The 46494-nt window shown below is 41.3% G+C and carries 42 protein-coding genes (1 of these 42 cut by a window edge); 36 read left to right on the top strand and 6 right to left on the bottom strand.

Annotated elements, in window-relative coordinates; all coding sequences use genetic code 11:
- The 3 genes from CTER_RS06375 to CTER_RS06365 all read left to right on the top strand — a co-directional run.
- Window positions 1-1364 (top strand): glycosyl hydrolase family 38 protein (locus CTER_RS06375; RefSeq protein ID WP_004624419.1); only part of this gene is annotated, 1364 nt, incomplete at its 5' end.
- A gap of 72 nt (window positions 1365-1436) precedes the next feature.
- Window positions 1437-2354: an ROK family protein gene (locus CTER_RS06370; RefSeq protein ID WP_004624352.1), complete on the top strand. Its 918-nt coding sequence runs from the start codon at window positions 1437-1439 to the stop codon at window positions 2352-2354.
- Between the two features lie 36 nt (window positions 2355-2390).
- The gene (locus CTER_RS06365) at window positions 2391-4145 is read left to right on the top strand and encodes a class I mannose-6-phosphate isomerase (RefSeq protein WP_004624422.1); all 1755 of its coding nucleotides are present in this window, start codon (window positions 2391-2393) and stop codon (window positions 4143-4145) included.
- Window positions 4146-4351: 206 nt separating this feature from the next.
- On the opposite strand, the gene pssA is transcribed toward CTER_RS06365, so the two are convergent.
- Window positions 4352-4891, bottom strand: coding sequence for a CDP-diacylglycerol--serine O-phosphatidyltransferase (pssA, locus tag CTER_RS06360; RefSeq protein WP_004624481.1), 540 nt, complete (start codon window positions 4889-4891; stop codon window positions 4352-4354).
- Between the two features lie 267 nt (window positions 4892-5158).
- Between pssA and CTER_RS06355 the strand changes: the two genes are divergently transcribed.
- Together CTER_RS06355 and CTER_RS06350 are read left to right on the top strand one after the other, a co-directional pair.
- Complete coding sequence (locus tag CTER_RS06355; protein ID WP_004624380.1) at window positions 5159-5797, top strand: HAD-IA family hydrolase; 639 nt, start codon at window positions 5159-5161, stop codon at window positions 5795-5797.
- Window positions 5798-5889: 92 nt separating this feature from the next.
- Window positions 5890-6426 carry a hypothetical protein gene (locus CTER_RS06350; RefSeq protein ID WP_242834938.1) on the top strand — a complete coding sequence of 179 codons (537 nt, stop codon included), beginning with the start codon at window positions 5890-5892 and terminating at the stop codon, window positions 6424-6426.
- A gap of 20 nt (window positions 6427-6446) precedes the next feature.
- Here the strand turns inward: CTER_RS06350 and CTER_RS06345 are convergent, their stop codons facing one another.
- Entirely contained in the window at window positions 6447-6944 is a 498-nt protein-coding gene (locus tag CTER_RS06345; RefSeq protein ID WP_004624364.1) for a GNAT family N-acetyltransferase, read from the bottom strand.
- 197 nt (window positions 6945-7141) lie between these two features.
- Between CTER_RS06345 and CTER_RS06340 the strand changes: the two genes are divergently transcribed.
- From CTER_RS06340 to CTER_RS06310, 7 genes are all read left to right on the top strand, one after another.
- A complete protein-coding gene (locus CTER_RS06340) occupies window positions 7142-7396 on the top strand; it encodes a DUF2508 family protein (RefSeq protein WP_004624416.1) in 255 nt (84 codons plus the stop codon).
- A 271-nt stretch (window positions 7397-7667) separates the two neighbouring features.
- Window positions 7668-7859, top strand: coding sequence for a pro-sigmaK processing inhibitor BofA family protein (locus tag CTER_RS06335; protein ID WP_004624343.1), 192 nt, complete (start codon window positions 7668-7670; stop codon window positions 7857-7859).
- A gap of 353 nt (window positions 7860-8212) precedes the next feature.
- On the top strand, window positions 8213-8791 hold the full coding sequence (locus CTER_RS06330; protein WP_004624402.1) for a 2-oxoacid:acceptor oxidoreductase family protein: 579 nt from the start codon (window positions 8213-8215) through the stop codon (window positions 8789-8791).
- A complete protein-coding gene (locus CTER_RS06325) occupies window positions 8788-9099 on the top strand; it encodes a 4Fe-4S binding protein (protein WP_004624467.1) in 312 nt (103 codons plus the stop codon). The genes CTER_RS06330 and CTER_RS06325 overlap by 4 nt, the downstream gene beginning before the upstream one ends.
- Window positions 9100-9115: 16 nt before the next feature.
- Window positions 9116-10300, top strand: coding sequence for a pyruvate ferredoxin oxidoreductase subunit alpha (porA, locus tag CTER_RS06320; protein ID WP_004624313.1), 1185 nt, complete (start codon window positions 9116-9118; stop codon window positions 10298-10300).
- Window positions 10301-10311: 11 nt separating this feature from the next.
- The gene (locus tag CTER_RS06315; RefSeq protein ID WP_004624458.1) at window positions 10312-11250 is read left to right on the top strand and encodes a thiamine pyrophosphate-dependent enzyme; all 939 of its coding nucleotides are present in this window, start codon (window positions 10312-10314) and stop codon (window positions 11248-11250) included.
- A 307-nt stretch (window positions 11251-11557) separates the two neighbouring features.
- Window positions 11558-12541 (top strand): CotS family spore coat protein, encoded by a 984-nt coding sequence (locus tag CTER_RS06310; protein WP_004624360.1) that lies wholly within the window; start codon window positions 11558-11560, stop codon window positions 12539-12541.
- A gap of 104 nt (window positions 12542-12645) precedes the next feature.
- On the opposite strand, the gene CTER_RS06305 is transcribed toward CTER_RS06310, so the two are convergent.
- On the bottom strand, window positions 12646-14316 hold the full coding sequence (locus CTER_RS06305; RefSeq protein ID WP_004624367.1) for a formate--tetrahydrofolate ligase: 1671 nt from the start codon (window positions 14314-14316) through the stop codon (window positions 12646-12648).
- A gap of 323 nt (window positions 14317-14639) precedes the next feature.
- Between CTER_RS06305 and CTER_RS27455 the strand changes: the two genes are divergently transcribed.
- The 15 genes from CTER_RS27455 (at window position 14640) to CTER_RS06235 (ending at window position 31428) form a co-directional block, all read left to right on the top strand.
- Window positions 14640-14813, top strand: a complete 174-nt coding sequence (locus CTER_RS27455) for a sporulation peptidase YabG (RefSeq protein WP_004624371.1) — start codon at window positions 14640-14642, stop codon at window positions 14811-14813.
- A 240-nt stretch (window positions 14814-15053) separates the two neighbouring features.
- Window positions 15054-15320 carry a Veg family protein gene (locus CTER_RS06300; RefSeq protein WP_004624451.1) on the top strand — a complete coding sequence of 89 codons (267 nt, stop codon included), beginning with the start codon at window positions 15054-15056 and terminating at the stop codon, window positions 15318-15320.
- A gap of 399 nt (window positions 15321-15719) precedes the next feature.
- Window positions 15720-17288: a DUF3794 and LysM peptidoglycan-binding domain-containing protein gene (locus CTER_RS06295; protein WP_004624471.1), complete on the top strand. Its 1569-nt coding sequence runs from the start codon at window positions 15720-15722 to the stop codon at window positions 17286-17288.
- A 208-nt stretch (window positions 17289-17496) separates the two neighbouring features.
- The gene (gene ispE, locus CTER_RS06290) at window positions 17497-18339 is read left to right on the top strand and encodes a 4-(cytidine 5'-diphospho)-2-C-methyl-D-erythritol kinase (protein ID WP_479725112.1); all 843 of its coding nucleotides are present in this window, start codon (window positions 17497-17499) and stop codon (window positions 18337-18339) included.
- 14 nt (window positions 18340-18353) lie between these two features.
- Window positions 18354-19037 (top strand): GntR family transcriptional regulator, encoded by a 684-nt coding sequence (locus CTER_RS06285; RefSeq protein WP_004624376.1) that lies wholly within the window; start codon window positions 18354-18356, stop codon window positions 19035-19037.
- A gap of 109 nt (window positions 19038-19146) precedes the next feature.
- Window positions 19147-20760, top strand: coding sequence for an ATP-binding protein (locus CTER_RS06280; RefSeq protein WP_004624315.1), 1614 nt, complete (start codon window positions 19147-19149; stop codon window positions 20758-20760).
- 126 nt (window positions 20761-20886) lie between these two features.
- Complete coding sequence (locus CTER_RS06275; RefSeq protein ID WP_004624478.1) at window positions 20887-21618, top strand: PspA/IM30 family protein; 732 nt, start codon at window positions 20887-20889, stop codon at window positions 21616-21618.
- Between the two features lie 46 nt (window positions 21619-21664).
- Window positions 21665-22156 (top strand): GNAT family N-acetyltransferase, encoded by a 492-nt coding sequence (locus CTER_RS06270; protein WP_004624453.1) that lies wholly within the window; start codon window positions 21665-21667, stop codon window positions 22154-22156.
- Window positions 22157-22219: 63 nt separating this feature from the next.
- Window positions 22220-23044 (top strand): hypothetical protein, encoded by an 825-nt coding sequence (locus CTER_RS06265; protein WP_004624425.1) that lies wholly within the window; start codon window positions 22220-22222, stop codon window positions 23042-23044.
- 63 nt (window positions 23045-23107) lie between these two features.
- Complete coding sequence (locus CTER_RS06260) at window positions 23108-24685, top strand: FapA family protein (protein ID WP_004624369.1); 1578 nt, start codon at window positions 23108-23110, stop codon at window positions 24683-24685.
- 42 nt (window positions 24686-24727) lie between these two features.
- Complete coding sequence (locus CTER_RS06255; protein ID WP_004624464.1) at window positions 24728-26656, top strand: GAF domain-containing protein; 1929 nt, start codon at window positions 24728-24730, stop codon at window positions 26654-26656.
- Between the two features lie 35 nt (window positions 26657-26691).
- Window positions 26692-27075 carry a holo-ACP synthase gene (gene acpS, locus CTER_RS06250; RefSeq protein ID WP_040760440.1) on the top strand — a complete coding sequence of 128 codons (384 nt, stop codon included), beginning with the start codon at window positions 26692-26694 and terminating at the stop codon, window positions 27073-27075.
- Between the two features lie 81 nt (window positions 27076-27156).
- Window positions 27157-28314 (top strand): metallophosphoesterase family protein, encoded by a 1158-nt coding sequence (locus CTER_RS06245; RefSeq protein WP_004624483.1) that lies wholly within the window; start codon window positions 27157-27159, stop codon window positions 28312-28314.
- The gene (locus CTER_RS06240; protein ID WP_004624438.1) at window positions 28314-30449 is read left to right on the top strand and encodes an ATP-binding protein; all 2136 of its coding nucleotides are present in this window, start codon (window positions 28314-28316) and stop codon (window positions 30447-30449) included. Before CTER_RS06245 ends, CTER_RS06240 begins: the two co-directional genes overlap by 1 nt.
- Window positions 30450-30501: 52 nt before the next feature.
- Window positions 30502-31428 carry a C40 family peptidase gene (locus CTER_RS06235; RefSeq protein WP_040760437.1) on the top strand — a complete coding sequence of 309 codons (927 nt, stop codon included), beginning with the start codon at window positions 30502-30504 and terminating at the stop codon, window positions 31426-31428.
- Window positions 31429-31519: 91 nt separating this feature from the next.
- Here the strand turns inward: CTER_RS06235 and CTER_RS06230 are convergent, their stop codons facing one another.
- Complete coding sequence (locus CTER_RS06230) at window positions 31520-32632, bottom strand: UDP-N-acetylglucosamine--LPS N-acetylglucosamine transferase (RefSeq protein WP_004624354.1); 1113 nt, start codon at window positions 32630-32632, stop codon at window positions 31520-31522.
- Between the two features lie 265 nt (window positions 32633-32897).
- Here CTER_RS06230 and sleB point away from each other — a divergent pair, with 265 nt between their 5' ends.
- The 8 genes from sleB to CTER_RS06190 all read left to right on the top strand — a co-directional run bounded on the left by sleB (window position 32898) and on the right by CTER_RS06190 (window position 41558).
- Window positions 32898-33593: a spore cortex-lytic enzyme gene (gene sleB / locus CTER_RS06225; RefSeq protein WP_004624366.1), complete on the top strand. Its 696-nt coding sequence runs from the start codon at window positions 32898-32900 to the stop codon at window positions 33591-33593.
- Between the two features lie 14 nt (window positions 33594-33607).
- A complete protein-coding gene (gene ypeB / locus CTER_RS06220) occupies window positions 33608-35023 on the top strand; it encodes a germination protein YpeB (RefSeq protein ID WP_004624427.1) in 1416 nt (471 codons plus the stop codon).
- 299 nt (window positions 35024-35322) lie between these two features.
- Entirely contained in the window at window positions 35323-35769 is a 447-nt protein-coding gene (locus CTER_RS06215; RefSeq protein WP_004624404.1) for a MarR family winged helix-turn-helix transcriptional regulator, read from the top strand.
- A 15-nt stretch (window positions 35770-35784) separates the two neighbouring features.
- Window positions 35785-37518: an ABC transporter ATP-binding protein gene (locus CTER_RS06210; protein ID WP_004624466.1), complete on the top strand. Its 1734-nt coding sequence runs from the start codon at window positions 35785-35787 to the stop codon at window positions 37516-37518.
- On the top strand, window positions 37508-39361 hold the full coding sequence (locus CTER_RS06205) for an ABC transporter ATP-binding protein (RefSeq protein WP_004624413.1): 1854 nt from the start codon (window positions 37508-37510) through the stop codon (window positions 39359-39361). Before CTER_RS06210 ends, CTER_RS06205 begins: the two co-directional genes overlap by 11 nt.
- Before the next feature lie 103 nt (window positions 39362-39464).
- Window positions 39465-40265 carry a sugar phosphate isomerase/epimerase family protein gene (locus tag CTER_RS06200; RefSeq protein WP_004624397.1) on the top strand — a complete coding sequence of 267 codons (801 nt, stop codon included), beginning with the start codon at window positions 39465-39467 and terminating at the stop codon, window positions 40263-40265.
- 37 nt (window positions 40266-40302) lie between these two features.
- A complete protein-coding gene (locus CTER_RS06195) occupies window positions 40303-41109 on the top strand; it encodes a YdcF family protein (RefSeq protein ID WP_004624382.1) in 807 nt (268 codons plus the stop codon).
- A gap of 44 nt (window positions 41110-41153) precedes the next feature.
- Window positions 41154-41558: an FMN-binding protein gene (locus CTER_RS06190; RefSeq protein WP_004624436.1), complete on the top strand. Its 405-nt coding sequence runs from the start codon at window positions 41154-41156 to the stop codon at window positions 41556-41558.
- Between the two features lie 197 nt (window positions 41559-41755).
- Here CTER_RS06190 and aspS read toward each other — a convergent pair whose 3' ends face one another.
- Both aspS and CTER_RS06180 read right to left on the bottom strand, forming a co-directional pair.
- Window positions 41756-43504, bottom strand: coding sequence for an aspartate--tRNA ligase (gene aspS / locus CTER_RS06185; RefSeq protein ID WP_004624389.1), 1749 nt, complete (start codon window positions 43502-43504; stop codon window positions 41756-41758).
- 691 nt (window positions 43505-44195) lie between these two features.
- Complete coding sequence (locus CTER_RS06180) at window positions 44196-45977, bottom strand: M3 family oligoendopeptidase (protein ID WP_004624321.1); 1782 nt, start codon at window positions 45975-45977, stop codon at window positions 44196-44198.
- 134 nt (window positions 45978-46111) lie between these two features.
- Between CTER_RS06180 and CTER_RS06175 the strand changes: the two genes are divergently transcribed.
- Window positions 46112-46494 carry the 5' end (the start) of an aldehyde dehydrogenase gene (locus tag CTER_RS06175; protein ID WP_004624381.1) on the top strand. 988 nt of this gene lie beyond the right edge of the window, so only the first 383 of its 1371 coding nucleotides appear in the window; the start codon lies at window positions 46112-46114; its stop codon lies off the right edge, out of view.

The following is a 46494-nucleotide window of genomic DNA, read 5'->3' as shown; positions in this document are numbered from 1 at the left end:
AAATAGAGCTGAAGGTTCCGGAGACTTTTCTGGAAAAAGGCAGACATCTGTCTGCAATACGTATGAAAAGATTACTGCCCTATAATTCAAAGGATGAAGCTTATAAGTACTTCGGCACTGAAAAACTTCCACCTTTCTCCTGGACTAAAATACCGTTTTCTGTCCTGGAGCAGAATAGAGCAGCCAAGCCGGCTGAGGATAAAGGTTATAAGATAACCGGAAACAGTATTGAGACACCGTATTACCGTATGACCTTTAATCCCGCAACAGGAAGGATTGAACAGCTGTATGATTTATCAACTGATTGGGCCATGCTGGACAAAAACAGCCAGTGGACTTTGTTTGAATATGTCAGAGAGACTATAGATCCTCTTTATAATGAAGAACACAGGTCTACGTTTTTCCCCCGGGATGTGGAACTGGGCAACAGAAGTGTGAGCGTTTGGAACCACAATTGGAAGGGCAGGAGGCAAAGTGCCGAGAGAATATTGAAATGGCATATAGAAGAAGAGGCAAATTCTGTTTCTTTTATTATGGAATTTAAGGCAGAAGGTGTTGAGGAGCTTAAGCAAAAAATAACTTTTTCCACGCTGCACCCAAGAATTAAATTCAAGGCATACATGAAGAAGGAGAACTTTACCAAACCTGAAGGAATATATTTTGCTTTTCCTTTAAATATCAACGGTGGCTGGAAAAGCCGGTTTGATACAGCCGGAACCTTCATTGAACTCGATAGGGAGCAATTGGGCAAAGTAAGCCGTGATTGGGTGACTGTTGATCAGACTGTCTCAATATATGATGACGAAAAAGGTGTAGTACTGGCTTGTCCTGATGCGCCAATGGTACAAATCGGAGATTTCAATTTTGGCAGAGAAAGCCAAAGCATTGAACGAAAAGAAAATCCCCTGCTTTTAGCCTGGCCTATGAACAACTACTGGGACACCAATTTCTGGATCAGCCAGCCGGGGCCCATTCAGCTCAGTTATGAAATGACACCTTTTAAGGAATTTGATGCAATAAATGCATACAATCTTGGACAGCTGGCAAATGAACCGCTTTTCATCAATGCTGCTGTCAGCTGCAAAGAGGTGGAGAGGGGCAAGCTTTTTGAGGGCTGCGGAGAAGGAATTGTACCAATACTGATAAGGCCTGCAAAAAAAGAGGGCGGTTTGATTGTTATGCTAAAAAATATGACAGAGACAGAAGCTCAATACAACTTTAACCTTCCGGGAAAGACAATTATAAAAGCTTGTCTTGTAAACGTTTTGGGTGAGGAAATTTCAGAACTAAATGTTATAGACAATAAGGTCAATGTGAATATTCCACCTTGTGCACTTTCCCATTTGCTTGTAGCTTTTCAGTGATGACATTTAATAAAAAATTGGATCAGGTTTCGGAAGAGACATGTCTTTATCCAATTACGCAGGGGTGAAAAAATGAATTATTATTTGGGGTTGGATGTTGGCGGAACCTCGGTAAAATGCGGAATCATAGATGAGTCCGGCAACATCATGTTTGATAGAATATTTTCTTATAATGCACAGTCCTACGCAGATAAAGATACTATTATATCCAATTTCTCGGCAATTTTTAAAGATTTGGCGGGAAAAATATCAGATCCGGAAATTAATATAAAGGCAATAGGGCTGGCTTTTCCGGGACCATTTGATTATGCTGGCGGTATTAGCTTTATAAGAGGAATTGGGAAATATGACAGTATTTATAATATTAATTTAAGGGAAGAATTCTTCCACAGCATAAGAGAAGATGAATATTTATCGTCTCTTATGGATAAAGAACCAGAAATTATATTTATGCATGATATAGCAGCGTTTGCGCTGGGTGAAATTTTCTATGGCAAGGGTATAGGGTATAACAGGATTATTCATTTGTGCATAGGGACCGGAGCAGGATCGGCATTTTCAATAGACCATAGGCTGGTGGGGACCGGAGAAGGAGTACCGGAAAACGGCTGGATCTATAATACAAATTTTAAGTCCAGTATCATTGATGATTATATCTCGGCAAGAGGACTGGCAAACATCGCAGCCCAATATTTTAAAGACTCCCAGGATGGAAGGAAACTATATAACAAAGCTATAAAGCAGGATGAAGCGGCATTGCTGGTATTCAAAGAATTTGGGCGGGACCTGTATGAGGCATTTACCCCGTTTATTATTGGATTTAAAGCCGATTGCATCATCCTGGGCGGGGAAATAGTCAAAAGCTTTAAATTCTTTGGACGGCAGATTGAGGAGTTCTGCAAAGCTGAGAAAGTTGATATACGATTGACTCATAATACTTCAAAAAGTACCTTGATGGGTCTTTACCGGAGTTTAAGCCGGGGGCAGTGACATTGAACAGGCACATAACTGGACATGGAGGTTAAGATGAAATCAAATTATAATAAGCAGCCATATATAGAAGTTAAAGGTTATGAAAATAATCACAGCTGGCAGGGTTACGGCAATATTGTCGGTGAGGTTCTCCGTGCCGCAGGTGGACTAAAAGGTGAAAGGACCATTATTGCCGTGGATTTCTACCCCGGGGTAAGGATTGAAGAAATCAGGGAGAATATTGTAGATAAACTGCAGGGTGATTTAGTCATTTTCACTGATGAGGATATATTTGAAACAAATGAATATATTACCGATAAAATAGCGGAGTATATGACAGATGACCGCGTATTCGGCATCATGTGCCACTTGAACTTTAAGGATTTTATTAATGCTGATAAACTAAACAAAGTCAGCAGGAAAATAAGCCAGGCCAAGGGCAGGATAGTCATTTATGGTATTGCAGCCTGCCTGCTTGTTAAACCGGATATTCATATATATGCGGATATGGCACGCTGGGAGATCCAGCAGCGGTACCGCTCGGGTGAGATATCCAACTGGAAGCATGATAATTTTAAGGATGATGCGCTTGTTAAATATAAAAGAGGCTTTTTCTTCGAATGGCGTATTGCCGACAGATATAAAAAGGAAAGGATGGATTCCTTTAATTATGTTCTGGACACAAACTTGAGAAACAACCCCAAAATGATAACGGGAGAGGCCTATATTCAAGGGCTCAGACAGGCTGCAGGACAGCCCTTCAGAGTTGTGCCCTTTTTTGATCCGGGAGTGTGGGGCGGGCAGTGGATGAAAGATACCTGTGATCTGGAAAGAGATACTGAAAACTATGCTTGGTGCTTTGACTGCGTACCTGAAGAAAATTCCCTTTTGTTAAAAGTTGGGGAAATTATTGCTGAGATTCCGTCTATTGACCTGGTTTTCAAATATCCCAGAGAACTCCTGGGTGACAAGGTGCATGCAAGATTCGGGACAGAATTCCCTATCCGGTTTGATTTCCTGGATACAATGGGAGGACAAAACCTGTCTTTGCAGGTTCATCCCTTGACCGAGTATATCCAGGAGAAATTCGGAATGAATTATACTCAGGATGAGTCATACTATCTTCTGGACGCGAAAGAGGATGGCTGTGTTTACCTCGGAGTCAGAGCAGACACTTCAAAGGAAGAATTTTTCAGCGATTTGGAAAAAGCCCAGCAAGGTATTATGGACTTCCCGGCAGAAAAGCATGTTAATAAATTCAAAGCAAAGAAACATGACCATTTCTTGATACCTGCGGGTACGGCCCATTGTTCGGGAGATAATACCATGGTTCTGGAGATTTCCTCAACTCCCTTTATTTTTACCTTTAAGTTATGGGATTGGGGAAGGCTGGGACTGGACGGAAAACCCCGCCCAATACACCTGGAACATGGCAAGGCTGTTCTGCAGTTTGACCGGAACACAGAGTGGGTAGAAAAAAACCTTATAAACAAAATCGAGACCCTGGCCGAAGGTGATGGATGGAAAGAGGAGAGAACGGGGCTTCATGAAAGAGAATTTATAGAAACCCGGAGACACTGGTTCAGTTCGGCCGTAAATCACGATACAAATGGTGGAGTAAATGTTATTAACCTTGTTGAGGGCGGGGAAGCAGTTGTTGAATCTGCTGACGGCCGATTTGAACCGTTTAAGGTGCATTATGCCGAAACTTTTATAATTCCGGCATCTGTCGGAAAGTATACCATCAGACCCTGCGGTGAATCGGAGGGTAAAACCATAGGAACTATAAAGGCTTATGTGAGAACTTAAATCCTACACTTAAACCATATTATATTATGAATGATAAATATTTATTAGAAAATGAAAACCCTTATGCAATGAGTGCTTAAGGGTTTTTTTCTGCTAAATCGGGCTTAAAGAAATCTCCCGGGTGTACTTTTCAACACAATGGGATTTAAATGTGGATTTAAGCTGTAATTTTTTAAAATTCTGTGGATAAAAAATTTAATTCTTTGTCATCTCTTTTTGATTTGAATTTTACTAACCATTAAATAGGATAATAAAACTATTATTACAGCGCAGATTATGGTATTTATATTGCTGTAACTGTGTCTAATGTGTGAAAAACTGTTATAAAGATTTATTATTGACAGAAAAGCACCGGCGATTGTAATGGGAACGCCGCAGAATACATTATTGAATGTAGTAATGTTGTACCTTGCCAGCCTGTAAGCTCCCGCAATAGGAAACAACACAGTGAGCAGATATCCGATGATGCCTAAATTGAAAAAGCTTATTTTCCAGGCGATTATAATTGGTGCCACACCAAATGAAATCAAATCTGAAAGTGAATCCAGCTCTTTTCCCAATTCACTTGTACTGTCAAGCATCCTGGCTACCTTTCCATCAAATCTGTCGGTTAATGCAGCTACCATCACCAATAAAGAGGCCTGTATCAGATCATCTTTTATGGAAAAGAGCAATGCAATTATACCAAGAGAAAGATTAATGAAGGTTAAAAGGTTTGGTAATGAATGCTTAATCTTGTTTTTCAATGAATCCACCCTCTACTTCCAAACAAATTATTTTATATTGTCATTAGTGCCGCATCCACGTATATACTGAAAGCTTGATAAAAAAATAAATATATTCTTGTATTAGTCTATAAATGTATATATTATAGATTATAATTAATTATATTAAAATTAACAAGTTAATTGTTACTTTATATAATATACGTAACAAATTTGAAAAGGTTTATTATCTTTAAAAATTATAGATTGTTTCTAATTAATTTATGGAGTTTGGATAGGAAAATAATTATGAATAATTTTAAGTATGTTTTTTTTGATTTGGACGGAACACTGATAGATACGGTTCCTCTTATTCTGGAATCCTTCAACTACACTTTTATGCACCATTTTGGCGAGACCAGGCCCGAAGCCGAAACTATAAGCTATATAGGAATTCCCCTGATAAAACACCTGGGAGAGATTTATCCCGGTAAAGAAGAAGAGCTGGCCATGACATACAGAGAATACAATGATAGAAAACATGACAGCAGTATAGGAGTCTTTCTGGGAATCTGCCAGTTGATCAAAACTCTTTATGAAAAGGGAATTGTATTGGGAGTTGTCACTTCAAAAAGGAGAGAGCTGGCAGTCAGGGGACTAAAACTCTTTAACCTGATGGACTATTTCGCGTTTGTCAACGGCTCGGAAGCGTCACAAAAGCATAAACCCGAGGGAGAGCCTCTTCTTAAAGCCATGGAGGCGGTAAACGCGCTGAATAAGGAAGAGGTCCTGTACGTAGGTGACAGTCCCCTGGATATTCTTTGTGCTAAAAATGCGGGTGTCAGAAGCGCAGCAGTAGCGTGGACCTACAGTCCGAGAAGTGATTTGGAAAAAGTGGAGCCTGACATTTTTCTCGAAGAGCCGTTAGAGCTGCTCAGGTATATTTAAAATATTGCAGCTTTAAAGACAAGCTTTTGAAAAAGCATATATACACAACAAAATGCAAATACTTTATCTGAAGGCAGGACTACAATACAGGAGTGATTTTATTGTCCAGGACTATCGTTGCAATTTTTGATGTGTATGACAATGCTGAAAAAGCAGCATATGAAGTAAGAGATAAGGGCTTAAAAACTGATAATATCTCAATTATTGTCAAGGATAACGGAAACAGGGGATATTTAAAAGCAGGCAATGATGGTCAGATATATGCTGCCGGCTGCTCTTCCTATCCTTTCAGACTGACCCGGCGGGAGAAAATATCGGATGGAATAATCACCGGGGGTATATTTGGAGGGGTAACAGGCGTGGTACTGGGAGCAGTAAGTATGTTTATACCCCGTTTGGGATTGATAGCTGCAAGCGGGCCTATTACCGGTCTTTTTGCGGGTTTTGTCCTGGGAGGCCTAATAGGAGTTGTAACCGATATGCGGGTACCCAAAAGCAAAAAGGAGAAATACCACAAGCTGGTATCGGACGGTAATGCTATTTTCAGCATGAAAGTGGATGAAGAACGAATGGACACAATTATAGAGATAGTAAAGGAAAACGGTGCCCTATCGGTGGAAAAGTACTGATACCGGCGGATTTAAGCCTGCTATAAAAGAATTTTGGCCATATAGTATTCATCAACATAAACCCCATCCACAAGCAGTGAATTTTCTTTCAGGCCTTCGATTTTGAACCCCATTTTCTTATACAAACCTATGGCAGCTTCATTATGCGTCATAACAGTAAGTTCAAGTCTTGTTATGCCATTGTCCGCTGTCCATTTGTTTAATTCTTCAAAAAGTCTTGTACCGGTTTTTTTACCTCTGTGGCTCTTTAAAAGGCCAATAACTATGTAGGCACTATGTTTTATTTTATTTGCGAAGCCTCTTTCGGCAGTCAGAAACCCTACCAGTTCTCCATTTTCCTCAGCTGCCAGCATGAGCGAATTTGATGAGTAAAAACTCTCAATGACCGATTTTATTTCGCCTGCAGAGGTCTTTCTTTCCCCGGGTTCATACATCATGTACTTTGTTTCATTATCCAACTGTTTCAGCATATTTAAAAATATTTCCGAGTCTTTTGTCTGGATTTTTCTTATTACCATATATCCGATCCCTTCTAAAATCAAATAATTACTTCTATCTTATTATATACCATCTTATATATCATCAGCTAAACTGCCAGGAATAATATATGATCAGTGGCTTAAAAAAACAGTAGCAAGAATATTTCCACAGACGTATAAATAGTATAGTAATGGGTCAATCCTTTATATACCAGTAAAAATGGAAGGAGACGCTTATGGAAGTTTCATTGAACAAGCAGTTGAATAAAGTGGTTGGCACCGTAGAAGAAAAAATACTGGATGCTGAGAGGACTGATATTTTATTTGAAATTAACAAAGTAAAGTGCGATTTGCAGGATGCATATAATAATTTTGATTTTGTTCAGGATTCACTGATGGTGGATTTTTATACATATCAGATAAAGGCTTACGAGGCAAAGTTTGAATATTTGATAAAGAGAGCCAAAGCAATGGGGATATGCTATAAATAATTTATACCGGAGTGAGTTAATATATAAATATGATTTTATTAGGATTAAAAAGGATTTTGTCAGTTGAAAAACAGGCAAATCCTTTTTTGGTTTATTTGGAATATGTTAAGCCGGAGGACGATAAATGCCCATTTGCCGAAAAGCTTTCATCCAGACAGGAATATTTTGTCCACTTTAAAAATACATATTAGTAAGCCAATTACAGCGGATGAGGGAGTAAAGAGATTTCATTGCAGTTTTGTGGCCACGAATGTGGCTCATGGAGGTTAATATGAATATTGTGAATGTCCTGAAAAAAATAATGCTGAACACAATATTAGGTGCAGTATTGCTGGCAATTATAAATTTTGCCGGGATATACTTTAATTTCAGCATAGCACTAAATATATATTCGGCATTAATAATCGGCGTACTTGGTGTCCCGGGTTTGATTCTTCTGATTATATTAAAATATATTATATAATATAGTAAATAATACTTTATATTATGACGTGGTCGTAGTATGAAGTATTATTTTTTGTATAATTGTTACATGTTTGTATACAAAGAACAATTTAAGTTTACAAAAGTACAGAACTAATGCTACTTTAAACATAGTTGCTTGACAATAAAAAGTCAAACATATATACTTTTATATGGACAAGTTTATCTTTTGGTTAGTTGTCTTATAGTTATTAAAATGAATCTCGGAGTACATAGCTGGCAGAATTTGACGTAACAATAAAGTAAATGCTGTATGCTGATAAAAGTTAAAATGAGGTTCAAAAACCTTATAGAGATTCATTTAAAATTCAAATAAAGAGGAGGGTTTGCCAAATGGGCAAGGTTGTTGAAATCAGATGGCATGGACGTGGTGGTCAAGGCGCAAAGACAGCATCATTATTGCTTGCGGATGCAGCGTTCAATACCGGTAAATACATTCAGGGTTTTCCTGAATACGGCCCTGAAAGAATGGGTGCTCCAATCACAGCTTATAACAGAATAAGCGATGATAGACTTACAATTCATTGTAACATTTATGAACCAGATTATGTAGTAGTAGTAGATGATACTCTGCTTACAGCTGTAGATGTTACTTCGGGTTTAAAGGAATCGGGAGCTTTAATAATCAATACTACTAAAACTCCTGAAGAAATCAAACCATTATTAAAGGGGTACAAGGGCAAAGTTTGCACAGTAGATGCAAGAACCATATCTATTGAAACTTTGGGCAAGTACTTCCCTAACACTCCAATGCTTGGTGCAGTTGTAAAAGTAAGCGGAGTAATGGGCGAAAAAGAATTCCTTGATGACATGGTTGGTTCCTTCAAACATAAATTTGCTAAGAAACCGGAAGTTATAGAACCAAATATCAAAGCTATTGAAAGAGCTATGCAGGAGGTGAAAGGGCTATGAGTTGCAACAAAGAATTAAAAACAGTTTCTCCTGACGTTAACTGGAAAGACATAACCAAGGGCGGAAATATTCCCTGGGCCGGTAATGCCGAGCTTTTTAAAACCGGTGACTGGCGTTCAATGAAGCCGATCTGGCTGGAAGATAAGTGCAAGCAATGTTTACTTTGCTACCCTGTTTGCCCTGATACTTCCATATTGGTTAATGCAGAAGGCAAAAGAGTAGAATTTGATTATGATCACTGCAAAGGTTGTGGCGTTTGTGTAAAGGTTTGTCCTTTCAAAGCTATCGACTTTGTAGAAGAAAAGTAAGGAGGGAAAATTCAAAATGGCTATTAGAGAAAGATTAAGTGGTAACGAAGCTATGGCTGTTGCCATGAAGCAGATAAATCCGGATGTAGTTGCGGCTTTCCCAATAACTCCATCAACAGAAGTTCCCCAATACTTCTCAACATTTGTTGCAAACGGTCAGGTTGATACTGAGTTTGTACCTGTTGAGTCAGAGCACAGTGCCATGTCAGCATGTATAGGTGCACAGGCTGCAGGAGGAAGAGCTATGACAGCTACCTCTGCAAACGGACTTGCTCTTATGTGGGAATGTTTATATATAGCTTCATGTTCAAGACTTCCAATCGTTTTGGCATGTGTTAACAGAACTCTTTCAGGACCTTTGAACATACATAACGATCACAGTGATTCAATGGGTGCCAGAGATTCAGGTTGGATACAGATTTATTCAGAAAATTGCCAGGAAGCATATGACAATATGTTAATGGCTAACAAAATAGGGGAACACCCCGATGTCCTTCTTCCGGTTATGGTTTGCCAGGACGGATTTATCACTTCTCATGCTATCGAAAATCTTGATCTTGTTGAAGATGACAAGGTAAAGGCTTTTGTTGGTGAATACAATCCCGAAGAATACCTCTTAAATAAAGAAAATCCAATTGCAGTCGGTCCTCTGGATCACTTTACCCACTGCTTCGAGCACAAGAGACAACAGGCTCAGGCAATGATGAATGCAAAGAAGGTTGTTCTTGAAGTTTCAGCTGAATTTGCAAAATTGACAGGCAGAAGCTATGGCTTGTTTGAAGAATACAATGCAGAAGGCGCAGAAGCTTGCGTAGTGGTTTTGAACTCTACGGCAGGAACTGCAAAATTTGTTGCAGACCAATACAAAGCTCAGGGCAAGAAGGTTGCCGTATTGAAACCAAGATTGTTCAGACCTTTCCCTGTTGATGAAATAGCAGAAGCTTTGGCCAAGTACAAGGCTATTGCCATAATGGACAAGGCTGAAAGCTTTAATGCTGCCGGCGGTCCGTTATTCACCGACGTTACCAGTGCACTGTACGCCAAGAGCGTATTTGGACCCAAGGTAATAAACTACATCTACGGACTTGGCGGAAGAGACGTTAAGACTGACGATATTGAAGTTGTATTTAATAAAACATTGGAAATTGTCGCTACAGGTAAAGTTGATTCGGTTTACAACTACCTCGGCGTAAGAGAATAGGAGGTGCGATGATGGCTTACAATTTAAAAGAAGTTGCCAAGAAGCCTGAAAGGCTTACTGGCGGACATAGAATGTGTGCCGGATGCGGAGCTCCGGTTGTAGTTAGACAGATTTTAAGAGCTTTAAAGCCTGAAGATCACGCAGTTATTGGTTCGGCCACCGGATGTTTGGAAGTTTCTACTTTCCTTTATCCATATACTGCATGGAAAGATTCCTTCATTCATAATGCATTTGAAAACTCAGCTGCAAATATATCAGGAGCTGAAGCTGCTTATGTTGCCATGAAGAAAAGGGGAAAAGTTAAGGGTGAAACCAAGTTTATCGCTTTCGGCGGTGACGGAGGAACTTACGATATAGGTCTCCAGTCTCTTTCAGGTGCTATGGAAAGAGGTCATGACATGGTTTATGTTTGCTACGACAACGGAGCATACATGAACACCGGTATCCAGAGATCATCAGCTACTCCCAAGTATGCTGATACCACTACTTCACCTGCAGGTAAGGTTATTCCCGGCAAGCTGCAGTGGAGAAAAGATCTGACAGGTATTATGGCAAGCCATAACCTTCCATATGTGTGTCAGACTGCTGCTATCGGAAATATGAAAGACCTTTATGAAAAGTCTGAAAAGGCTCTTTATACAAAGGGTGCTGCATTCATGAACGTATTGGCTCCATGTCCAAGAGGCTGGATCTACAATACTCCTGATTTGATGGAGTTGAACAAGCTGGCTGTTGAAACTTGCTTCTGGCCGTTGTATGAAATAATCGACGGTAAATATATCGTTAACTACAAGCCCAAGAACAAGCTTCCAGTTGTTGATTTCTTGAAGAAGCAGGGAAGATTCAAGCACTTGTTCAAAGCTGGAAATGAATACATGATCGAAGAAATCCAGAATGAAGTTGACAAGAGATGGGAAGAACTCTTAAGACTTGCCGGAGAAGAAGTATAATAACAAATAGATTTTTGTTTTCATTAATTGAGATAAAAAAGCGGATGAATCTTTTGATTCATCCTTTTTTTATCTCAACAAGCCACGCCTCCCGGATTATGCTGTGCAAGGGTATATTACCGGGCGCCCAATAGCATATTTTAATTCTACATATTGCCTATGGTTCATATAATCTAATAGCGAAAGCTTTCCAGGTAAAAATATATTGCGGTTTGAAATCACTGAATTTGCTTAAACAGTCCGCTTGATGAGAAGATACCGGTTCAGTTTTAATCTATTTAAGTTCAGGTAGTATATGGAGGCCTTTATGCATGAATTAGAAAGGGAACTGCAGGAAAATTACGATATTAGGATAAATAGTATAAGCAATTTCAGAGATATGTTTATTGCTAATACCGATAACGGCAGGAGATTGATTAAAATAACCGGTCTCAAACCCGACAGGGTCAATTTTATTGCTGAGGTAAAAGAGCATTTATTTCAAAACGGTTTTTGTAATATAGACAGAAATATATTTACAAATTCGGGGAAATCCTGTATTACCTACAATGACCAGACAATATATATGTGCAGGTATGTGGAAGGCCGTGAATCCAACCTGGATAACAGGGAGGAAAGCATCAGGTGCGCCAGGCTCCTGGCTAAAATGCACAGGGCTTCAATTGGCTTCGGCTGCTCTGAAAACAGCAGTCCCAGAAATGAACTGGGAAGGTTGCCGTCCAGTTACAGAAAACGCCTGGACGAGATAAAAAAGCTTAAAAAGAATGCTGTAAAGGGAAAGATGAAGTTTGACAATCTCATGTGCAGATATGTAGATTATTTCTATGAGCTTGGAGAAAGAGCCCTGAACCTGCTGGATACTTCCGATTACTATGAACTGGTGGAGGATGCCGAAAAAAATAAAAACATATCACACCATGATTTTAATCATCATAACATCTTTGTGCAAAACAGTGATATGTATCTCATAAATTTTGAGTACTGCTGCTATGACTTAAAGGTTTACGATCTGGTCAACCTGCTGAGAAGAAAAATGAGAAAATGCCAATGGGACATTGACGAAGCGGCGTTGATAATTAACGAATACAGTAAAATCGAATCACTGTCGGAAAGCGAGCTGGACCTGATGAAATTAATGCTCATGTTCCCGCAGAAGTTCTGGAGGGTCATAAATAAGTATTATAACAGCCGGAAAAGCTGGTCGGAGCAAAATTACATAAGCAGGCTTGAAGAGGTTATTGATGAGGTAAAATATCTAAAGGAGTTCCTGGAGAAGTTCAGCGCACTTTGACTCATTAAATAAAATTTATACTGGATAACAAGAAAGAGGGAGCTCCAAAATACAGGCTCCCTCTTTAATTACGTTCTTATATTGAAACAACATATTTTAACAATTTAAAACAACCCTGTAATGACACCATTTTGGTCAATATCAATCTTTTCTGCCGCAGGTGCTTTTGGAAGTCCCGGCATTGTCATAATATCACCTGTGAGAGCAACAATAAAGCCGGCTCCGGCTGAAACCCTCACTTCCCGGACTGTTACGTCAAAGCCGGTGGGTCTGCCCAGCAGTGCAGGATTGTCGGATAGTGAATATTGTGTTTTTGCCATACATATGGGCATTTTGTCCAGGCCCATTTCTTCAATTTTTGCAATTGACTTTTCTGCGGTTGCAGTGTAAATTGCCGTATTGCCTCCATATATTTTTGTTACTATTGCCTTGATCTTTTCCTTTATGGGAAGAGCGTCGTCATATATCGGGGCAAAGTTGGCTTCTGCGGTGTCAGTCAGCTCAACCAGCTTTTCGGCAAGTTCCTCACCGCCGTCACCACCCCTCAGGAATACATCTGAGAAGGCAACCCTGACACCAAGAGCTGTACATCTGTCACGTACCAGCTGTATTTCAGCATCGGTATCGGTGTCAAAATGGTTTATTGCTACAAGAACAGGTACGCCGAATTGCCGGAGGTTTTCTATATGCTTCTCTGCGTTGGCAAAACCCAGAGATAGAGCCGGAATATTTTCAGCCTTAAGATTTTCCTTCTTTATGCCTCCATTGTATTTAAGGGCCCTTATGGTGGCAACCAGGACAACTGCGGCAGGTTTCAGTCCTGCAAAGCGGCACTTGATATCAAAGAACTTTTCGGCTCCCAGATCGGCACCGAAGCCGGCCTCGGTTATAACATAATCAGCCAGCTTCAAAGCAAGCTTTGTGGCTGTAACGCTGTTACAGCCATGGGCGATGTTTGCGAAAGGTCCTCCATGCATTATGGCAGGAGTGCCCTCAAGAGTCTGAACCAGATTTGGCTTTATGGCGTCCTTCAGTAAAAGCGTCATAGCGCCGTCAACTTTGAGATCCCGGGCGGTCACAGGCTGACCGTCGTAATTGTAGCCGATAATGATCCTTCCCAGGCGCTTCTTCAGGTCGGTTATGTCGGACGCCAGACAGAGGATGGCCATAATTTCGGAGGCAACAGTGATGTTGAAGCCGTCCTCTCTGGGAATGCCGTTCATTTTGCCTCCAAGACCCACGATAACGTTTCTTAAAGCCCTGTCATTCATATCCATGCAGCGTTTCCATACAATCTGCCTGGAGTCAATATTCAAAGTGTTACCCTGCTGCAAATGGTTGTCAATGGCAGCTGATAAAAGGTTGTTTGCGGCAGTTATGGCGTGCATATCACCTGTAAAGTGAAGATTTATATCCTCCATGGGAACGACCTGCGCATAGCCGCCTCCTGCCGCTCCACCCTTAATGCCCATTACGGGACCCAGGGATGGCTCTCTCAGTGCAATAACCGCATTCTTTCCAATTTTGGCCATGGCCTGCCCAAGTCCGACAGTGGTTGTAGTTTTTCCTTCTCCAGCAGGAGTCGGATTTATGGCTGTCACAAGCACTAATTTGCCGTCATTGTTGTTTTTGACCTTGTTCCATAAGCCTTCGGAAAGTTTGGCCTTATAATTTCCGTAATATTCAATGTCCTCTCCGGATATTCCAAGTTTCTCGGCTATTTTTCCGATGTGGAGCATTTTACAGTTCTGGGCAATTTGAATATCTGTAAGCAATGTGTTTCTCCTTCCTGAAAGTCACTTAAAATTTATTTAAAAAATTTATGGGTAATTAAACTGGAATTGCGAAAAAATACTGTGCAATTTTGATTATACAACAACAAATACCAAAGTTCAAAAAAAATTAGGGATATGAAGAAAAACAGACTGGGAAAGAGGTACAATGGGGTATAATAAAGAAATACAATATACTTAAAATCACCAACCCGTAAATAAACGCATAAAATATAATATAAAAAATTTTTGAATTTTTTGGTTACATACAATCATAATAATTAATTCAAAAGTTGGCATAATAAACTATGAGGGGAAGGCAATTTATGCAGCAAATTGAAATAGGTAGCCTGGTATATAGAAAGTCTTACCAGAAAGATGTTCTTTTCAAGGTATCTGATATAAGATATGTTAACGGAAAGAAAGTCATTATTTTAAAGGGTGTAGATGTCAGGTTAATTGCGGACGCAGAAGAGGAAGATCTTGATATAAAGCAATAGGACAAGAACTGGAAATACCCGATTACTTAAATTTCCAATTGAGGCTCTCTTGAAATTATTTGAGGTTTTTTGGAAATAATCAATGCTAAATTTCACCAAAACCCCTTGTTTTTGGGTAATATAGGCGGTAAAACTCAAAAAAATGCTTGACATAGATGCAATACGCTTGTATAATATAATATTTTTGACAAGCAGATTCATTTATGCTATAATTAATTAAACTGATGATGAGGTGATAGCATGATAGATCGAGGCGAACTCTTTCAGATAAAGAGGGACATTGAAGGTTGTATTGGTGAGAAGGTACAACTCAGGGCAAACAAAGGCCGCAAAAAATCTTTTATTAGAGAAGGTGTTCTTGAAAATACTTATCCAAGTATTTTTGTAGTTAAATTCGAGAACGAGTACGATAATACCAGAAGGGTTTCATATAGCTACACTGATATACTGACAAAAGCAGTTGAATTGGTTGTATATAAGGATGACAAAAAAATTCAGGTATGCTAGACTTGTTTATTTAACCTCTCTTGAGAGAATTGACAACGCTTTCTGAGAAAACTTAATAATATAATTAAACCCTGACTTTTATATGGGTTTGCAAAAAAGGTCATTTTTATAATGACTTTTTTGTTTTCTGGTACAATATTCTGCATATTGGGCGCATAATTTCGAGTGAATTTTTCAGAGGACAACGCAGTCATCAGGGAAATTGGCCCAAAGGATGCGCCTTGAATATACAGAATATTGTATGTGGGAAACAGGGGGACTTGGTAAAAATAAGTCTCTTTTTTTACGCATATTTTTCCCGGGATACTAATATATATTACATAGCAGATTTATTGATTAGCAGGTTTTTCGCCTTGATAATTAAAGATGTATCAATTCAAATAAGGGGAGGATGGAGAAATGTCTCTGGAGTTAGTTAAAGAGGCCTTTAAGGTGAATAATTTATTAGGTGAGGATACAATTCAGACAGTTATCGAAAATGACATAATAGTACCGGATACAAAACCGGACATTGCCAGAGTGCTTCTTCTAGACGGAGATGTTTTTGTTACTGGCTGTGATGCGGGAACAGACAGAGCAGTCGCCTCGGGCTGCATTGTGTGTAAGATTCTTTATGTCTCGGACGATGAAGCTAGAAGCGTTAAAAGTATAATATCAAATATACCTTTTTCCTACACTCTTGATATACCCGGTGTCAGAGGAGGAATGAAATGCAGAACAAAAGGTATTCTGGAACATATGGATTATAATCTTCTGAATGGAAGGAAAATAAATGTAAAATCTATACTTTCCCTGAACTGTAGGGCTCAGGATGAGCTTGAAAGGGAGTATTGCTCAGGTGTGGCAGGACTGGAGGATGTCCAGGTCCTCACCGACAATGTCGTGCTTAACTCGTATCTGGGCAGTAACAAGGTAAACTATGTAATCAAGGAGGATCTTGACCTGCCCTCCAGCAAACCCACCATTGGAGAGGTTCTGAGCAACGATGTAAAGATAACCGGCAAGGATTTCAAAATAGCCGACGGCAGGGTCATAGTCAAGGGAGATATAGCTATTTCCACGCTTTATGTGGCTGATGATGAGTCAAGAAGTATGCAGTACATGGAAAATGAGGTAGCCTTTACGCAGTTTGTTGACCTTGACGGTGTAGATGATGATACCCTTGTTGATGTTGACTACGATCTGGTAGATTACAAGGTTGATGCTGCAGAGGATGCGGATGGAGAGCTCAGAAGCTTAAGAGCTGAGGTTAATTTAAATATCTATGTGGAAGGTACCAGCAGAAAAGAGGCCGAGATCCTGGCAGATGCATACAGCCCAAAACTGAGGATTTCACTGGAGAGGAGCACTATTGAACTGGACGAAATATTTGCAGAAAACAGGAGTCAGATTACAATCAGGGATCTTGTTGATTTAAATGAGTGCTCACCCGAAGTTTCGGAAATTTTCAATGTTTTATCGAAGTACAATACAGCCGATATGCGGCTTGAAGAGGATAAGGTCGTAATCGAAGGGTCGGTTCAGAACAACCTGCTTTATCTGGCTAACAGTGAAGAGCAGCCCATATTCTGTTGCAAAAAGGATATTCCCTTCAAGCATGAGATAGAGATAAAGGGGATCAACAGGGACATGAACCCGAATGTATCCCTGGAAATGGAGCATTGCAACTACAGTATGGTCTCTTCGAACCAGGTGGAGATAAGAGTGGCCATAGGTGTAAATACAAAAGTGGAAGCCAAAAAGAAGGTTCCGGTCATATTTAAAGCCAATGAAGGACAGATTGATGAGAAGAAGCTGCAGTCAATGCCCAGCGTGATAATATATATTACACAGCCCGGGGACAGTTTGTGGAAAATTGCAAAGAGATACGGAACAACTGTGGATATTTTAATGAAAATCAATAATTTCCAGGACAGGGATGTTTTGATGGTAGGCCAGCAGATTCTTGTATTGAAGAAGGCCATTTAGAAATAATTACAATTCCATAGGAAAATATTTAAGAGCTGGTGCCTGAATTTTTCAGGCATCTTTTTTTTAATGTATTAAAATGTATTTAAAAGTAGTAAAATAATTTGTGTATAACTTTGAAAGTACTCCCGTTATTGATTTGTATTGAATATAAATTGTATTTTGTATATAATGTACTAAACTAATTATTAAAGGAAGAGAGTAGATGATTTCATTTAAAGCACATGCAAAGATCAATTTGTCGTTGGATGTTTTGGGAAAAAGAGATGACGGATATCATACCCTTCAAATGATTATGCAGACAATACAATTACATGATACTATATCTATTCGTAAAATTCCAGCCGGAGTGGAAATAATGTGTGAAGCTCCCTATGTCCCCAACAACAGCTCAAACATTGCTTACAAGGCGGCCGAAGCCATGCTAGGCAGATATGGAATAAAGGCCGGCGTAAGAGTGGAGATCAGCAAGAGGATACCTGTTGCTGCCGGCCTCGCAGGGGGCAGCACTGATGCGGCAGCGGTTCTGAAGGGTATTGATTCCTTGTTTGAGCTGGGTGTAGAACAGGCTGAACTGATGCAGCTGGGGAAGATAATCGGAGCCGATGTCCCGTATTGTATCATGGGCGGAACGGCCCTGGCTGAAGGCATCGGAGAAAAACTCACACTTCTGCCGGCCGCAGGGAATATACCGTTGGTACTGGTAAAGCCCAGGATAGGGGTATCCACCGCCTGGGTATATAAGAACTTTAAATTGGAAAAGGTTAAGGAAAGACCCGACACGCAAATGCTTATTTCAGCTTTGGCTTCAGGAAACAAAAGAAATTTGGCCGCCAATATGAAAAACGTCCTGGAAAGTGTAACACGTGAGAAGTATCCGGTTATCGATGCCATTAAGAGTGAGCTGGTAAAGCTCGGTGCTATGGGCAGTATGATGAGCGGAAGCGGCCCCACGGTATTCGGGATATTTGAAGATGCAGACAAAGCAGAGTATGCGTTTAATAAAATAAAAAACAGTAAACATGAGTGCATATTAACTCATACAGTTTGATTAAGGAGGCAGCTATGGCAGGTAAACTATCAAAAATTAATCTAAACGATTATAAGCCCTTAAGGGAGGTTATTTTTAATTCCTTAAGAGAAGCTATCATTATTGGAGAGCTCCGTCCCGGAGAACGTTTAATGGAAGTACAGCTGGCTGAGAAAATGGGTGTCAGCAGGACTCCGGTCAGGGAGGCTATCAGAAAGCTGGAGTTGGAAGGGCTTGTTGACATGATCCCGAGAAAGGGTGCTCATGTTGCAGAGCTTTCAGTCAAGGATATAATGGATGTGCTTGAAGTGCGTGCATCCCTTGATGGTCTGGCTACGGCTCTCGCGGCAGAAAGGATCACTGATGACGAGCTGAAGGAACTCAAGCATATAAATCTCCAGTTTTCCTCATATATTGAAAAGGAAAATCTTAACGGCTCAATAAAAAAAGATGCCGAGTTCCACGACATTATATACAGGGCATCCAGAAACGACAAGCTGCTTAATATCCTGAACAACCTCAGAGAGCAGGTTCAGAGATTCAGAGTCATTTATATAAAGGATTACAACAGTCCTAAAAATCTCATTAAAGAGCACAATGACATTTATGAGGCAATTTCGTCAAGGGCAATTGAGGCTTCAAGAAGCCTGGCTAAAACCCATATTCAGAATCAGGAGGAAACAATCCTGAGTTCAATTAAAATGCAAAAAAACAGGTAATAAATAAATAACAAATGTTTAACCTTACTATTAGCAGACTTTTTTTGTTTTTTTGTATATAATTATTATAATAATAAAATAAAAAATGCAAACTGGAAAAGGATAATATATGTGGTTCAATGAATTTTTGTCAAAATATAAATCCGGAATATCACATGAATTTTTGTTTTATTTTAATGTAAAGGATCTGATGGATAACAGCAGGAACATATTCAGATACCTGGATGATGAGTTTATAAAACAGAGAAATTTCGGGATAGTTGCTTTTTATGATATATCAAGGGGACTGACTTTTCTGGAACCTTCAATGGAACGGGAATTCAACATGATCACCGGGAATGAGGTTTCAAATCTTTTCAGGTCCATGCCGTCCAAGATATTTCCTTTTATAGATATGGCTCTCCGGAACACCAAAATGGCACTGTTTATTGACCATGCCGAAAAAATCGTGCCGGCCGGCGATCTGGGAAGCATGACCCTCGAAGAAAGAATGGCACTGATATGGCTGTCCGAATGGTCGGTCAATCCACGGATATCCTCGGTGGGAAGCACCATATTCATGCTGTCCGACAACCTTGCGGACATCAGCAGGGAGTTTCTGAAGCCGGCCTACCGTATTGAGCCGATATTGGTGGAGCTGCCCGGTGAAGCAGAGAGAAAAGATTATATCAGTTATCTTCTGGAGGACAAAACAGCCCACTCCGGGATCTCCCTGGAGGAATTCGCAAAGCTGTCCTCGGGACTTAACAGAAAGAGCATCAAGGATATAAAGCTGAAGGCTGAAGCCGAAGGGGTGCCCATTACCTTCGAATTCATCAAACAGAAAAAGCACGATGTCCTGCAGAAGGAATACGGAGATGTGCTTGAATTCATATATCCCGAAATAGATTTTGATGATCTTGGCGGTATGGATGCTGCCAAGGCCTATCTGACTAAAAATATTATCGAACCCGTCAGAAGAGGCGACTCAAGGAGAGTTCCGATGGGAATACTTTTATGTGGGCCGTCGGGTACCGGTAAAACCCTGTTGGTAGAAGCTCTGGCCAAATCCAGCGGGTTTAATTGCGTGAAGATAGATATGTCCAGGATACTGGGACAGTACGTGGGTGAAAGTGAAAAGAATTTCAAAAAGTGTTTGCTGGGTGCCAAATCCCAGGAACCTGTTATTGTTTTTGTGGATGAGATAGACACCGCTTTCAGAAGAGGAGAATCCGGGGACAGCGGCGTTAGCAGAAATATTTTCAGCGAATTTTTACAGTTCACCGGTAATACAAATAATAGGGGAAGAATTATATTCATAGCAGCCACCAACAGACCCGACCTGCTTGACGCCGCGCTGAAGAGAGCGGGAAGGTTTGACAAAAAAATACCTGTGCTTCTGCCTGAACAGGAGGAGAGGGCTCAAATCTTCAAGATAGTTATTAACAAATATGGCATTGCTACAAATATTCAGGATTTCCTGCCCTTCTCAAAGCTTGCCGAAAACTATACAGGAGCAGAGATAGACACTGTGGTAAGAAAAGCTTATGAGCTGGCCTGCAACAAAAAAGAGGAACACCCCGTGATAACAGGGCCCATTCTGAAGGAGGCACTGAAAAAGTGCAGGCCCAGTACACAGGATATTGAATTTATGACGGAATTGGCGTTGGCTGAATGTGACGATATAGACCTGCTTCCCAAGAGGTATTGGGGAAGATTTGAAAAAGTGTCAAAACAGGCATAAATATTTATAATAATGTTAAAAGGATATTTACTTTAGCAGCTTTTTATTATAAATTTAAAGTATTGAATATTTGAAATTATAAATAAACTTATAAAAGACATTATCAAATTTTAAGGAGGAAGTGTAATGGGCTTATTTAGCAGGCTTGGACAGATGTTCAGAGGATTTTTCGGATTATTTGTCGGAGGATTGGAAGAGAGAAATCCGGAAGCATTGTTTGAAGATATTAAAAACCAGATTGACAAGGCAAGACGTGAGGCCGAGCACCAGATAATTGAAATCCAGACAAGTGCTGAAATGATAAAAATAGAAATGAAAAACGCGGAAAGAAATCTCAATGCCATAAAGGCAAGAGTGGAATCTGCTTCCAGAACCGGAGACAAGGAGCTGCTTGTGGAACTTCTCGTTCAGGAAGAGGAATATCAGACAGTATTTGAGACCCATAAGGCCACTTATGAGAATGCAATGATTCAGGTTGAGAAAATACGTGAAGATTATAAGATATTTGAGTCTGAAATGAATGCCAAGCTTAACGAGCTTAAAACTCTCAAGTCACAGGCTAAAATGGCAAATCTCCGCGAAAACATCAATTCTGTCAATGCGCAATATACCTCTAAGAACAGCCGTGTGGGCAGTGTCAACGACAACCTTGACAGAGCCCGTGAAATAGTCAATAAAAAGACTGCAAGAGCAAATGCTGTTGAATCTCTTAATAATGACAATATTGATATGAAGCTGAAGAGACTTGATATGAATTCGGCAAGAGACAGAGCGAGAGCCAGGGCTGAGGCAATGCTCGGCGGAGATAACGGCGGTTTTGAGGTAAAGGAAAAAACCGAAAATAAGGCTTCAAATTAATAAAATAAATCAAACTTAAACTTATACTTGGGGAATGGATGTTAAAATGGGAGAACTTATACGTACGGCAAACGAGACTGATTTACCTGTAATTACAGAGATATACAATTGGGCGGTTGAAAATACAACTGCCTCATTTGATATTAACCCTCAAACTGTGGAACAAAGAGCTGTTTGGTTCTCCCATTACAATCACAGGCATCCTTTGATTGTCTATGAACTGGAGGGTTGTGTTGCAGGTTATGCCTGTCTGTCCGAATTCAAGGCCAAAGAGGGGTATAAGGATACCTGCGAGTTGTCGGTATATATCCATCCTGATTATCAAAGAAGGGGTATAGGCAATGAATTAATGCGGGCGGTAATCGAGGCCGGCAGGGAAAAAAGCTTTCATGCAATAATTTCCTGCATCACTTCAGATAATGAGGTTAGCATAAAAATGCATGAAAAGTACGGCTTTGAGCTGTGCGGGCATTTAAAGGAAACAGGCTATAAATTTGGAAGATATTTGGATTGTTTATTTTATCAGTACCTGCTGTAGAGGAGACTGATAGATTTTCATTAATTTTTGCTACACTGCTATAACGGTGAAATGAGGAATGTTATGAACGGGAATTTATTTTATAGTGCAGTATTCAGATTTAGAAATATTACTACTTTGATTTTTTGGTGTGCACTTGTATTTTTGATCAGCAGTGCTCCCGATCTTCAGGGTACAAACATTAGCGGTATTGACATTAACACGCTTGCCACCGGTGCATATGGTACAGGAGCGTTGCTTTATGTTGCTCTTGTAATCCAGAGTATGTTTAGCAGCAACTTCAAGGAAGAAATGCAGCGAAAAGAGAAGAAAAGAGAAATAAACAGGCTGAACAGGGAATGTTCGAGATTGTCGTCCCAGACAAGAAACTATGCTTCTCCTATCCAAAGGCAGAAACTCAGGAAAATAATGCAGGACAAGGATGATATATTCAACTCCTTGAAAAGAGGAGACGACTACAGCTATCTCAAGGAAAAGATAGTGGAAAAGAGTCTTAATCTCGTTATCTCGTATACCAGATTAATGACGAATTATTCCATAAGAAGCAAGGAACTGTCTGAAATAAACATAAGCGATTTGATGAATAAAATAAATGCAAACCGCAGGAAGCTTAACTTTATGAAGGATGACAGAACATATGACGATGTCAAGAGCATTATTGAAATGGATGAACAGGTAATCAACAGGGTCAAGGATGAAAAAAATGAGCTTGAAAGAATCCATGCCAGGCTGGATTATATAGAGAGCATGCTAAGCATGTTCAAGCATCAAATTGTTTCAAGCATTGAATCGGAAGAGATGGTTGAAAAACTGGAAACAGCAGTTAATGAAGCTACCGCACTTGATAATGTATTACAGGAAAGAAGGCGCAATCAGATCAGAATGTAATAAACCATAATATAACGACATACTCACCTTGTATGAATCTACACAATCTGAGGGGGCTTACCCATGGAAAGTACTACTATTTATTCTTCTCCTTTTATAGAAATAACCAGGCGTTGGGATGGATTTTATCTGCAATCCTTTAAGAAGGGTTTAAATGTAGATGAATTCAATAAAATTATCGGTGCACACCCTGAAATACAAATAAATAATTTCAATGTAATAAAAGAAGCTTTGGTCCTTGCTCCGCAGCCGTCTCGCAAATTCGCCCTATCAAAGGAAAGAATAGTTGTGGACGTATCGGGTGACGGATTAAAAGCTTTTATGACATTGAACGTAAACCGGAATGAGCTTGAGAGTCCGGAATTAATAAAAGAAATCATAGCTAAATTGAATGAAAAGGGTGTCGTCTACGGAATCAGGAAGGAGGCCCTTTTAAATTTATATATGGGAAAACCCATACTGATTGCCGAGGGTCTGCTGCCCGAGCCGGGAAGGGATTCTCAGAATTCATATTATCAGTTAAAAGAAGTCAAGCCCGAAATAAAAGAGGACGGTAATGTTGATCATTATGAGTTAAATTTGATCAATATGGTCCAAAAGGGAGCCTGGCTCGGGGAAAAAATCCATGCAACACCGGGCAGGGAGGGAAAGACGGTAAAGGGCACAACTCTTAAGACAATGCCGGGCAAGAATTATCCCCTGCTGTATGATAAAAAAACTGTTAAAGAAGTTGTGGAAGAAAATAAATCAACCCTTTACGCATTACGGACAGGGGCTGTTTTCTTCGAGGGAGACAGCGTAGGGGTATCAAATCATCTGGAAATAAAAGAGAATATCGGCGTTAAAACGGGCAATGTTGATTTCGACGGATACCTTACCGTAAAAGGAACGGTGGAAGACAATTACTCGGTGGCCTCTACAAAGGATATAGAGATACTGGGTGAGTACGGTGTAGGAAACGTAAAAGAAATCAGCAGCTCAGAGGGAAGTATATACATAAAAGGCGGAATAGCAGGAAGAGGAAAGACCACCATAAGGTGCAAAAAGAACCTGTATCTTAAATATATAGCCGATGCCGAGATAATTTGCGATGGGAGCGTACATGTGGGTTTTTATTGCCTGAACAGTACAATAACGGCCAAGGAAGTTATTTTGGATTCCATGAAGGGTCAAATAATCGGCGGGAATATTAATGCCCACATAAGAGTAGTTTCGGCAATTATGGGTTCCTCCAGTGAAAAAAGAACAAATGTCTGCGTTAAAGGCTTTGACAGAAATGAATATAAAAATATCCTGGATGAACTGAATAATAAAGTCGAGGTTTTAAAAGCAGAAATCAATAAATATAAACAGCAGTTATCAATATTTGTAAATCTTTATGACAATGGACAGGTACGTAAAGACCAGTTTGACAGTATAAACGAAAAATACAATTCTTTCAAGTCAGCACTCACCGAAGTAGAAGAAAATAAACGGAATATGATTAATTATTTAAAAGCCAAGGGTGAGGGTGAAATTTCAATTCTAAAAAAGGCCTTCCCAAATACAATGCTGGAAATAAGGAGAATCCAGAAAGAAATTCAGAAATCCGTACTAAGAGTTACGTATTATTACCATGAAGGAGAAATCAAAGAGCTGTAGTGACATTTTCAACTATAAAGCATAACTTAGGGGGTAAGCCATATGAGGTATCAATCAATACTGCAACGCATAGAAGATGAGAAAAAAGACGAGATCATTTCTGCAAAACTGTATAGATATACGGGTTTGGTTCAGGCAATAGATTATTTTTCGCAAAAGCTTGTATTTGAGCAGATAATAGATGCTGCTTTTGATTTCATAAATGAGCTGCTTTTGGTTGACAGTTCGGCGATATTTGTTTATGAAAACGATGGGTATTATATAAAAAAAGTTAAGGGTATTACAAAGAAAATTGTAAAAATACCTGTGACGACAGAGCTTGGAAACCTGGCAACCTTCAATGGTAATATATTATATGAACGTGAGAAAATAATTAAATTCTTTGATCCTGAAATTATTGATGCTCTGGCGGTAAATGCCGCTGTCCCCTTGATAATTGAAGGGAATTTATATGGTTTTATATTATTTTATAACAAGAGTATAGGAGAAGACGACTTTATAATTTCGGAAGCATTAATGAGGCTCATCAATAATGCATTGGAAAATTTCAGCAGGTATGAAAAACTGGCAAAGGTAAATTCTGAATTGGATGAGAAAATCTTTAATCTTTTTGCCATAAACCAATCCTCAAAGATTCTTTTAAGCGAGCTTCGCATGGATGTTCTTTACAGCATTTCGGTAGATGTTTTTTCCGAGCTCACCCGCAGTAAGATAACCGGCTTTGTCCTTTTTGACGAAAAGTCTGAAAAGTTTGTTTTGAAGTCCTATAAGGATGTTTTTTATAAAACGAAGGATGCTCATATAAACCTGGAGCTCAGCAAAAGTGCCGGTATCGATCAGAATAAAGTCATCATAGACCTGGGAAAAGCGGAAGACCGTGAATATTTGAACAGCCTGTTTGACGGAGCCTCTGCCCAATTGGAACAGTTGGAGGCAAAATATGCGGTGCTGATTTTAAAGCAGAGCCAGCTGCTGGGATTGGTTACTTTAAGTGAAACAGTCACAGGCGGCGAATATAGCTCGGGGATATTCGAGCTGATAGAAAGTCTGGCTTCATCAACCTATACTGCATTAAGCAATGCCATGCATTTCGGGCTTGTAAACGAGCAGAAGGCGCTTATTCAAAAAAAGCTGGACAAGCTTATTTCCTTGAACAGTTTGACCAAAAATATAAGCAGTTCCATAAGGATGGAAACATTGCTGGAGACCTGCACCAAAACCCTCCAGATATCCTTTAACACTTCAAAAGGAGCCTTTTGCCTTTATAAGAAGGAGACAAACGAATTTGAAATGGCAAGTACCATCAACCTTGATAACTGCACTAAAAAGGTTATTACTCCAAATAAGAAATGGAAGAGGATATTCGAGGGGGACACAGTTTTTGCCATGGGGCAGCAGAACCTTGCGGATTATGTTGGAGAAAGCCTGGCTGCTGAAATCGGTGAGGCCCAGGGTGTGCTGCTGATACCTGTCTACATTGATATGATGGATATTGAAATACTTGGGCTTATGGCCGTATTTAAATATGACGATATTCAGCTGGATAATGAGGAGAACATGCTGATCCTTGAAACAATAGCAGGAAGTATTGCGCCTGTTTTGAACAACCTTCTTATGATGCAGCTGCAGCAGAGATTTATGCTGCCTAACTATATTGAGATATTTAAAAGTGATTTGAAAGAGGAAATTAAGCAAGCCATTGAATACAATCTGGATTTGACAGTTGTTCAGATAATAGATGAAGAAGGTTCATTGTTTAAGAGCAGTGGGATTATTGACAGTTTGAAGGAAAGCTTCAATAAGCTCTATCCCTTTTCCTCAAATAATATATTTATTATTGAAAATATTGATGACAGGGAACTTGAAGAGAGAATAGAAAAATATACAAAAGGCAAAAAACTCTTTATAAGGAAAATGAAGCTGGGAACAAATTTCAAAAGTTTCGCAGAATTTTTCAATTTATACAGGTAATATAAGAGAAGGTGCAGTAAAATATGGAGGTTGGTGTGGAATTACTTATAGGCACGGACATAATTGAAATAGAAAGAATTAAGGATTTATTGGATAATGGGATAAAAGAAAAATTTTCAGCACGGGTCTTTACACCTGAAGAGGTTAAATATTGTGAAAGTAAAGGTGCTTCCAGATATCAGAGCTATGCGGCCAGGTTTGCGGGGAAGGAAGCCGTATCCAAGGCATTTGGCACAGGAATAGGGGAAAATGCGCTTTTTAATGAAATAGAAATACTCAATGACCAAAACGGCAAGCCTCTTGTAATCCTTCACGGAAGGGCAAAAAAATACTATGAAGGACTGGGAGCTTCGGGTATATCAATCTCACTTTCCCATTGCCGGGAATATGCAGTTGCATATGTGACAATAACTAAATAAGTATGAGATAAAAAGACTTTCCGGGTAATTGGCCGGGAAGTTCTTGTTTATACCATAGGAATTTCAGAGAGGTGGTTTCACGTGAAACAAGTATCTTTCCTGCATACGGCGGATCTTCACCTTGATGCACCCTTCTCCTCCCTGGGTGATGAAGCTAAAGCCTGCAAAAGAAGAAATGAACTTGAGTCCTGTCTGTGCAGAATTATACAGAGGGTCCAGGAGGCTGGCATAAATATTCTGATAATAAGCGGGGACTTATTCGAAGATAAATATATTAAAGGTTCTACAATACTTAAAATAAAAAATTTATTTACTGAAATATATAATACCGAAATTGTCATTATCCCGGGCAATCATGACCTCCTGCGGGAAAATTCCTTTTACAGAACTACTGTATGGGGTAGTAATGTGCATATTTTAGAGGACTCGAAACAGGTTTTGTATCTGGAAAAGTATAACACCTGCATTTATAATCTGGGTGTTAAAAATAATGTGAGAATGGATATGGAACAAATTCCGGGGATGGAGATTGCAAGGGAAAGGTTCAATATCCTGCTATTGCATGGTACGGTTGATATGCCTTTTGAAGAGGATAATTATAACTCCATAACATCAAAGGAATTATTATCACTTAATATGGACTACATTGCCCTGGGGCACATGCACTGCTACAGTGAATTCAAAAATGAAAGCACCGTAATGGTAAACCCCGGAAGTCCGGAACCTTTGGGTTTTGACGAGGAAGGGGAACATGGGTATGTGCAGGGGCTTTTAAGTATTTCAGAAGACTGTAAAAAGCAGTGTGACATAAGGTTTATAGAGGATGCCGCAAGGCACTATCACAACATTGATGTAAATATCAGCGGCTGCTCCGACGATTCTGAGGTTATTGAAAAGATCTGTCTGGTGGGACAAATGGACGGCGTGGGTCAATTCAGCTTCAGGGAAACTGATTTTTATAAAATAACGCTTACAGGATTCATCAGCAAAAATTATTCCCCTGATATTGGGTATATCCAGGAAACCTTAAACAGCAGGTGTTTTTATATTAAGCTGAGAAATCAAACCTCGGCCAAATTTGAATATGAGTGTTACCTGGAAGACCCGGGTATAAAGGGAGAGTTTGTCCGCAGAATTCTGGACCTGCAGGAGGGTGAAGGATCACAGGAGAAAAGGGATACACTTTTCCTGGCCATGCAGTATGGGCTGCAGGCCTTGGAAAACGAAAGGGTCGACTAATGAAAATCAGAAAACTTTACATACGGGGATTTGGAAAAATAGAAGAATTCGAGCTTGAACTGTCAAAAAATATAAATGTAATTTACGGTCCTAACGAAAGCGGTAAATCAACAATTATGGCGTTCATAAAAGCCGTTCTGTTCGGATTGAAGGGCGGCAGGGCCGACAGGGAGGGAACAGCGTCCGAACTTAGGAGATACCGGCCCTGGAGCAATTCCTCCTATGGAGGGTATATTGGCTTTGAAATGGATACCCCTGCGGCCTACAGGCTGGACAGGGATTTTGATAAAAACAGCGTGAAACTTTACGACCGGGATTTCAATGATATAACAGGTCTTTTTTCAGCTGCCAGGGATGGCAGGGGGATTGCCGAGAAGCTGCTGGGCGTAAATGAGGGCTTGTTCGAAAGAACGGTATATGTACGGCAGCTGGGAACAAAAATTGATACGGCATCGTCCAAAGAATTAATTGACAGGATATCAAATATTTGTCAGAGCGGTTATGAAGATATATCATATAAAAAGGCCCATACGGCGCTGAAGGAGGCCCTGAAATCACAGGTCGGCACCGAAAGGAGTTTTACCCGGCCGCTGGACATGATAAACAGGCGGTTAAGCGAACTCTGCCTGATGCAAAAGAAGCTCAGAGAGGAAGCGGAAAGCCAGACAGCTGCCCAGCGTGAATTGAAACGCATGGATTCGGAAATAGCTGTTCTTGCCGGAATAGAAAGACTTTTTACACTGGCGGTGGAATTCCTGGATGCAAGGGAAAGACTTGGTCTGCAGGAGAGAAATGCCGAGGAAATACGGTTTCTGAATGACGGAACAGGGCTTCTGCGGAAAAATATTACCAGGCTAACTGGAGACGCAGCAGCGCTGGAGCAGGAAGTTGTAAAAACCACCCGTGAGGAGAGCAGGCTGGAGGAGGATTTGAAGAGGCTGAACCGGACCGTTTCCCAAGAGGATTTAAAAGGCCTTGGAAAACGGGTGAAGGTTTTTAGTATTGCCGGAATCCTCACACTGGCAGCTGCAATAGGCTGTGCTCTGGGGTCTTTCGTATTTGAACTGCTACCCCTGTATTTTACGGCAATACCGTCTCTGGCCTTTATCACTGCCGGTGTTTTCAGGGCTGTACAAGGGAAAAGGTTAAAGAAGCTGGAGAGAGAACAGCAGGAGTTGGCCGGCAGGGAGAGGCTGCTTGGGCAGCAGCTTGAAAATATCAAAAAAGTCAGGTCTTCCGCATCAAATCAACTTGTAGGTCTGTCGGAACGTCTTGCAATTGAAAAATTGCAGTATGAGCAGCAGATCAAAAGGCTGGAGAGTATTGAACCGGCTCTAAGGCAGCAGGAGCTGGAACAATTGGAAAGCAGGGTTGACACATTGTCCATGGAAATAATCCGGCTGCTGGAGACTTTGAACGCTGACGGCACCTTGCCCGGGGGTGAGGCCATTCTGGCAGAAAATATACTTGAGAATCCGGATGAGGGCCGGCAAAAGGAATTGAACAGGATACAGGAATTTTATGCCGGACAGCTCCAGCAAAAACGGATTGAAAAGGCGGCGCTTGAACTTCAATTAAAAAACCTTAGCAGCACCGCAGATACCGGAGCTGTGGAGCAGGAAATTTACAGGCTGACACAGCAGAAAAAGGCACTGGAACAAAGAGGAGAGGCTTTGCAGCTCGCAATGACAACTCTTGAAGAAGCAGCACGGGAGGTACGGAAGAAGTTCCTTCCCATAATGAACAAGGCTTTCAGCAGTACATTTTCAGGTTTGACCTCCCGGAAATATATTGAAACAAAAGCCGGAGACAACCTGAATATAATGCTGAGCGATCCGGGGAGTGAAACCCTGGTGCCTGTACCGGTGTTGAGCAACGGTACGGCTGATCAGCTTTACCTTGCACTGAGGGTTGCAATATCTGAAACCGTATTGAAAAACAATGAACAGCTTCCCTTGATTCTGGATGAACCCTTTGCACAGTATGATGATATCAGAACAGAAAATGCATTGAGACTTATAAATGAACTGGGCAGGAAACAGCAGGTTCTGATTTTTACCTGCAAGCAGCGGGAGGTTGAAATGATAAGTGAATTAACCGGGGGAAATGCATGTAAAATCTGTTCATTGACATAGCGTTAAAATCTAAATATAGTAAGACTATTAAAATGTATTTTTATGAGGCAATATGATGAAACAACGAATTACAAGACTGATTTTAATATTTATAACCTTTATGCTTGTGCTGACAGGCTGCGGCAGCAGGGAGATACCCGTAACAAGGAATGAGCAGCTTTTAAGCGGGATAACTCCTGAAAATGCGGCAGTAGTTACCGAAGCCGTGGTGGATATGTTCGATAAACCGGACATACTCGGTATCCGGCTGACACAGGTGCTGTACAACCAGGTTGTAAAGGTTGTCCGGGAAGAGAATTCCTGGACCAATATAAAATTACTGGATGGCAGCTCAGGCTGGGTTAAGAGTAAATATATAAGCAGTAATACCGGGAGTGTAACTGACGGCGGAATTAAAAATAAAATAATCGTTACGGCTAAAAACATAGATATTTTTACCGGTGCAAACAATGCGGTAAATTTCAAGAAGGTTGTGCTTGGGACCGAACTGTATTCCACAGGAAAGACAAAAACCGGATATGATGTCCTGCTTCCCGATAATAAGAAAGGCTGGGTAGAGGAAGGCGGAGTAATAGCAGTTCCCATAGAGGATAATGTCATTCCCAAAACAAGCAAGGATGAATTTATTCAAACCATAAAAAAATTTGAAGGTACAATATTTATTATGGGAGGCATAAGCAGGTGGGGAATGGATTCTTCCGGCCTCGCGTATATATGCAGCAGGATAAATGGTGTTGATATACCAAGAGATATGGTCAAAATGAGTAAAACAGGAACCCAGGTGACACTCGAAAATATTCAGCCGGGAGATCTTATCTTTTTCAGCACAGACAGCCTGAAGAAAGATATTTATGATGTCGGCGTTTACCTGGGAGATAATAAGTTCGTACATTCCAGCGCATCAAGAGGCGTCATTAATGAGACGCTGGAGGACAGTTATTTTAAGGACAGAATATTAACCGTGAGGAGAATATTTTAGTGGCCTGTAGCACCTGAATTCGTACATTGCCGGCGGTTAAATTACCTTACCGGACAAAATACGTTACAGCTGTTGCCGGCCGCTAAGTTACTCATCCCAGGACCAGCTTGCCAAGAAGGGTGGCAATATCTGAAGCGGAATGAGGTTTTCCCAAAAACCTGGAGTTTTCACGCATTATGTTAAGAGTTACAGGGTCATTTGCAACCTGTGACAAAACACTTATAAGCTGGCCCGAGTCTTCTATCTTGTTGGCTGCACCACTTCTTATCAGGAAATTTGCATTGCCTTCCTCCTGACCGGGTATGGGAGAAATAATAAAAATCGGAAGACCCTTGACCAGAGCCTCGGAGATAGTCATACCTCCGGGCTTTGTTATTAACAGGTCGGATATATCCATAAGTTCATTAATCTTATCCGTATAACTCAAAACAAGTACCTTTTTATTGCTCTTTCCGGCACTGAGTTCAAGCTGTGCTTTAAGTTTCTGATTTGTACCTGTTACAGCTATAATTTGAATATCTATATCACAATCCAGCAATGAGGCCATGGTATTGTCAATATTGCCAAAGCCCATACCCCCTCCCATGACAAGGACAGTAAACTTATCTTCCAGTCCCAGTTCCAGTTTGAGTTTTTTCTTGTCAACCCGGGTAAGGAACTTGGGTGACACAGGAATACCATACGGAAAAATAATGTTTCCGGGAATTCCTCTTTGCATCATCTCCGATTTCATCAAATCATTAGCCACGACAAAAGCATCCATACCGCTGTCCAGCCAGAGAGAGTGAACTACATAGTCGGTGAGAATGGCAACGGTAGGGATTTTTATTTTGTTTTTTTCCTTTAAGGAGGACAGCATCTGCATGGGAAAAGGGTGTGTACACACAACCGCAGAAGGTCCATAATCATTTATAAGGCTATTGAGCTTAAAGGATAATAGCTTATTCAGTGCTTTGCTGATATCGTAAATACCGGTGCCCGTACCTGACGCGGTGTATAATCTGCTGTACAGCCCCGGACTTCTTTTAAGGGCACCAAGGTAGCTGCTGACAACAATTTTATCTACTATCGGATTTATATATTTAAGCGTATCCAGAATATCGACCGACCAACCTGCAAACTGCTTTTCAATTGATTCCTTCAACGCTTCGGCAGCTTTCATGTGACCTGTTCCGACAGATACATACAGTATTAATACCCTCATAATGATCTCCACATAAAATAATTGAAAATAAGAAAATTTATATTCAATATAGATTTTTGACATTATGGCCGGGATTATACGTTATATGTGTAAATAAAGAAATTAACAGCCCGTAAATATGTTAGAACTTTATATTATATTACGAATATTTTAACAGCTAATAACTAAAAATAACATTGCACAATTAAAACTTCAATTGCCCTGAATAATAAAAAGGGCAACAACACAATTTGAATCCGGTGTGAATTTGGAAGGAGGTACAAGTTTGAAAAAGCACATAAAATTAGTTGCTTTTTGTTTAGTCGTTGTTTTCAGTCTTACTCTTTTAGGTCAAGGATCACTGTATTTTACTGGTACCGCTTCATCTCTCAAGTTAGGTGACAAGGGTCAGGAAGTAAAGGAAATGCAGCAGGAATTAAAAAATTGGGGTTATTATAACGGCAAGGTAAATGGAAATTTTGGATATGACACTTTCACTTCAGTACTTAAATATCAAAGGAATTATGGTTTTCGCGCCAACGGAATTGCAGACAGGAATATACTGTTGTCAATGGGCCTTGGTAAAGTTGTTGAAACCGGAACAGTTAATGCCGCTTCAACCAAAGTTACCGATGAGCAGCTGCTTGCCAGGGTCATAAATGGCGAGGCCAGAGGAGAGCCCTTTGAAGGACAGGTAGCAGTGGGAGCGATAATCCTCAACAGAGTTAAGAATTCAAAGTTCCCAAAAACCATGGCAGGTGTGATATATCAGCCGGGGGCTTTCACAGCTGTGTCCGACGGACAGATAAATGTAGCCATTAATCCGAAATCCACAGTGGTCAAGGCAGCCAGAGATGCTCTTGCCGGATGGGACCCAACCGACGGATGCCTGTATTACTGGAATCCTGCAACGGCTACAAGTAAATGGATATGGTCAAGAACGGTAAAGCTGAAAATAGGTAAACACTGGTTTGGAATATAAATGGAGGTGATTTGATGGAACAGAATGAAAATGAAAACATGGACAATAATAATGACTTATGGCAGAAAAAAAGAAGAATGTCCTGGGGAGTACCTATAGCAATCGTTGCAGTGCTGGCATTGGCAGGAGTATCCACATGGGGATACTACCAGAGCAAGCAGCTCAGCGATCTCAGGATAATGATGGACAACCAGTACAGCAGAGCTTTCCTGGATTTGAACGAGTATGTTGACAACCTTGAAGTTTTATTGGCCAAATCCATGGTTACAGCCACTCCGAGAGGTACTTCCTCAATGCTGGAGGAAGTGTGGCGCCAGTCGAATTTGGCTCAGACAAATATGGGGCAGCTTCCGGTAGCACCTCCCATACTTGAAAAAACCTCCAACTTTCTAACACAGGTGGGAGATATGGCCTATGCATATAATACAAAGACTGCAAACGGTCTGCCTCTGAGTGATGAGGAATATCAGAGCCTTAAAAAAATGCATGGCTTTGCTTTATCCTTGCAAAACAGCCTCCACGGAATAGAAGAACAGATCAATAACGGGAAGATGGCCTGGGGGAGTGCAGGAGGACCAAGGGAGCTGAAAAGCCAAAATACCAAGAATATTCAGACAACACAGTTTGAAAATGTTGACAAGAACTTTCAGGAGTATCCTTCAATGATATACGACGGGCCTTATTCCGACCATATGATGAAGGTCAAGCCCATAGGTTTGAAGGATGAAAAAGTCAGTGCTTCCAAGGCCGAGGACATCGTACGGAAAATAATAGGAAATGATAAGATCCAGGGTATTTCGCGGCTTGAAGACAGCAATGAGGGAAGCATAAAAACTTACAGGTATAAGGTCAGCTACAAAAATTCCGACAATGACGGCAGTGCTGAGGTTGATATAACGCAACAGGGCGGACAGGTGTACTGGATGCTTAGAAACAGGAGCGTCAGTTCAGGAAAGATGTCCATGAACGCTGCTAAAAAATCCGCACAGGACTTTCTTAAGAAAAATGGGTTCGGCAGTATGACCGACACCTATTATATGAGAACTGACGGCATAGCAACAATATGTTATGCCTATGAGCAGGATGGAGTAACGGTCTACCCCGATCTTGTCAAGGTGAAGGTGGCCCTTGATAACGGTGAAGTGCTGGGAGTTGAATCAAAAGGTTATTTGTATAACCACAAGACACGGGATATTCCTCAAACGCAGCTTACTGTTGATCAGGCGAGAAGCAAGATAAATAAAAATCTGAAAATCGAGAAGGAAGGCAAGGCAATAATCCCCACAGATTTTAAAACGGAAAAATACTGTTACGAATTTATAGGATCGTTGGATGATCAGAAATTTATATTATATATAAACGCTTTGACCGGAACCGAGGAGGATATCCTCATGCTGGTCAGCACGGATGAAGGCTCATTAACTATGTAAGTGCACACAATGGGATGCCTTAAAATGAGAGAATTGCAAATAATGAATTACAGGTAATAGTGTGCGGGTACACTTTAATAAACGGGAAGCTCTGTTAAAAGTACATGTCTGAAATTGTGGCTAAAACACTTGTGGTAAGCCGTACAAACTTCAGGCATGTACTTTATGAACTTTTTTAACCATAATTTTAATTATTGACGCTGCAAGGATTTATTAATAATATATAATTAGAGTTCTAATAATTTGAATTCTAATTATTATAAAATGGGTTTTTAATTTTTTTATGGATAGGAGATAACATGTTGGATCAGAGAGAATTAAATTTACTGCTTGTTAAAGTAGGTGCGGTACATAGGAGGAGATCCACTTATGAATTTATGAAGTGTAATCTCACCGCAGGCCAGCCCAGGATGATAAATTACCTGTTTGAACATAACGGCTGCATTCAAAGGGAAATAGCGGCCGACTGTCATATGGAGCCTGCCTCTGTAACCAGTGTACTTAATAGCATGGAAAAGTCCGGGCTGGTAGAGAAAAGGCCTGTAAAGGGAGACAAGCGGGCTCTTGAGGTATGGCTGACCGACAAGGGCCTGGAAAAGAAAAAAGTAATAGACAGGATTTTTATTTCAATGGCTGATGAGTGCTTTCAAGGGTTTTCAGAAGAAGAAAAGCAGCTTGCCGGAGACTTCCTTACCCGGATATTCAAAAATATGATAGACGGAGAACAGCAGGAATGGCGGACCTAGGAGGATATAACGCAAATGAACCTATATAAACCATATTTCAAAAAATACAGGACATTATTCCTGCTTGGCATTAGCTGCGTTTTTTTTGAGGCTGTATGCGATTTGCTCCAGCCAACCATTATGGCGCATATAATAGATGATGGAGTAAAAAACGGCCGCGTTGCTTCCGTTTTATATTTTGGACTTACAATGCTTGGCATAACCGCTCTTGGAGCTTGCTTTGCCGCTACGAGGAATATTCTTGCAAGCAGGGTATCGCAAAGCTTCGGTGCGGATTTGAGGTATGATGTTTTCAAGAAGATCATGAACTTTTCCGAAGCAAGTGCCGACAGTATAGAAAGCGGCTCCCTGATAACCAGAATGACAAATGATACCTCCCAGGTGACACAGTTTGTAAACGGTATTATGAGAATATTTCTTAAGGCTCCGCTCACATGTATCGGGAGTATAATTCTTGCCATTATGCTGAGCCCGTACATGAGTGTGGTGCTGTTGATAGCTATAGCCGTGGTGGCGGCCTTGATCGTCATTAGCATGAAATTAAGCTATATCCGTTTTTCAAAGGTTCAGAAAGCCATCGACAAGGTAAATACCGTCGTACAGGAATACCTGCTGGGCATAAGGCTGGTCAAGGCCTTTGGAACATATGAGGAGGAAGAGGGACGGTTCGAGGTGGCAAACTCGGATCTCAATAAAAAAAGTATTTCTTCCCAACTGGTAATAGCATATTTTTCACCGGTCATGTCTTTGACTGTCAGCATAGGAATTGCAGTCATTATCTATCTGGGCAGCATACTGTTCGGAAATGGCCGGCTTGAGGTAGGCAAAGTTGCCGCTTTTATAAATTACATGACTCAAATACTGACCTCTCTTATAATGATAACCAATATTTTCAACACTTTCATAAGAACAAAGGCATCGACTGAGAGAATAGAAGAAATATTGGCCGGAGAAGAGGATTTCACAGGTGCCGGCAGCCCGAAACCGGTTATTACAGGTGAGCTGGAGTTTGACAATGTGACCTTTGCATATCCCGGCGGCAGCGGGCTGCCTGTATTAAAGGAGCTGTCCTTTAAAATAAATGCAGGTGAGACCCTGGCGGTAATTGGGCCCACAGGTGCGGGAAAATCCACGCTTGCCTGGCTTTGCCTGCACTTTTATGATGTCAATGAGGGTGCAATTTATATCAATGGGAACAATATCAAAAGTATAGATACGTCTGTCCTCAGAAAAAACATTGCCTTTGCACCCCAAAAAAGCATGCTTTTCACCGGGTCTGTTTTTGATAATATCGCCTGGGGAGAGAGTGCAATGGAGGCGGAACAGGTTATCCGGGCTGCTCAAAATGCACAGGCACAGGAATTTATTGAAAAAATGCCGGACAAATTTGACAGTGTGCTGGGACAAAACGGAGTGAACCTGTCAGGGGGACAGAAACAGAGGCTATCAATAGCCAGAGCCCTTGCAAAGCAAGCGCCTGTTCTGATCCTGGATGACTGTACAAGCGCACTTGACGCAATTACCGAGGCCCGGGTCAGGAAAGCCTTGAAAAGCCTTGACACAGATAGGACAGTCATAATGATAACTCAAAGGATCGGTACGGCCATGTCGGCCGATAAAATTCTGGTGCTGGATAACGGAGTAAATGTGGGCTTCGGAGAGCATACGGATTTATTAAATAACTGCAGTACTTACAGGGAGATTTATGATTCACAAATTGGGGGTGGCCTTATAACACATGTCAAATAAGAATGAAGTACGGAATCTCGACAATATGCCAAAGCTGGGAAGATGGGGAGCGGCAGGACATCAGAGGTTTAAACCCACAGCAAAGCCCAAGGACACAAAGGGAACTCTTGTCAGACTGATAAGAATGTTCGGAAGATGGCGTAAATCAATACTGATTGCGGCATCACTCACAGTTCTGTCGGCAGCGGCAGGTTTACTTACTCCATATTTGCTTGGCCAGGCTATTAACACATTTAATATTGATACAAACACAGTTGACAACAACCTGCTTGTAACTATATTGACGGCTCTGGTTTTCTGCTACCTGACAAGTTGGATACTGGATACCTTTAATGGCGTACTCATGGCCAGAGTAACCCAAAGCCTTGTAAAGCACATAAGAACAGAATTTTTTTCCAAGCTTCAGAGAATCCCTCTGAATTTCTATGATACAAGATCTCACGGGGATACCATGAGCAGAATCACAAATGATGTTGATAATATAAGCAGTACGGTAGGACAAACAACCACACAGCTTATTTCAAGTGTTTTTTCAATAACGGGTGCACTGGTAATGATGCTGGTATTAAGTCCGGGGCTGACGTTGGTTGCATTGGTAACCATACCGTTAATATTTGTACTTACAAAGACAATAGCTAAAAGAAGCAGGAAGTATTTTACCAGCCAGCAGCAGACACTGGGAAACCTCAATGGTGTTATAGAGGAGAACATTCAGGGGTTGAAGATGGTAAAGGCCTTTAACAGACAGCAAAAAGTACTGGGGGATTTTAAGGAAGTCAACAGGACTCTGTGTGATTACTCCACAAAAGCTCAGATCTGGGCCGGTTTTCTTATGCCGTTCATGAATGTAATAAATAATCTCAGCTATACGCTGATAGCCTGTGCCGGCGGATTAATGGCAGTCAGGGATTACATAACCGTAGGAGTTGTAGTCAGCTTTCTCACATACTCGAGACAATTCGGAATGCCCCTTAATCAAATAGCCGGTATGTTTAATACCATTCAGTCGGCCCTTGCCGGCGCTGAAAGAGTTTTTGAGATACTGGACGAGAAGGAAGAGATACCGGATAAGCCAAAGCTCAAGGAATTCGGACCGGCCCTGGGGAAAGTAGAGTTTAAGGAGATCACCTTTTCCTATACCCGGGGAAAACCGGTGCTGAACAATGTCAGCTTTCAGGTGCAGCCGGGAGAGGTTGTTGCACTGGTAGGTGAGACGGGGGCCGGAAAAACAACCATTGTAAATCTTCTGACCCGCTTTTATGAACCTGAAAAGGGTGGGATACTGATTGATGATGTAAGCATTACCGATATAACAAGAAGGGACCTGAGGAACTGCTTCTCGGTGGTATTGCAGGATACCTGCCTTTTTACCGGAAGCATTGCCGACAATATAAGGTATTCAAGACCTGATGCCACTGATGCCGAAGTCAGGGACGCCGCCGTCATGGCTCACGCAGACGGTTTTATTTCCCGCCTTCCAAAGGGGTATAATACTCAGGTTTCCGGCAGCTCCGACAACCTGAGCCAGGGGCAGCGCCAGCTCATTGCCATAGCCAGGGCAGTCCTGTGCCAGGCGCCTGTGCTGATACTTGACGAGGCCACAAGCAGCGTTGATACCAAAACAGAGAAGGAAATCCAGCAGGCGCTTCTGAAGCTGATGAAAAACCACACAAGTTTCCTGATAGCCCACCGCCTGTCCACCATCCGGGACGCCGATAAAATACTGGTCATAGGGGACGGAGGTATTCTTGAAACAGGTACGCACCTCCAGCTGATGGAGAAAAAGGGAGTATACTACAGAATGGTTATCAGCCAGCTGGGATTGGATGAGGAAGCCGGTTGACACCCCCATTACCAGATATTACAATTAACTTATCTTAAAGCATAATGATACTTGTCGGCCTGATGGATGCAGAAGATATAAAAGTAAAGTTTGGAGAGATGGTATGAACATATCTATTGCTACTGCAACATTTTATAACACACCTTTTACAGAAGCGCTGGAGCTTATAAAACGTGCCGGTTTTGAGAGCATTGAGCTGGATACCTACTGGACCGGCGGTGACAACTGGGAGGTAACACAGCATCTCAGAAATATCCGGCCAAGAGAGGTGTTAAAGATAATAAGGGAAAGCGGACTGAGGATAAATTCCCTCCATGATATGGGTGGTGTCATATTCAAGGACACAGATACCCTGATCGGTGCCGGTACATACGAGTATCTTGAATTTGGAGAAAAGGATATTCCCTGCCTGGTTTTTCATGCACCTCATAAAAAGACAGATGACAGGAGCTGGTGGTCCGGGTATGCTCCAAAAGCCGCAGAGGATTTGAAAGCACTTAAAGACAGATTTCTGGTCTGCATAGAAAATATTCAAAACTTTCCGGGATACCAGACCTCTTTGATCGACCCTGCTGAGATGCTTGCCTTTGTCAGGGACAATGGATTATACATAAATATCGACACCACCCATTATGCACAGTGCGGGATTGATATAGTCTCTGCGGCAAAGTTCGTGAGGGATTATGTCAAAGGGGTGCATTTCAGTGATTATAAGGACGGCAAAAGGCATTTGTTCCCGGGTGAGGGAGTATTGGAGCTGAAGGGCTTTGTCAACTCCCTGAAACTTGACGGCCTGCATGCACTGACTCTGGAGTGCAATATCCCCTATGAAAAGGGCAGACCTGAGGTGTCTGTGGAAAGTATGAAGAGGGCCAGGAGCTACGTTGAGAGCCTGATACTGTGATGGACCTCAAGTGAACGGGGTATGAAAGGGATGGATTATGAAGGACTATACGGAGTTTGATGCGGCAGCAGATTTGAATGATATAATAAAATTTTTATCCAGAAGGGATATTCAGCGGCTTACCGGCAAGGCATTATACGACGGTTTTGGAATTTCACAGGCCGATCTGCTCATTATACTCGGAAGCAGTATTCCGTACCTGGCGGAACTTGGCGCAAGGGCGTTTGTCGACGGAGTCGCCAAAGAGTTGATGATAGTTGGAGGAATAGGTCATTCTACCAAATATCTGGCCGAAAATATACGCAATAATCCGGAATACCGGGATATTGCTGTTGAAAACAGGCCTGAGGCGGATATTTTGAAAGAGGTGGTTTCAAAAAACACAGGTTTGGATGTTAACAATATTATTATTGAAAACAGGTCAACCAACTGTGGCGAGAATGCTTCACAGGCTCTGAAAGTCTTAAGGGAGAGGGCTGAAATTCCGGCTTCGGTAATAATCATTCAGGACCCTACAATGCAGTTAAGGACCCATGCGGCATTTCTCAAGACCTGGGCCGGTGAGAAAACGAGGATCATCAGTTACAGCCCCTTTATTCCCACTATTAAAGCAGAGACCGGAAGCTTAAAGTTTTCAGACAACATTTATGGTTTGTGGTCATTTGACAGGTTTATAGATCTTGTCATGGGTGAAATACCAAGACTGAGGGATGACCAGGAGGGTTACGGACCGGAAGGGAAGGACTTTATAGTACATGTTGATATTCCTGATAATGTGCTTGAAGCCTATTACAGATTGCAATCGATATATGGTGAATACAAACATATTAAGTTTAGAAAATGAGCTGCATGCAGGATTGGCCACAAATGTGGCTCATGGAGGTTAAAATGAAAAAGGTAATTGCGGTATTTGTTATTGTGGGAGTGATCCTTGCGGGGTATTTCGGAGCAAAAGGCATACAGTCATACCTTGATTTGAGGAAGTATCAGAAGCAGATCGAAGATATTAAAATAGAGAATGTGGACCTGAGCAGTATTTCAGACGGGACATATGTGGGAAGTGCCGAGGTGCTCTGGATAGCTGCCGAAGTCAAAGTCAATGTAAAGGACCACAAAATAGCGAATATTGATCTGATAAGGCATAAAAACGGGCGGGGTGCAAAGGCTGAGGTAATACCCCGGAAAGTTGTGGAGACCCAGTCCCTTCAGGTTGATGCCGTATCAGGTGCTACCAACAGCAGCAAAGTAATTCTGAAGGCCATACAAAACGCATTGGAAAATGCTTTAAAATAAGGTACTGCAAAAAACAATTGGACTAAATGTGAAATTAATGTAAGGTGTGCGCGTACTGGCTTCAATAAATGGATCACCTGCAAAGAACAGGACTGAGTTTTGTAAAGCTTCCCATTTATTGAAGTTGTACGCACACACCTTAATCAATAGTAATTCATGTATCGCAGTTGTCTCAATTTACAACAGCTGCTTTGACACTATCTGATTTTAATGTGGACTTCACGGAGCTGGGCCTCGGTTATTTCGGCAGGGGCGCCGCACATGAGATCCTGGGCATTTCCATTCATGGGGAAAGGGATAACTTCACGAATGTTTTCCTCATTCTTTAAAAGCATGATCATACGGTCAACACCCGGAGCCATACCCGCATGAGGCGGTGCTCCAAACTGGAAGGCCTGGTACAGGGCTCCGAATTTATTACGGAGATCTTCCTGGGAGTAACCGGCTATCTCAAAGGCTTTGATCATTATGTCAAGGCTGTGGTTTCTGACAGCGCCCGAGGAGAGTTCAATGCCGTTGCACACTATATCATACTGGTAAGCAAGGATCTCCAGAGGGTCCTTTGTATTGAGTGCTTCCAGTCCGCCCTGGGGCATGGAGAAGGGGTTATGGGTAAAGTTGATCTTCTTTTCGGCAGTGTCATACTCAAACATGGGGAAATCATTTACAAAACAGAAACGGTAAGCATTCTTTTCACATATATCGAGGCGTGTGCCCAGTTCTGTTCGGATCTGGCCGGCAAGCAGGGCGGCGCGTTCTTCCTTGTCGGCGATGAAGAAAATTGTATCGCCTGGTTCAAGGCCTGCAAGGCCTGAAAGCTCTCTCTTTATTTCATCCGGTATGAATTTGTCTATAGGTCCTTTGTAGGTCATATCGCCATTGACCTCAAGATAGCCGAGTCCGCCCATGCCGATTGATGTAGCAAATTGCAGCAGCTTTTCATGAAAGCCCTTGGACATTTCGGCATGAACCCTGACAGCGCGGACTGTCTTGTTGTGGAAGGGCTTGAAGGTACATTTCTGGAAAAAATCCGACAGATCTATTATTCTCAGCGGGTTGCGCAGGTCGGGCTTATCGGTGCCGAACTCAAGCATTGCCTGCCTGTAGCTGATCACGGGATATGGAGCTTCGGTCACAGAGTATCCTTCGGGGGCAAATTTCTTAAATGCAGCGGTAAGAACTTCTTCACCGGCACGGAATACGTCTTCCTGGGTGGCGAAGCTCATCTCGAAATCCAACTGATAAAACTCTCCCGGGGAGCGGTCGGCACGGGCATCCTCATCACGGAAGCAGGGAGCTATCTGAAAATACCTGTCGAAGCCTGATACCATGAGGAGCTGCTTATACTGCTGGGGAGCCTGGGGAAGTGCATAAAACTTTCCCTTGTACTTACGGGAAGGTACGATATAATCCCTTGCACCTTCAGGTGATGACGCACAGAGAATGGGAGTCTGGATTTCCAGGAAGCCCATGTCGGTCATTTTTTGTCTCAGGAAGCTGATAACCTCCGAGCGGAAAATAATATTGTCTTTAACCTTTTTATTGCGAAGGTCGAGGTAACGGTACTTAAGCCGCAGATCCTCACGGGTTTCCTTTGAAGACATAACCTCGAAGGGGAGCTGTTTGTATACCTTTCCCAGAACATCAACAGAATGAGCCTCCAGTTCAATTGTTCCGGTTGGAATCTTAGGATTGTATGTCTCTTCGTCACGGCATTCAATCACGCCTTCAATTGAAATACAGTCCTCCCTGCCGATTCCCTCCAGCAGGGCTGTGTTCCGCATAACGACCTGCATGACGCCATACATGTCTCTAAGATCTATGAAAGATACACCGCCATGGTCCCGTATATTTTCGACCCAGCCTGCAATTCTTAGTGTTTTGCCAACATCGCCTTCGCTGATGTTGTTCAAAGTCCTGTTCCTGTAAATGTTAGATGTGTTCATAATTTATCTCCTTTACCGATATTTTGAGCATAAAAAAAGCTCATCCAAAACTAATAAAGTCCAGGACGAACATATAATGTCCGCGGTACCACCTGAATTACTGGCTAGCAGTCACTCAACGGTTCAAAAAACCATGCTGTTTAACGCACCGGCATACGTCGCACCTACTGGTCAGGGCTGGCAGATACATTTTTTCGGAAATGAATAAATGTACAACTAAACCTGAAGTTCGGATTGAGGCTGGTAAAGTGTTATTCACGCAAATTCACTTTGTGGAGTTCTCACCGGCCTCCACTCACTGGAAACGATAAATTGCGCTACTTCTCTTCGTCATTGCCTTTTCTTAAAAACAATTGCTTTTTACGAATTCATGCAGTCATCAGCTTTGCGCCTGGAACAGGTAACCGTTCCTGAATATCACATCCTCTCAAGCCTTAAAAATAATACAAAAAAAGAACCGCATATGTAAATATTATTATTTACCAATGTGGTTCTTATCCGTCAGACTCCACACAGGCACAACACGTCAAGCGCTTGCACCTGTGATTGATTGTTCTCACAAATACAAGCGCTAAATATTGTCCCCATGATTCAGGTTTATTAACTGAAGTTTAGACATATTAGCAGCCTGCTTTCTTTTTTTTTCAATATTAGCATACTAAAGTATTAAAAGTCAACTGGCAGATATTTGTTACAGCTTTTCAGCACTCAGTTCCAGGAATTTTTCAATGTCCTGTTCTATTGTTTTTAAGGAGTTTCTCCAGAAATCAATACCCCGGACATCGATATTCATCATTTTTGTTACATCTTCTATTTTATTCTTACCTGTAATGCGTAACAGAGCTTCATAGTCTTTGACAAAAGCTTTTCCTCTTTTTTCATACTCTGCGTACAGACCTTTTGCGAAAAGTTGTCCAAAGGCATAGGGGAAATTGTAGAAGTTTGTATCGGCGGTATAGTAGTGCGGTTTGCAGGCCCACATATATTTGTGCATATATTCGGGATCCAATCCGTCGCCGTATGCTTCCTTTTGAGTCCACAACATTATTTCATTCAATTCTCCGGTGCTTAAGGAACCGTCTTTTCTCCTCTTGAACAATTCGCTTTCAAAAAGAAACCGGCTGTAGATATCAACGATTACCTGTGTGACGTCGCTCAGTTCCATTTCCAGGATTGCAAAGGCTTCCTCCTTTGAGGCTGCTTTTATAGCGGCCTTTTTAACTATGGTTTCACAGAAGGTGGAAGCGGTTTCGGCTAATGGCATGGGATAATCGCTGTTGAGCATGCTTTCATTCTTTATGCATTCATCATGATAAGCGTGCCCCAATTCATGCACCATGGTTATGATATCGCTGAAGGTTCCTCCGAAGTTAAGCATTACCCTGCTCTGACCGATAACGTGCAGATCCTGGCAGAAGGCACCGCCGATTTTCCCTTCTCTGGGATAAACATCTATCCAGTTGGATTCTATGGCCTTTTTGGCGAAATCCGCGAGACTGCTGCTAAAGGTCCTGTAGTTTTCGTCTACAATCTTTACAGCTTCCTCATAGGTATATTTTTTATTCAAATCTCCCATAGGAGCAAACAGATCAAAGAAAGGAAGACCGTTTTTACTTCCCAGCAATTGTCCCTTGGTACGGAGGTACTTCCTAAAGGCAGGTAAACTTTCCCTCATTGCAGCCAGCATGGACTCCAGTGTCTGTGCCTCCATTCTGGAGTTGAACAGGGTTTCCTCCAGAGGAGAACCAAAGCCTCTCAGTTCGGCAACGGTAATAACTTCACCCTTGATGCCGTTCAGGCAGGCGGCCAGGGAATCATCAATTTTTTCATATGATGCCAGTTCAGCTTCGTAAGCCTTTTTTCTCAATTCCCTGCTGCTTTCGTAAGCCATATTTCTTATGATTGAAAGGGGCAGCTGCTTTTTCTCTCCGTCCAGCTCTATATCAACCTTTAAGGTGGAGGTCAGAAGATCCTTAAGCTTTAACCAGGCACTTGAGCCTGTATTTTTCATACGCGCGATGATAGCTTCCTGCTTCCCGTCCAGGAGATGTGAACTCTTTTCAATTATTTCCTTTAGATAAAATTCATGTTCCTTCAATATATCAGAGGCTTGTATGGCATTATCGATATCTGCTGCCGAACCTATCCATTTGTTGATTTTTGCATTTGCTTCAGCAACAGAACTGAGTTTTACCTCAAGGATTTCCATATTTTTTGTAGCCTTCTCATTTTTGGTATCAACAGTATAGGATAGCTCCGAGAAGTTGTACAGTTTGCTGGCTAATTCCGAAAGACGGGTTTTTATTCCTATAAATTGTTCAAGTGCAGCTCTAATATCTTTACTGCTTTCAACGGTATTATCCACCCAATTAATATACTCTTTTAAGATGCCGTCCAGAGCACCCATATCCTTTTTGAAGTCTTCGCCGTCAAAGGACGAATATAGATCTTTCAAACTCCACAAATAATCCATGTTGCTTCCCTCCTAAATTTTGGTCATACTATGAGTATACAACAATTCAAGTATTAATAATACCGGCTGGATCATAATCTTTAATAGGATAAATGGCAGCGCCGGTAGGAAAATAAAGTCCGGGAGGGTTTATCATGTCGCAGATAAAAGATATTGTTAACAGGCAGCGTGAGTATTTTTATTCAGGAGAAACAGCGGGGATTTCCTTCAGGCTGAATGCACTCAAAACTCTGGATAAAACCATCAGAGCCCATGAACAGGAAATATTCGAGGCTTTGAAGAAAGATTTGAATAAGGCACCTTTCGAAACCTACATGACTGAAATAGGAATTATACTTGATGAGATCAGATACATGAGTAAAAATATAAAAAGCTGGTGCAGAAATAGGAAGGTCAAAACCCCGCTATCACATTTCAAGTCCACATCCTACATTATTTCCGAGCCCTATGGGGTAGTGCTTGTCATGTCCCCATGGAATTATCCATTTCAGTTGACTATTGCCCCTTTGCTGGGAGC

The sequence above is a fragment of the Ruminiclostridium cellobioparum subsp. termitidis CT1112 genome (assembly GCF_000350485.1).
Classification (GTDB): Bacteria; Bacillota; Clostridia; order Acetivibrionales; family DSM-1351; genus Ruminiclostridium; species Ruminiclostridium termitidis.
Note: the sequence above shows the minus strand (reverse complement) of the source record. Positions and strands in the feature narration are given on the sequence as shown.

Excerpts from the sequence above, each read along its gene's own strand:
- CTER_RS06370 (WP_004624352.1), top strand. The coding sequence starts at position 1,437 with ATGAATTATTATTTGGGGTTGGATGTTGGCGGAACCTCGGTAAAATGC.
- CTER_RS06365 (WP_004624422.1), top strand. The coding sequence starts at position 2,391 with ATGAAATCAAATTATAATAAGCAGCCATATATAGAAGTTAAAGGTTAT.
- CTER_RS06355 (WP_004624380.1), top strand. The coding sequence starts at position 5,159 with ATGAATAATTTTAAGTATGTTTTTTTTGATTTGGACGGAACACTGATA.
- CTER_RS06345 (WP_004624364.1), bottom strand. The coding sequence starts at position 6,944 with ATGGTAATAAGAAAAATCCAGACAAAAGACTCGGAAATATTTTTAAAT.
- CTER_RS06340 (WP_004624416.1), top strand. The coding sequence starts at position 7,142 with ATGGAAGTTTCATTGAACAAGCAGTTGAATAAAGTGGTTGGCACCGTA.
- CTER_RS06335 (WP_004624343.1), top strand. The coding sequence starts at position 7,668 with ATGAATATTGTGAATGTCCTGAAAAAAATAATGCTGAACACAATATTA.
- CTER_RS06330 (WP_004624402.1), top strand. The coding sequence starts at position 8,213 with ATGGGCAAGGTTGTTGAAATCAGATGGCATGGACGTGGTGGTCAAGGC.
- CTER_RS06325 (WP_004624467.1), top strand. The coding sequence starts at position 8,788 with ATGAGTTGCAACAAAGAATTAAAAACAGTTTCTCCTGACGTTAACTGG.
- porA (WP_004624313.1), top strand. The coding sequence starts at position 9,116 with ATGGCTATTAGAGAAAGATTAAGTGGTAACGAAGCTATGGCTGTTGCC.
- CTER_RS06315 (WP_004624458.1), top strand. The coding sequence starts at position 10,312 with ATGGCTTACAATTTAAAAGAAGTTGCCAAGAAGCCTGAAAGGCTTACT.
- CTER_RS06310 (WP_004624360.1), top strand. The coding sequence starts at position 11,558 with ATGCATGAATTAGAAAGGGAACTGCAGGAAAATTACGATATTAGGATA.
- CTER_RS27455 (WP_004624371.1), top strand. The coding sequence starts at position 14,640 with ATGCAGCAAATTGAAATAGGTAGCCTGGTATATAGAAAGTCTTACCAG.
- CTER_RS06300 (WP_004624451.1), top strand. The coding sequence starts at position 15,054 with ATGATAGATCGAGGCGAACTCTTTCAGATAAAGAGGGACATTGAAGGT.
- CTER_RS06295 (WP_004624471.1), top strand. The coding sequence starts at position 15,720 with ATGTCTCTGGAGTTAGTTAAAGAGGCCTTTAAGGTGAATAATTTATTA.
- CTER_RS06285 (WP_004624376.1), top strand. The coding sequence starts at position 18,354 with ATGGCAGGTAAACTATCAAAAATTAATCTAAACGATTATAAGCCCTTA.
- CTER_RS06280 (WP_004624315.1), top strand. The coding sequence starts at position 19,147 with ATGTGGTTCAATGAATTTTTGTCAAAATATAAATCCGGAATATCACAT.
- CTER_RS06275 (WP_004624478.1), top strand. The coding sequence starts at position 20,887 with ATGGGCTTATTTAGCAGGCTTGGACAGATGTTCAGAGGATTTTTCGGA.
- CTER_RS06270 (WP_004624453.1), top strand. The coding sequence starts at position 21,665 with ATGGGAGAACTTATACGTACGGCAAACGAGACTGATTTACCTGTAATT.
- CTER_RS06265 (WP_004624425.1), top strand. The coding sequence starts at position 22,220 with ATGAACGGGAATTTATTTTATAGTGCAGTATTCAGATTTAGAAATATT.
- CTER_RS06260 (WP_004624369.1), top strand. The coding sequence starts at position 23,108 with ATGGAAAGTACTACTATTTATTCTTCTCCTTTTATAGAAATAACCAGG.
- CTER_RS06255 (WP_004624464.1), top strand. The coding sequence starts at position 24,728 with ATGAGGTATCAATCAATACTGCAACGCATAGAAGATGAGAAAAAAGAC.
- CTER_RS06240 (WP_004624438.1), top strand. The coding sequence starts at position 28,314 with ATGAAAATCAGAAAACTTTACATACGGGGATTTGGAAAAATAGAAGAA.
- CTER_RS06235 (WP_040760437.1), top strand. The coding sequence starts at position 30,502 with ATGATGAAACAACGAATTACAAGACTGATTTTAATATTTATAACCTTT.
- CTER_RS06230 (WP_004624354.1), bottom strand. The coding sequence starts at position 32,632 with ATGAGGGTATTAATACTGTATGTATCTGTCGGAACAGGTCACATGAAA.
- ypeB (WP_004624427.1), top strand. The coding sequence starts at position 33,608 with ATGGAACAGAATGAAAATGAAAACATGGACAATAATAATGACTTATGG.
- CTER_RS06215 (WP_004624404.1), top strand. The coding sequence starts at position 35,323 with ATGTTGGATCAGAGAGAATTAAATTTACTGCTTGTTAAAGTAGGTGCG.
- CTER_RS06210 (WP_004624466.1), top strand. The coding sequence starts at position 35,785 with ATGAACCTATATAAACCATATTTCAAAAAATACAGGACATTATTCCTG.
- CTER_RS06205 (WP_004624413.1), top strand. The coding sequence starts at position 37,508 with ATGTCAAATAAGAATGAAGTACGGAATCTCGACAATATGCCAAAGCTG.
- CTER_RS06200 (WP_004624397.1), top strand. The coding sequence starts at position 39,465 with ATGAACATATCTATTGCTACTGCAACATTTTATAACACACCTTTTACA.
- CTER_RS06195 (WP_004624382.1), top strand. The coding sequence starts at position 40,303 with ATGAAGGACTATACGGAGTTTGATGCGGCAGCAGATTTGAATGATATA.
- CTER_RS06190 (WP_004624436.1), top strand. The coding sequence starts at position 41,154 with ATGAAAAAGGTAATTGCGGTATTTGTTATTGTGGGAGTGATCCTTGCG.
- aspS (WP_004624389.1), bottom strand. The coding sequence starts at position 43,504 with ATGAACACATCTAACATTTACAGGAACAGGACTTTGAACAACATCAGC.
- CTER_RS06180 (WP_004624321.1), bottom strand. The coding sequence starts at position 45,977 with ATGGATTATTTGTGGAGTTTGAAAGATCTATATTCGTCCTTTGACGGC.